The sequence below is a fragment of the Microcystis sp. LE19-8.1F genome (genome assembly GCF_027531715.1).
Taxonomy (GTDB): Bacteria; Cyanobacteriota; Cyanobacteriia; order Cyanobacteriales; family Microcystaceae; genus Microcystis; species Microcystis wesenbergii_A.
Window position 1 is genome coordinate 1 of record NZ_JAPZSO010000243.1, and the last position, 55461, is coordinate 55461.

Here is a 55461-nt window from a genome sequence, read left to right on the forward strand (position 1 = left end):
ATTCCTAAGTACCTAAGCAAAATTAATTACACATATCTAAACACCTCTTGCCTCTTGCAAGAGTGCCTCTTGCCTATCTTCACTAGGAAATTAATTTTGCACGACTACTTATCAGATTTCTGGTGATACCTCAGCAAAACAGGACAAGGTGAAAAAGTCCTGGAAAGGTTCCGACTTAATGCGCTCTCACTTGTACGCTCACGCACTGGTGACTATTTGCCCGAATAAACCTGCTAAAACCGAGATTGTTGGTAAACTTAAGCATTCTTGGCTTAATCCTCGTATTCATATCTATTACGACCACGAAAATGGTCAAAGAATCGAGAAAAGGAAAGAGTTAGCAAGTTTTAAGGCATTGGGTAAGGATGGGCTGTGTCGCTTGCTGTTTTACGAGACTAGGCTACTCTATCAACTTTTAACCCGCAATTTGGTAAAGTGATCTTCGGCTAATTTCTGGATACTTTCGCTGATTAGGTCGATTTTCTTGAGCATGAGCAAGCTGGCGCGACCAACGAGAATCACGGTGCGGAAAATCTGCTGTTTCTGTAGTCTCAGGGTATCTCGCAGTTCAGCCGAGCCGATGCTATTCTCCAAAGATTGGCGTTTTCGCTCTGTTTCTGCCAATTTCTGGCATTTAACCGCCACGGACTCCTTGATTTCCTCGGTCAGTGACCGGAAAAACCGCCGGTATTCATCCTTATGGTCGGTGAGAAATCTGATTAACTGGTTATAGTCCTCGACTAATCTTTCCAATTCTTGAAAAGTTTCCTCGAAATTGAGGGGTTCTTCTTTTTTCCTCAATCCTAACCATGTATTGCGAACCCGTTTTCCAGTTTTAATCAGTTGCTGTCTTTCTTGAATCTGATCCTGCAAAATTAATAAATCGGGGCGATTTAGTTGGGGAAGTTGATAGGTTTTCCGATAAAGCTTGATTTTCGCTGTTTCTTCTGCCATCGCCTTGGTCGCTGAGGGTGAGTTTTTTCTATTTTAGCCCGATTTTTTGATCAGCTAAGACGCATTTTAACCGCCTATCCTTAAACCCCCCCGATGTCGGTAGGGTTGATTAATAGTAGGGTTGATTAATAGTAGGGTTGATTAATAGTAGGGTTGATTCATGAATCAACCCTACCCCAATGTCGGAGGGGGGTTGCCTCTTGCCTCGTCTCAACAAGCAATTTAAATTAAGAACAGCATAATGTCTTTGCCGGATAGTTGTTTCAGCTTAGGCATATTCTGGCTGTAACTCAAATATAATCTGTAGAGAAGGTTTGGCAACTAGACCGAACTCCCTGGGGTCTTCTCCCTCTAAATGCAGTAAAATGGCTTCTTGGAGATTATTAACCACCTCATCTAAGGTATTTCCCTGGGTGACAATCGAAATTTCCACGCATTCACCTACATATCCTTGTTGTTCACCAGAACGAATAATTGCATTAACTTTTGGACTTAATTTTGTCATAACTGCTCATGTTTATTTTTTGCTTATTTAGATTTATGGCAATCGAGCAAGGGACGGGTCATTGACCCATTCTAACTGACTTTTCCCTAAGCTGTGAAATTCATCTAGTTTTCTAGAAATCTCGGCCAGAGGCGAAAAAATCAGCGACAATGATATAAATGGAGTTATCAACACAAGTAAAGCGATTATGACTGTAGCCACGACGAACGCCCGAGATATTTTCCGCTCCGCCTACGAAAACCGTTACACTTGGGATGAACGATTCCCCGGTTACACTGCCGATATTATCCTCAGCCAAGGGGAGGAAGTGCATACGGGCAAAATTCAAGTTAATGCCGATTATAGTGTGGAAGTAACGGGCATTGATGACGAGAAAGTGCAAGAAAGTATCTATAATCAAATGCGCGACATCGTTACTCATCGCAAAAGAGGCAATTTTGAGGCTTCCCACGGCAAAAACCAGTTTAATTTCGGGCAAGATGATCCCACCGGTGCGGTAGAAATTCTTGTCACGGGCGATGCTATGGGGTCTAATTATAAAGTACGCGGCCAGGAAATCTGTCAAGTCAGTCGAGTTATGGGACCGATGGCTTTTACTATTAATACCGAGGAAAGTCTCGATACGGGAGAAGGTTATATTTCTATTCGCTATAATGCCATTTTCCGCAATGCCAAAACCGATGAATTAAAGGGAAAACGTGACTTTAAGGAAACCTACGAAAAAATCGGTAATTATTATTTACCCTCCTGTCAAGTGATTAATGCAATCGAAGCGGGGGGCGAAAAATCCACCACAGAATTTACTTTTATCAATCTACAGCTTTTAGAAGCTTAAGGGCTATCCTCGCCCAAAAAGCGTTAGGATTGAAGTAACTACACTGTAATAAATCTCTGACCAGAAGCTGATTATGTCTTTAACACTGACTCCCAATAACGTCGAACAAGTTTTAGATGAAATGCGCCCCTACCTGATGGCGGATGGTGGTAACGTGGAATTAGTCGAAATCGACGGGCCAGTCGTCAAACTGCGTCTTCAAGGCGCTTGCGGTTCCTGTCCCAGTTCCACCATGACCCTAAAAATGGGCATCGAACGTCGTCTCCGGGAAGTGATTCCCGAAATTGCCGAAGTTGAACAAGCTTTCTAAATCTTGGGTTAATTAATTCTCACCACCGCCCGATTGCTAATTAAATTAGCGATCGGGCCTAATATTAATTAGGGTTTGCTGAAAAAGGCCTAGGCAGGGGGCAAAAGGCAAGAGGCACTCATGCAAAAGGGAGAATAAATAATCAGTTTTTAATAACCAGATTTGGTATTATATATCTTTTTCTGCAAGATTGATAAAATTACAGAATTAATTAAGGTAAAAAGTATCTTTTTTAGCCGATTAACCAGCCAATTAAGCATTAAGATATACTTGAAAATTTTTATTAAAACTCAAAAATTATGACTGAAAATATCCCCACCATTGTGGTCATGCACGGCGACCAAACTGGAGAAGAACTATTACTAGAAGCCCTGAGAGTATTACAACCCTCGATAATTCGTCAACCGCTTAACTTTGCCGATTTTGATCTTAGTTTAGCCCAACGTCGCCAGAGTAACAATCAAGTGGTTCACGAGGCCGCCGAAGCGACTCTAAAAACCGGATTAGCTCTCAAAGCCGCCACTATTACCCCAGAAATCAAAGGAGATGTGGGCAGTCCTAACGCTATTTTAAGAGAAGCAATGAATTCTCAGGTAATTCTCCGCATCGGTCGCCGTATCCCCGGCATTCGTCCGATTGGGGGCGTTTATTCTCCCATTGCCATTGTCCGCATGGCCGTTGATGATGCCTACGGGGCCAAAGAATGGCGAGAAACCACTGCCACCGGCGATGAAATTGCCTATCGCACCTCGCGCATTTCTAGGGCTACCAGTCGCGCTGTGGCCGAGTTTACCTTTCAACACGCCAAAAAAACCGGGGCGCGGGTATTTGGCGGCCCAAAATTCACTGTCAGTGCCACCTACGAAGGGATGTTTAAAGAGGAATTAGACGCGGCGGCCCGAAGACATCCGGAAGTGCGTTATCAACCCCTGTTAATTGATGCAACTTTTGCCCTACTTTTACAAACCGACGGCGAAGCTTTGGTGATTCCAGCACTTAATCGCGATGGCGATTTATTATCTGATTTTGTCTTGCAACTCTATGGCAGTATTGCCGGGGCCGAAAGTTTAGTTTTGGGATTTGATGAGGAGACCTTAGCGGTTAAAACTATTATGGCAGAAGCTCCCCACGGCACGGCCCCGGCTTTAGAGGGCAAAAATATCGCTAATCCCATGGCGATGATTTTAGCCTCGGCAGCTTTGTTAGGTTATATCGAAACTAACGAAGCGCGCAAAGCTTCTCGGGCAATTTATGAAAGTGTCTTTGAAACTATTCACGAGGGCAAAAAAACCCCCGATTTAGGGGGCCAAATGACCATGAGTGAGTTTACCGATGAGGTGATTCGTCGCGTGGTTAGTAAGTTAGAAGTTTGGTCTGCTTTGGGGTAAGCTGTCGGCACATCAAATCACTTGGTTAAGACTGCACTGGGGAAGGGGGAAAAAGCCGTAAGATTGCCTATTCCCTAATACCGAAAGCTTCTTACCTCACTATTCAGATAACCGCGATATTGCCGCTAATAAGTAGCTAGACAGAATTAATTACACATATCTAACTACCTCTTGTATGAGTGCCTCCTTTTGCCAATCCTAACCAAGAAGTTAATTTTGTCCTATTACTTAGTTAAGCTAACTTAAAGGCATCTCGCCAACACCAGCGCAACAGGGTGAAAGCGATTAAACCTTTAACCACTTCTAGAAACCAGTAACCAATCTGCAAGGACATCATTTCTCCCGACATTCCCGACGCAGTAACGGGAGCCAGTAAACCCATAGCGCTCAGATTGGGAGTGAGAAAATAGGTGTAAATTAGGGTGATTACCAAGAGAACACCGGCCAATAGAAGCGATCGATGTTCGGGGAGATGGATTAAGGTATGATAGCGGTGGAAGACAACAAAGCTACACAGCACAATCGCCGCACAAACTAATTCCAGATGGTTAAAAATACCAAATAGCAAGTAACCGGCACTGGCAAAGCCATTTTGCGTCATCATGCCAGCTACGGATAAGCTGGGGATAATGATTAAATCGATGACGAAACTGGCACTTAACCAGAAACCGAGAACAACCATGGCTAAGGTTGTCCAATTAAACCAAGACCAATAACGCTCAACAAAAGTTTTCATTAGGCTTGCTCCTCCTTGCCTTTCTAACTTAATTGTAAAGAGCGTTCGCCAAAATTTTGGCAAGTTTTTTGGTAATTCTTAGCAATTCTTATCAATTCTGAGGAGAGCAACCAAACAATAAGCTGCCCGGTAACTTAAATAGTTTGTTGAGATGAGGCAAGAGGCACTCTTGCAAGGGGCAACCCCCCCTTGCCCCCCCGACGTCGGGGGGGCAAGGGGGGGATTCGGCTAATCTAAGAATAAGGGTTTAAATGCGTCTTAGCTTACCCCTCTTACTTCTAGATTTGGCTACCCGCTCGGCGCAGAATTGTAAAGATTTATCAACAAGTGTTTATAAAAACCTTTAAATATTGACCAAGGTGACGATTATAGACTTACCCTAAAACAATAACTAACTATCTACGGGTTTACTGTTATGGATAAGGATTTTCGTAACTATCGCATGGTTTGCACCCTCACCTTCGGAGATATTTACGGACAAATAATCGTTTGGTTAATCGTTATTTTTCTTACTCTGGCTTCCACTCTAGCTCTTTGGAGTAGCACTAGACAAATTTTTGCCCTCGCTACCGTGGGGTTAGTCGTCGTCCTCTCTTTGCCTTTTTTACTCTTTGCTTTCGTTACTACCCTCCTCAATCATATTGAATTCGTTCCCATCGAAACGGAAACCAATATTCGTCGTGGTCCTGTACCCGGAGTTAGCGGCAGTCGTGTACCCGCAGCCAGCTAAATCCCCAATAAATAATCTGGAGACTTTGTCAGCAAAGTCTCCAGCAGTTTTTGCCCTTGTTTGCGTCGGGGTTTCTCGTTCTAGATTTTTGTTAATTTTTGTAAATTTAACTTGTTTTTAAAACTTTTTTCTGGTAGGGATTATCCAAAGAAAAATAGATGAAAGAGGCAAATCACCAAGACAATAATCTTGTTTGCTGCCTGATCCCGGTCAATGATAAATTTTAAAATACTTAGTCTTTTACATTTTCCCAACTCTCGGAGTGATCCCCGATGTTAAAAAATCTCTTTGGTGGCAAAAAATCTGACTTTTACCTAGAACTAAAAGAAACCGATGGTGAACAAAAAGCGACAGCAACCACGGCAGCAGCCGCCCCTGTTGTGGAAGCTCCCGCCCCTGCTGTCGAGTCTGCTGCCGCCCCTGTAGCCGAGAAAAAAGCCAAAAAAACTTCTGTTAAGAAAGAAAAGCAAGTAAAAGAAACTCCCGCCGCTCCTGTGAGCGCACCGGCACCCGTAGCCGCTACTAACGGCAAAGTAGAGCCGCAAGAAGTGGAATTTGCGACAAAATACTTGATTACTCCTAGTATGTCTCGCCGTCGCCCCGGTCCAAGTTTGAATGGTTTCAAAGACATGGCGCGCAAAGCGAAACTACCTGCTAACCGCGGCTAAATCCACCCGGATTGCTTTCTCAAAAAAAAAGGAGAGCTTTTCTTTGACTCTCCTTTTTCATCAGGGTGCATCTACTGACTCAAGTGTAGCAGAGAGTTTTTTTAAGGTTGGTTATTTAGGTTACTCCCTAGAGTATTTTGGGGATAATTATTACCTGTCTTCTTGGGCAATTTTTAAAACCTAGGACTAGATCGAACTGAGCGAAGCGGTGATCACCACTACCCCGATCTGTTTCCAGTTTTTCAATTCTCCGACTTTTTCGGCGAGATCGGAGGTTTTCCCCGCCGCGTTCTCTATAACTTTAACTCGATCGCTTAAACCCTCTATCTTCGCGTCTAGGGTTCGGATATCGCCTTTAATTTCCGACTGCCCTAACTCTAAATTCTTCTGTCCGTTTTCCATGGTGGTTAGTCGGTTTTCGATCGCCTTCTGTCCGTTGGCAATGCCGATGATTAAATCCTCTAATCTTTTTAAATCTTTTTCAGTTGCGGCTGTCATCAGTTAAACTCCTATTAGTTGAATTTTTCTTACCCAGATTCGATACTTTATTGATTGCGGATAACTTTCTCATTATCAACTTCCCTCCCAGATTTTTACATAGGCATTTTCCATATTTTGGGCGAATTTTTTCCCTTGCCAGAGGGGGGCTGTGTCACGATTTCCTAACAGTTGATGGCTGATGTCTTGACGAAGGGAGCGATCGAGTCCTAATTTTACTCCCCAGTCGATATATTCTGCCTCATTCCAGCCAATTCCGGCTTCAATCCCAGCATTAATCATAAAAGTATAACTATTGCGGGCGGAAAATTGTTCTCCTACCAATGTAACTAAAGGGATTCCTTGCCATAAAACTTCTAAGGTGGTGGTAGCGCCATTGTAGGGATAGGTATCTAATACCACATCGGCAATCCGTAAATTAGCGCGATGGGTATATTCATCTATAGCTCTCGGTAAAAATCGCAATCTTTGGGGATTAACTCCCTCCCGAATCGCTATTTCAGTAAATAATTCTTGAATTTTTTCAGTCTTACCGACTCCCTTAATCAGAAAATAACTATTAGGCACTTGTGCGAGAATTTTCATCTGAAGTTTAATAGTATCAGGATGGCGTTTCATGCCACTTTGTACGGAAAAATAGATGGTAGCATCGGGGGGAATTTCTAAATCTTCTCGATGGAGATTGGGAGTGCCGATTTCAAAACCATCCACTGCTAAATATGTCTCTGGTAAACGATAGATTTTTTCTCGATAATATTCCTCCGCTTGCTGGGGTAAAACGTAGGGATCGGCGATATAGTAATCAATAGTTGCTAATCCAGAAGCATCCCAACCTAACCAAGTCACTTGTTTGGCTGCGGGTTTCAGGGCCATAATCTGATTGGTGAGATTATGGGTTAAACTATCTAAATCTACTAGAATATCTATCTGATCCTGTTGAATTTGTTGGGCAACTTCTAGGGGATTTTGAGCGTAGGGAAAATGACGGATAATATCTCGGCTATCCCGGAACCATTGACGGGTAATTTCATCTTCTTCTTGGTTAATAGTATAGATGGCTATTTGCAATTTTTCTCGATCATGATGGTGAATTAACCAACGACTTAACCAACCGACAGAATGATGTTTTAAGGTACTGGCAAGATAACCAATCGTTAGTTTTTCTGGAGCTTTTTTGCTTGTAACTAAAGGAGTTTTTAAACTATTATTATCAAGGAAAATTTCGGCGATGCGATTAGTTAATTGTCGATTGGCTAAGGCTCGATCGCCTAGGTAGGGTAGGGGACTAGAAACATTGAGAAAGCTAGTTTTAATAATCGGTTCTAAAGTGATATTTTTCCGACGGGTTAATTCCTGTAATAAATTCTGATATTCTTGATAAATATGATCAATTTCTTGCCAAACTCCCCAGCGCAAAAGTATTAACAAAATTAGATAATTACTGTATAACTTTAGGGTTGGAGTTAGACAAATTTCTCGCAACTGATAGGCAGTTATCAAAGAATTATCAAAGTCTTCTGCTAAAATATAAAGGTTAACCAATTGTTCCAAAAGACTCAGATCATTTGGTCTTAATTGCAGACAAAGTTTAATAATTTCTACTCCAAAAGCGGGACTTTGTTGCTCGTTGGTGACTCGTGCTGATATCTGAAAAGCTTGCGGGATAAAACTATCGGCTAATTCTCCTAGGTAGGGTAAACTTGCTTGAGCTAAATCTAAAGTTAATTCGTGGGGATATAAAAGACTTTTGAGAACTACATTTAAAAGTAATTCTCGATCGGGATTATATCTGAGATTGTCTTGAATAGGATAATTAAGTAGTTCTTCAGGATCAAATATTTCTAAATCTAAAGCTAAGTCGAATAAAGCTAATAAATTATTAATTGACTTGGGAACAATTTCCTGTAGATGATAGCGAAAATATTCTACAGCTGCCAGATCACCTTTTCTTTGTTGTCGTCGCGCTTCTGCGTCTAAAACCGCTTCTAATTCTGCTTGCCATTGCTTAACTTCTTCCGGATTACCTCCTCTTAAAATATTTTGCCACATCACCTGCGCCTCTGCTTCTAAATTTTGCAGAAGATAGGCAACTCCCAAGTACCAATAGTCAGAAATATTTTCGGGATTGTTATCGATTAGTTCCTCGTAGATTGCCGCAACTTGAGGATAATTCTCGGCAATTAAAGCTTGATAAGCGTCAGGATGCCAATTCATAGATTTAAATATCAATTATTGTTTTTTTTGAGATAATATCTTCAGAAAATCTTGATGTTCTTGACTGGCTAAACCTTGCTGTAAAACCGTCAAAACCTGTCCTAAGTTACCCGCTAATAAAGCATTAACATCTAACCAAAGACTGGGGAAAACCTGCGAGTAAATTATCCCTCGACTATCGGGTTCAAGTTTAATATATCTGAACTTACCCCGTATGAATATACTAGCTATGGCTAAAAGTCTTACAGAGCCTGAGTTAAAGCAATATAATACTAATGGACTACTGAGTACCAACTCCTGAATTTCTCACGCAGATAGGGTTTGAAGTCAAATTTGAAAAATTTTACCTTTCGACCATTATAGCTTGTTTCGGGGCAGAAAACCATCAAAAACATGGCTACAGAGGGAATCGCTTACTCTAGAGATTAATGACACCATCTGTGGTCATAAGGTTAGCGATAACTAGACAGCCAACTCTACGGAATCGCTCTACTCTAGATACAGTCAACAGTACAGCCATTTTCAAGGGGAAAATGTACCCAGTAATCGCTTGTCAATTTTTTCTGAGAAGCTCCAAGCAGTAAGGACTGTATGGGGGAAGTCTTGGTATTGAGCTAGAATGGTGTATTAGTAAGTTATGTGTTCTTTAAGATGCGTTGGACAAGATGCAGACACAGTAAAGTAGTTGATCATGTCCATCAAAACAAATTGGCTACTTTCTTTTTTAACTTTTTGAAGTTTTTCTCAAGTGAATGCATAGCTTTTATTAAAAAATTCGCTTTCTTGAGGCGCTTCGGTTTTGCTTCAGGTTCTTCCAAAAATCTGTAATACATAAAAACGTCTCGATGCGGTATATCAATATCTTCTCCGCCACATAACCTCTTGAATCTATCTGAGCCATAACCCATATAATGAATTCTGTGAACTGGCTTTAATCCTTGCTTGTTGTAAAGCACATAATCCTTCTCCACAAAAGGATCTACACCGGCAATATTTCCAGTTCTCTCTTCAGATTTTTCACTCAACGTATAGTTGAAAAATTTCCAGTTAAGTTTAAACGTAATATAGCTAAAAAGGTAGACCTCATCCCACCAACCTCGCTCATTGATAAAGTTCACTTCCGCGTCATGCAGTAGTGCAAGTTTAATTTGCGCTAAAGTGTCGGAATTTAACAAGCTTGATTTAGCTGCGAAAAAATCAGAGCAATGACAACAAGATTTTATGTCTTGAATAGCACGAGATGGATATTTTCTTATAATCATTTTGGTATCTAGAAAACAATCTTCTTTCTTATGTTCCCAGTCGTCAAAAACACAATCATACTCTGTTAGTTTATTGAAGCAATCCTCTAAGGAAGACATTACTAGCTCATCACTATCAATATAGACAAAGTATTCAAATTGACCATCAAATGAACATAGTTTTCTTATGGTGTTCGACCCATGATACCAAGCAGATTTCTTTCGAGATAGAAACCTCTGAGCACTCCATACTTCTGATGCAAAATTAGACCATTTTTCAATTGATGATTGATTGTCAAAAAGAAAAACATTATCTATCTTGAGAGATTTAATTTTGTCAACCCTATCGTCATAAGGAATTATGCAGATTGGAATATTTTTATCATAATTAGTCCTGATGCTATTAATAAGGGCAATTAGCTGATCGTATAAGTTATCATTAGCTAACGTATATATTCCTCTCTTTGAAAACATTCTAACTCCTCAATTTCTTGCTCTAGCGACTTGGGCTTTGATCATGTACATTTAGGGCTTGTCTGATTCTTCTACAGAGCGATTGTCGGGCTGGGATATTATTTCTTCCTCCGCAAGTCTCCTATCTTTAGTAGGCCAATTCAAGTCTGAATTGCATCACTGTCTAATCTACCTTCATAGAATACCTCATTCGGGGTACGATAGTCAAGACATTTTCGAGGACGATTGTTAATCAAGTTTACGGCTCTTTCTTCCTCCTCTGGCTTAAGGATTTTACAATTCTACGTTCATCTTATATTTAATTCCACCCACCCACTGGAAACTGTCAACTTAAAACTTACATCTGATAACTGATAACTGATAACTGATAACTGAAATTAAACCACTTTAGCGATAGCAACTTCTAGCTTATCCATAGCCTCATCTACTTCTGTTTCCGAGACAATTAAAGGAGGTACAAAACGGAGAACTTTCGAACCTGCGGGGGCAATTAATAAACCCTCTGCCAAGGCTGCATTAACAATAGTAGATGAAACCAACTCACTTTCTGAATTAATTTCCAGACCATTAATTAAACCCCAACCGCGCACATCGACAAATAGATGGGGATATTGAGAAGCAATCACGCGTAAACGGGCGCGTAATTGTTCCCCTCGGTGCTGGACATTTTCGAGAAGATGATCCCGTTCAATGGTTTGTAACACTGTTAAAGCTGAGGCACAAGCGAAAGGATTACCTCCAAAGGTACTCGCATGACTACCCGGTTCAAACACATCACAGAATTTTCTGCACATCATCGCACCGATGGGAATACCACCCGCTAAACCCTTAGCAGATGTGAAAATATCCGGTTCCACTCCTAAATTCTCATAACCCCAGAGTTTACCAGTTCTTCCCACTCCCACCTGTACTTCATCAAAGACAAGCAAAATGTTATTTTCGTCGCAAATTTGCCGTAAACGTTGGAAATATTCGATATCTCCTGGACGAACTCCCCCTTCACCCTGCAGCGGTTCCAACATAATCGCAGCCACCCGACGATTACCCTCATCGAGATCAGCGATCGCATTTTCCACCGCTTCGATATCATTATAGGGAATATAGGCAAACCCCGGCATCAGGGGTTCAAAGTCTTTTTGGTACTTCGGTTGACCGGTTGCGGTGATGGTAGCTAAAGTCCGACCGTGAAAACTAGCGTGAGCGGTTAAAATAACCGGCTGTTCGAGGAAATCTAGCACCGTATGGGCATATTTTCGTACTAATTTAATCGCCGCTTCGTTCGCTTCCGCGCCGGAATTACAGAAAAAGACTTTATCAGCGCAGGAATGATCGACAATCCATTTAGCTAGTTCCCCTTGTTCGGGAATATAGTATAAATTCGAGACATGATGGAGTTTTTGGATTTGCTGACTAACCACTTCAATTAAAGCAGGGTGCGCGTGACCAAGGGTACAGGTGGCAATTCCTGCGACAAAATCAAGGTATTGTTTACCGGAAGTATCCCAGAGAAGACAGCCTAACCCTTTGGCGATCGCAATGGGAAAACGACCATAAGTATTCATCACATAGCTGTTAAAACTATCTGGATCGAAGGGTTGATTCGGGTTTAAATTGAGAGTGGGATCAACTAGGGTTGGTTCTAAAAGGGTTTCTGGACTCACTGGGGAACTCCTGCGCGATTAGACATAGGGGAAATTATAATCAAATCCGTCTGAGAAGGACGGGTTATTTAGATTAAAAACTGATTTCATTGTAAGTTACTAGACAGTGTTAGGGGTGAATTTTGCTTGTCCATCAGTGAAGATAAATATCGTCGTCTGCGTCAGGAATTAATCGGGGGAATTTTTGCCCTGATCGTGGTGTTTTTGATCGGTACGCTTTGGTATCATCTGATCGAGGGTTGGAGTTTGCTAGATTCGGCCTATATGACGATTAGTACCCTCGCTACCGTCGGTTTTGGCGAAATTAATCCCCTAGGTGAACGGGGACGACTGTTTACAATGGTTTTGATCGTGATGGGAGTAGTTAGCATCGGTTATATTGTTAATCGCTTGACCGAAGCTTTAATTCAAGGCTATTTTCAAGAGGGACTCAAACAGAGACAGGAGAAACGCTTGATCGATCGACTATCGGAACACTATATCATCTGTGGTTTGGGTCGCACAGGCAGACAGGTAGCGATCGAATTTTACGCGGAAAATATTCCTTTTGTAGTCATTGATACAGACCCCCTACAGGTAAATCGGGCCAAAGAATTAAATTATATTGTTGTTCAAGGAGATGCCACCTTAGATAAATCTTTACAAATGGCAGGAATTGAACGCGCTACTTGTATTGTGGCCGCTTTAACTTCCGATGCGGAGAATTTATATACAGTTTTGTCTGCTAAAACTCTTAATCCGAAAATCCGCGCCATTGCTAGGGCCAGTACCGAGGAAGCAGTACAGAAATTACAACGGGCCGGGGCCGATGCGGTGGTATCTCCCTATATTACCGGCGGTAGAAGATTAGCGGCCGCGGCCCTACGACCCCAGGTGATGGATTTTGTTGATGGGATTTTAACCGGAACCGATCGATCATTTTATATGGAAGAATTTTTAATCGATCCGAGGACCTGTCCCTGTGTGGGTTTAAGTCTTAGTCAAGCACATTTAAGATCTCGATCGGGGGCCTTAGTTTTGGCTATACGTCGCGCTGATGGTACGCTAATCGGGGGACCCACTGGCGATACGGAATTAATGGCCGGGGATCTGTTAATTTGTATGGGAACGGCCGAACAATTACGCAGTTTAACTCAGATTTTAATCCCCATGCGATCGGATGGTTTACGTTTACCGAAGCATTAGTCAGCAGCAATTTTTCCAGCCGATCAAACTTCACTGATCCAATCTTCCATTTTTAAATCAGGAACTTTGATAAAATCCTGATCGTTTCGGGTTAATAATACCAAATCGCGGGACAGTGCGATCGAAGCAATTTTCAAATCCATCGTTCCTATCCGCACTTTTTTCTTTTGTAGCCGCTCAAAAATCATCAGTGCTTTTTCATCGAAGGCTAAGACAGGAAACTTACTAAAATCCTGAAGAATTTCTCTTAATAAAGTATATCCTTTCAGGATTTCGTCGTTATTTTTGGCACGATTAATAAAAGTATGCGCCCCTAAAGTTTGTTCATGAAAACTAATTATTGATAGGGCAAAGTCTTGAGATGAATATCGAGCCATGCGAGATTTTAAGCGCTGAAAATCCTGCCGAGAGCGACGCTGTATACAACTGATATGATCGGTATCAAGTAAATATTTCATGATTCGGTCAGAATTTACCGCTCAATTTTGCCAGTTTGACGAAAAACACGCCCATATTCTAATGCTTTCTCAAAAGCCTCCTCATTAGAAATTGATCCAGAAAGATTATCTAACCAGTTTTCAGACGAAGATTTTTCAGTTTCTAAATCGACAACCCCCACTAAGTCTCTTGTCCAAGGATCAAGATCGCTTAAATCATCTGTTAGGGAATGAGAGGTAGTTTCTGAGGATACATTACTAGGATTAAATCGCTCTTGAATTCTTAAAATTATTAAACTACTATAAGCTCTCAATTGGGTGACTAAATGCGATGTTTCAGTATCTTGGAAATATTCGGTTATAGTACGATTAGAAACCGATAGAGCATTTTTAGCTCCCTGGTAAATTTGCTCTAGTTCTGAATCGGCAAACATATCAATAAACACATCTATCGTTTCCGAGAGAATGTGTGAACCTTCCACCACTCTGATTAAATCGGCTTTTTCTTCACCAGTCTTTCCCTCATTGATCTGAGCAAGGCTGATAAATAATTGATTATAGGCAGTAATTTGATTAGTAAATTGGTCTATATATTGGATTAACTCCAGTGCTGAATCCTCATCTCTATACTGTTTCCATACCTGAAACCATAATTTATCAATTTGATAAAATATATCGGCTCTTGCTTGATAAGTTTTAGAGTTATCCATAACTCGATCGAGCAAAATCTTAGTTTCTTGTAGTAAATTATCCAGTATGATTCGATCAGAATCGGTTACAATTTGATCAAGTTTATCTGTAATATCTTGCAGATTTTCTAACAAAAATTGTCCTAAATTTTCCCGTTCGACTGAACTTGGCAGACTATTCATCGTATTTACCTCTCCTAAGACTGATAATCAAACAGAAATGAGTAGTCAAAATCATCAGCCCTCAACCTCCATTATAACGATTTTGGGGTCTGAAGGGGTGATTATAGTTACTATAGCCTCTGAGGGAGATAGATTGATTACTGTTCACTCTTAATTCTCTTGACTCGGAGACCAGTGACTCCTTACTCCTCAATCTAACGTCTGTCTGGAATTGAGAAATTGAGGATGATTTGATAGGATGTTAGTACAATCGGGGAATAGTAAAAGAAAAACCCCTATTTCTCATGAGTCAAAATCCCAATTCTTCCTCGCGACCACTGCAGCCGCTGCCGGTTCCCTCCATCCCGATACCTCCCTCAGAGTTAATCACGGAAATCAGCATGGGGATAACTGAAGAAATGACGCAACAAGTGGCGATACCGACCAAAGCCGTCCAGAATATGCCACAAAATAGTCAAATTACCACCCTACGTCCGCCCCAAAATCGCGCTCCCAGTCAGGCTGCTTCTCCCCAAACCCCACCCCGGCCTAGTCGCGCCTCCAATCAACCCACCCTAGAACAGTTGATCCGGATGGCCTTTGATCGGGGTTATTCGGACGTTCACCTGGGAGTTGGAGAAAAACCCCGGATGCGCGATCGTGGTGAAATGATTATTCTCAACTATCCTGAAATTGACATCAACACTTTTCATAGTTGGTTACGGGAAATCCTAGGGGAAGAAGAAATCCTTCGCTTTCAAAAAGACCTAGAATTTGACGGTGCAACTCAGTACGAATTCGCTAGGGTGCGGATTAATATCTTTGAAAGTCTGCGCGGTCCTGGGATGGTTTTGCGTCTAATTCCCATGAAAATCCTCACTATAGAACAATTGGGCTTACCGGCTGTGTTCCGGAATGTGTGCGATGTGCATAAGGGATTGATTTTAATCACCGGTCCGACGGGTTCAGGGAAATCCACCACCCTCGCAGCCATGATCGATTACATCAATAAAGAACACGCCAAACATATTATCACCATCGAAGACCCGATCGAATTTGTCCACCAAAGTCGTCGCAGTTTGATCAAACAAAGGGAAGTGGGAATACACACCCATGAGTTCGATAATGCCCTAAAAGCCTCTTTGCGGGAAGACCCAGATATTATTCTGGTGGGGGAGATGCGGGACAAATCCACCGTTAATACTGCCCTGAAAGCTGCCCAGACCGGTCACTTAGTCATGGGAACCCTGCACACCAACAGCGCCGTTAAAACCCTGGAGCGGATTTTAACTCTTTATTCCGCCGAGGAACAGGAATCCATGCGGGTGGCGATCGCAGAAGCCTTGGTTTGTATTATTTCCCAGGGTTTATGTCGTACCACCGACAGTAAACGGGCTGCTTTTCACGATATTCTCGTCAACACAGAAACCGTCAAAGATTGCATTCGCAGCGGCAAAAATGACGAAATTCTCGAATTAATGAAAGATGGCGAATACTATGGCATGATTACCACTAATCAATCTCTATTTAACCTCTATCAAGAGGGACGGATTAGCGATGATGTCGCCCTGGAAATGTCCCCGGTTCCCAATGAACTGGCGATGATGCTGCGGGGTAAAATCTAGAAAAACCCTGAAGGAAATTCTTGAGGGGTCAAGAGTTTAGTAGGCTAGAAAAATAGAAGCCCCTATTGATTCTCTACGGGAACCCCTCAAGTGACGACTTCTGCGATTGTGTTGCCCGATATTTTTAAAGGCATCGCCCTGTTTACCCCCGGGGGCGACCTGATTTACTGTATCGATCCTGATAAACAAACTCATTGGCATCTGAATCTCTGCGCTGCTCTCCAGTCCGCTTTAGGGTTGCCAGAACCACCCCATTTTTTAGTTCCTAGTTTTACTGCTACCATCGATCGCTGGCGAGATCCCTACAGTCACCGTATTCATACTAGAGCCGAAGTATATCCCCTTGTGCGTCGCTATCAGCCTTTATTAAATGCTATTTTCGCCACGGACGAGCGAGCTTGGTTTACTGTACCTTGGCAGGAACAATCCTCTAATCCCACTATCTTAGAAACCTATCGTCAGCAGTTTCCCCAACTTTGGCAATCCCACGATCTGATTCTCCGTTATCAGGAGCGCCCCGCAACGACTTCGGGGATTAGTGCTGACTCTGACTACACTAACCCTAGTCCCAAGGGTTATGTTTTGCGGTTATTTGTCTCCGGTAATAATGCCAATACTAAGCACACCCTAGAATCGATCCATCAGCTTCTAGAACGAGAATTACACCATCCCTATACTCTGAAAGTGATCGATATCTCTAAGCATCCAGAACAAGCAGAATCTAATCATGTTTCTGCTATTCCCACTTTAGTCCGGGTTTGGCCGCAACCGGTGAAACGCATCGTCGGAGAATTTGAGGATTTACCGCGAGTATTACAGATTATCGCCACCGCTTAGGGTTTAAAGACTTCTGACTCGATTCCTCGCCACCATTCGCCCAATTTCATTAAGTCTTGCTGAATATCATCCAATTCTTGGATATATTCCTGTTGGGAAAGACTGGCACGACGTTCTTGCAGTTTTTTGAGACGCAATTGCACCAACAGCCAAGGCTTAGAAATACCGTTAGTTTCTTCAATATAGCGAGCGATATCTTGACTATCCATAGTTTTTTACTGTTATTACTCCCTATTTTGTCATATTAACCCGAGATTCCTTTTTTTAGTTGCAGAAGATTATGTTTGATTTTAGCCACTATTACCCCTACCAAGAATTAGTTTCTTTCCTGAAAAACCTAGCCTCATCCTATCCTAATTTAATTAGCCTCACCTCGCTCGGTAAAAGCTATGAAAATCGAGATATCTGGTTAACTACCCTAACAAATCAAGCCACAGGCCCCTATTTAGAAAAACCTGCCTATTGGATCGATGCTAACACCCATGCGGGGGAAGTAACAGGCTCTGCCGTCGCTCTCTATACTATCTCTCATCTTTTGAGTCAATACGGTCATAATCCCCAAATTACCAGACTTCTTGACCATTACACTGTCTATATTTTGCCGCGATTAGCCGTGGATGGAGCGGAAAAATATCTCACTACTCCCTATATGTTACGATCGAGTATTCGCCCCTATCCCCACACGGATGAGAAACCGGGGCTATATCCTGAAGATATTAACGGCGATGGTTTAATCTTACAAATGCGCCAAAAAGATACCTGTGGCGCTTGGAAAATTTCCGAACAAGATCCTCGCATTATGGTGCGTCGCGAACCGGAGGAATTTGAGGGAACTTTTTACACTTTGCTCACCGAAGGTTTAATCCGCGATTACGATGGCTATAATTTTACCACTGCCCCCACCCTAGAGGGCCTAGATTTTAACCGCAATTATCCCGTTTATTGGGTTCCTGAAGGGGAACAAAAGGGGGCCGGAGATTTTCCCTTTTCGGAGCCAGAAACCCGTGCAGAAGCCGAATTTTGGGCAAATAACACCAATATTAATGGCTTCGTTACCTATCATACCTATTCAGCAGTAATGTTGCGTCCCTATAGCACCCATCCCGATGAATATTTCCCCGTGGAAGACTTAGAAATGTATAAATATATTGCTGATAAGGGAAAAGCAATGACTGGTTATGAATGCGTTTCTGTCTATCACGATTTTCGTTATCATCCCAAAGAAGTGACTAACGGTGCCATGGATGATTACGGTTACGATCATTTTGGTTGGTATGGTTTTACGGTAGAGTTATGGGATGCACCCACCCAAGCAGGGGTGAAAAAAGATGATTATATTCAATGGTTTCGCTGGCATCCTTTTGAAGATGAATTGAAATTACAGCATTGGAATGATGAGAATTTAGCGGGAAAGGGTTTTATTAATTGGCAAAGTTTTGATCACCCCCAATTGGGAGAGGTGGAAATTGGCGGTTGGGACTTTAAAAATGTCTGGCAAAATGCCCCAGAAAAGTATTTACCAGATTTATGTGAAAAACAATGTCAGTTTACTATTGCCCATGCTTTAATGTCACCTCTTTTAGCTATCTCTCGTCTTGATCTTAAGTCGGAGGGAAATGGTATTTATCATCTGGTTTTACAGTTAGAAAATCAGGGATTTTTACCCACTTATACCAGTAAAAAGGCACTGGAAAGAAAGATTGTTCGTCCCATTCAAGTCAAGTTAAATTTAGCCGATGAGGTGAGTTTAATAGTGGGAAAATTAGAGCAGGAAATAGGTCACTTAGAAGGGCGATCAAATAAAGTATATAGTAGTCTTGCTCACGGTTTAGATTATCGCTGTACGGTGGAATGGGTGATTAAGGGAGTTTCTGGTCAAGAAATCGAGGTTATTGCTATAGCTGAAAGAGCAGGGACAGTCAGACAAAAAGTGATTTTATAGAGCTATTTTGTTCGATAAAATTGTTAAATAAGTCTCGTGGGATTCCGTGGGTAAAACTCGCAATTTTTGGCTAAGAAGATCTGGTTCTAATCCCAAAGCTTCTAAAGGAATTACTCCTAATAAATTGTTTTGACCTCCGGGTAATTCCCAACATTCAAAAGTCCCTTCCCGTCCCGCAATAATCAAGGTGGCATCGCGAAAAATTCTCGCTTTTCCTATGCCTTTAGCCGTAGCCACATCTACTTCTTTTAAAAGCTGTAAACCCAAGCGGGAGATTACTTCTGGCACTAGACAAAGAGTGGTTGCCCCCGTATCCACCAAGACATTTTCTAGGGTAAGAGAGCGAATTTGTTCCGGTGCGATGATACCAGCCTCCGCACGAATTTGATCCGCGCGATTGATAACTGTAATGGTGGTGTAGATTTTGGCCATATCTTCTGCAATAACTGCTGGCTCAACCATAATACTACCCTCAATCCTACCTCTAATTATACCGGAATAATTGCCAACAAAATTGTCTAGTAACTTTAATTATTAATCCGGCCATCGGGCATAATTGCACCGCGTAAGTTAACTTCTATCAGATTAGCACTCATTAACTCGGCACGAGTTAGATTAGCATTACTTAAATCGGCATTGGTGAGATTTGCTCTAGCAAAGAAAGCATCGACTAAATACGCTTCGCTGAGATTAACTTCTGAAAGATTAGCCCTTGTTAAGTCCGCATGATTCATTCTTGCCGCTTGAAAATTAGCTCGACTAAGATTAGCTCGATCGAATTTTATTTGAGTCATAATTGCACGATGGAAATTTGCCCCCATTGCTTCCGTATCGCTCATTTTTGACCGCACTAAATTGGCTCCTGCTAGATTTGCTCCCACTAAACTCGCCCCGATTAAATTAGCATCAGTAAGTAAAGCACCTTGCAGATTAGCATTAGTTAAATCCGCTTTTCTGAGGTCAACATTGCACAAATTAGCCTCCTTTAAATTGGCTCCTACTAGATTAGCTCGCAGCAGTTCAACCCCTTTCATATTAGCCCCTTGCAGGTCGGCGTGATAGAGATTAGCCGTTTGTAATTTAGTGTTATGATTTTTCTTTTCCTGACGCATATTTGTTCTCCGCAAACAAGCGCCACTGAGGTTAGCACCACTTAAATCAGCCCCCCGTAAATCCGCCCCGATTAAGTTAGCATCAAGTAAAATACCTAGGGTTATATCGGTATCACGAAGATCAGCCCCTTGTAGCAGCGCTCCGTGTAAATTGGCACTGCGTAAATCCGCCCCATTTAAGTCAGCTTGATTGAGACTAGCACCGCTTAAATTAGCTGCCACGAGATTAGCTTGAGCCAGATTAGCCCGGTTAAGATAGGTAAAGAGAAGATTGGCCCCGTGCAAATCCGCTCCATTTAAAACAATGCCAACTAAGTCAGCACCAACTAAATTAACTCCTGATAATCTTAAGCCACTAAATTGAGTTTCTCCTGCGGCATAACGTTCAATTAGTTCGTTGGGTTTCATAGGTATAATATCCAGAGAAATTTGATTAAAAATTAAAGAATTCTTTGTAAAGCTTGCACCAGAATACCAGCGGTTTGAACGTTAGCATCCGCATCCATTTGGGTTTGAGCAATATTGTACAGTTGCCTTTCGATATCCTTGAGAGATTTCCCACTTTGGATGAGTTTTTGTAGTAAATCTTCTAGGGTATAACGTCGCAGGGTTGACCAATCTTGATCGCTCTGATCCCAGGGATGAAATAGGAGTGAGAAAATCAATATTTTGACTCGTAAAGGATTAGCATACTGGAAAATTTCTAAACGAATTTCAAAGGGGTCGTAGGCAGGAATTTGTGGGGAATTACTGGGGTTATTATCTAAGGAAACTGGCTCGGAAGAATCACAATCATTATTTAGATGAACTGTTGGAGGTTTCAAGATTTGACTTTCTGACCCATTATCCTGTTTTTTGTCATCGTTATCAGTATCGTAGAGAGGCTCTAGCTGGGCAAGAATAATATCGGCTAGGGCTAGGTATAGATCTTTTTTGTTAATATTTTCGGCAACTTGGGTGAGAGTTTGTCGCAAGCTTAAGAAATTAGGATTGTTTTGCTGGAGTTCTAAAATCATATTGGTTAAGCCATAATTATTAATCACCGCTTGATCGTTTTCCCAACGATTTTTACAGGCGGCAAACATTAATTTTTTAATTCTCGCCGTCTCTCGATGATTTTCTAGTCCAATAATCACCTGTCTTAATAAATTATCTTCCTCTTTGTTGACAGGATTATTAACGGCAGCCAAGCTGGGGTTAACTTCTGCTTCTCCTGGTAATGATTCGGTGTCTTGGTCGGCAGCAATATCACTATATAATTTACTGATTTGCTTAATAATCACTGTGGCTACGCCCGCATAAACTTTAGGACGATTTAGGGTTTTAACTGATTGATAAACAGAAAAAGTTAATTGTTCTTTATTGGGTTTGAGTTGCACTAACTCGTTCACCAAGTCTTCCATAGCCACATTGTTTAAAATATTAGGATCATTTTCCCAATATTCCTTACAGATACAAAAGATTAATTTTTTGATCCGTAATTTTTCTTGGTGACTGTCGAGATAGCGAACTACGTCATTAAAAACGTCGATGGATAATTGCATAGTAACCTCTGATCCGAGAAAGTAGCCCGCCCTCGCACGCCTCTATTATAGCGGTATGCTATTAGTCTCTTGCGAGTCAGCTTGCAGGAGTACGGCGGCTTCAGGCTCAGTCTGGTACATCTTCTAAGTGGAACGGCTTAGCCAATAAGGAGTTGTCTGTGCCAGATGACTAGAGGAATCGCCGTATATAAGTGATTCCTAGCTTGTAGTGCCTGAACATATCCTAACCTAAAAGCGTGGCAATATTGAGTTAGCGTTGCTAAATCTAGTCTATCTTCCCTAAGAATAAGCTGCCCGCGCATTTAAATTGCTTGTTAAGACGAGGCACTCTTGCACTCTTGCAAAAGGCAACCCCCCCGACGTCGGGGGGCAAGGGGGGGTGGGCTAATCTAAAAATCAGCGGTTTAAATGCGTCTTAGCTTACCTAGTCTAACTCCTAAAATTAGCAAAAGATGATTTTTTCGTCTTTCTCGTTTTTAGTACAAATGTCTGAGTAAAATCGGAGTAAAGTCTTTAAGTTTAGGCGATCGATGCCCGATAGGGTTAGAGTAATCAGGGAGACACTGATTTATCGAGAGGCCATATCATCCCATGCTAGAACTCTACCAATTTGAATTATCTGCCTATTGTGAGAAAGTCCGTCTCATCCTCGACTATAAAGGACTTGCCTATAAAAAAAGGGACGTGGTGCCAGGGGTGGGACAATGGGAATTATTCCGTCTTTCTGGACAGCGACAGGTCCCCGTCCTCAAGGATGGTGATACTTATATTGCTGACTCGACGGAGATTGCTTTTTATCTCGATCGCAAGTATCCTGAAAAACCAATTATCCCCACAGATCCCCTCCAACGGGGTCAATGTTTATTAATCGAAGAATGGGCCGATGAATCCCTGGGATTAAAAGGAAGAACCGCTTTTCTCGGCGCTTTTGCCCAAAATCAAAACTTTCGTACCGCTTTTTTACCCCAGGAAACTCCCGATTTTATGCGCTTGTTGCTGGGTTCCTTGCCGGGGGAATTAATTGATATTTTGGGGACGGGTGTAGGTCTGGGAAAAGATGCTATCAATACCGCGAAAAAGGGGCTACAACAGGATTTAGAGGCTTTGAACCTCATTTTAACCAATCGTCCCTATTTAGTCGGGGATCAGCCCACTTTAGCCGATTTAGCCGTGGCGGGATTAAGTGTACTGCTTCAGTTTCCCCAGGGTTCCTATCTCAACTTACCTAGGGAATTGCAAGGCAAGGGGATTCCGGGGTTAGCCGATAATAGCGCCTACGAGGGCTTTTTTGCTTGGCGCGACCGTCTTTATAGTCAATACCGTCAAACTATCACCCCGGATAGTTCCACCCCTCCTATCGATTCCCCCAACTCTATCCAGATTGAATAGCAGCGCTTGACTAGGGTGGTGGGGTGTGGGGTGTGGGGTGTGGGGTGTGGGGTGTGGGGTGTGGGGTGTGGGGTGTAGGGTGTGGGGTGTAGGGTGTAGGGTGTGGGGTGTAGGGTGTGGGGTGTGGGGAGATTAAATAAAAGCAATCTACTGATCACTGATTACTGATCACTGATTACTGATTACTGTTAAGATTCGCGTAAAACGTAGCCGACACCGCGCACGGTATGAATGAGGCGTTTTTGACCACCAGCCTCCATCTTCAGGCGTAAATAGCGAATATATACCTCAATAACGTTTGATTCTCCTCGAAATTCATCTCCCCAGACATTTTCGAGAATTTGATCCCTTGATAATACTTCTTTCGGGTGAATCATCAGGTAGCGCAGCAGTTCAAATTCCTTCATCGTCAACTCAATATTTTTGTTTTTATAGGAGAGACGACGACTGGCTAAATCTAATACTAAGTCACCGAAGCACAATTGTTCGGGGATAATTTCCAGAGGTTGCAGGTAAAAACGGATTAATTTGAGAAAAGATGGCGAATTATAGGGTTTGAGAAAATAATCGTCAGCCCCCGCTTCCAAACAGGCGAGACGTTCTTCTAGGGTTTCTTGAGATACTAATAAAATAATATAAACGCGACTCCCTTGGGAACGTAGACGACGACAAAAAGTCACACCCGCTTCCCCCGCCAGGAAGCGATCGAGTATAATCATCGCTGGCTGCCAACTTTGCACTTCTGGGAAAGCGATATCAATGCTAGGCACGATTAGGAGGCGATAACCTGCTTCTTTCAAGTCCGCACTGGCTAGTTTAGCGATATTCTCCTCAATTCCCACCAAGAGAATCGAAGAACTCGGAACGGATGTACTCATGAGTTGGCAGCGGTAAAGAAATAGGAAAGATAGGGAGGCGACTAGCCAATTATACTTAATTGATTCTTGCCTAACCGATTTGATAAAAAAGTTAACGCTGTGGTGCGTTGGACAAAATTACCATTGACAGACCAACCAATAACTCGATCGGGGGACGACCAGAGGCTAAGATGGTCTACAGGGGGATCTGCATAAAAATTTTCTTGACCGCTACCCAATAAACAGGAACTCCAATGGGTAAAATAATCGTGACTAAGGCGATAAATGGGAAAATTACCGATTAATGGCACTCCCCACCCGTCCAGAGCGATTAAAGCTCGAATTTTCGCCCCTTGAGCTTGCCAATAATGAGCTAAAGCGATCGCATATACCACCCCCGCACTAAACCCAATCAAGGTTAGGTCTTCTCCCGGTGAAAAAGCTTCATTTAAGCAAGAAAAAGGAGAAATAATAATATAGGGACGTAATTTGACCGATTTGCTCCCCAGATGTCCTAAAAAATCCTCGGTCAATCTAGAATCATGAAAACCCGGACAAATCACTAAGGTCATAAAATTAAGTAAAAAGCTATGAGGAGACAGTAATCAGTTATCAGTAATCAGTTATCAGTAATCAGTAATCAGTTTTTTCTCCCTGCTCCCCTACTCCGTCTCCCCACACCCCACACCCCACACCCCACACCCCATCTCCCGCACCCTACACCCTACACCCCACACCCCACACCCCACTTCCCCTAATCTTGCCACCTTATGACCGTAGAATCCAGCTTACAACAGTTAAAAAGAGCTTCATCGGGACGATTACCCAGTAGTTACGGGGTCTATTTTAAGAATACCCTGGTGGCCCTCTGTCATGCTCTTGAAGATCATATCTTGCAAACTAGCAGCCCTGGTAGTACAAATAAACCACTGGTCTTAGTCACCTTTCAACAGGGTAAATGGTATTTACAGGAGGCCGAGCGCTATTTAGATATGGCTCGCTCTTCTCGTCATATTGCGATCGCTGCCGTAGCCGATAGTGGTTTTTCTGAGCATAAAACCGGCAGTTTAGAGAATGTTTCGCTAGTGAACTTAGATAATAGCGATAGTTTGGTTAATGAGTGGAATTTAATCATTCTTTCCCCCGATTACGCCTCCATGGTACTCTGTCATGAGTTATCCCCGGAAGAATACCGGTCCGATAGTCAACCCCAAATAGACACGGAGCGAAAATTCTACGGTTTATGGACATTCGATCGCGATTTAGTCGAAAAAGCCGCTAGGATCTTAATTGAGCGTCTCCATCCCTATAATCCCAGTCTAGCGGCCGATTTAAGCAGACAACAGCAGGAAATTAGTCAAAATATTAATCCCATTCCCACGGATTTAACGGGAGTAGTCTCTCGCATTGTCACCTATCTGCAAACCAGTCAACAGCAGTTAGTCACCGTCAGCAGACAAACGCGAGAATTAAGCGACTTAGAAGGACAAGCATCCCGTTTAAATAAAAATTTAGCCGCTAATAAACTGCAAGCTTTTCTAAGAATGGCTCAAAAGGTCGATGAAAGAGATATTGATAATCCCCTTGCTTCTCTACAGGTGGCCGCTTTAGCGGAAATGTTGGGACAATTGCTCGATTTACCCACCCTGAGATTACGACGCTTACGATTAGCCGGTTTATTATACCGCATCGGTCTAGCGGAGGCTCCGATCGAAGTTTTTAGACAGCGTGCCAGTCAGTTAGAGGGAGCAAATGCGTTATTTTGGCGGGATCGATCGGTGTTAGGCGCACAATTACTCGCCACTATGCCCGAATTAGCCCCAATTCAACAGATTATTTACCATGAGTTTGAATACTGGGATGGTAGCGGGGTTCCCAACGGCTTAAAAGGGGAAGAAATCAGCCTAGAGTCGCGAATTTTAGGATTATCAGCCTATTTTCAGGAATTAACTCAACCGCGAGGCGACCGACTAGCTCTAGATTTAGGAGAGGCCCTAGAGCGCTGTCAAAATTATAGCGGGATTCGTTTCGATCCCGCTTTGGTAGAAAAATTAAGTTCGGTAATTCGTCTGTGCGAAATGGGGTGGATGCAATTACCCGATCGCCCTAGTCAAGTCCCCGCCGTCTGGTTAGAATCAGTTTAGATTAGGGTCTGCTGAAAAAGTTTTTCCTGGGGGTAGGGTGTGGGGTGTGGGGTGTGGGGTGTGGGGTTTTACCCATTTTCAGGGGGTCAATTACCTAATTTTCAGGGAAAAAGAGCCTAAATTTCCCCCCCGATCCCCCCAAGGTCTGGCACTTTTTGATGGGAAAAAAGTCTAAAATTCTTATCCAACAAGGTTTTTAGATTTATTCAGCAGACCCTAGATTAGACTCCGATTAAACTCTGCATGGCACGTCCCATATTAGCCGGTTTAAAAGCTGCCATGGCCGCGGTCGGTTCATAGCCGCAATGTACCATACAATCGGCACATTGAGGATTGCCACTGGCCCGACCGTAGTTATCCCAATTGGTTTCTTCTAAAAGTTCCCGAAAGCTTTTGTAATGACCTTCGTTAAGCAGATAACAGGGTTTTTGCCATCCTAAAAGACTATAGCTAGGACTACCCCAAGGGGTGCATTCATAGTCCTGTTCACCGATGAGAAAATCGAGAAAGAGAGGATTATGGTTAAAATTCCACTTTTTCTGCCCTGATTTCCAGGGTGAGAGAATTTCTCGGAATAAAGCTCTAGTTTGCTCCCGTTTCAAGAAACTATCTTGATCTGGGGCCCACTCATAACTGTAGCCGGGGGAAATCATCATGCCATCGATGCCCAAAGTAGCGAGAAAATCGAAAAATTCCTGCATTTCTCGCGGCTCTGTGCCTTCAAAAACCGTGGTATTAGTAGTAACCCGAAAACCTCTCGCTTTCGCCGCTTTAATCCCTTGTACTGCCTTATCGAATACTCCCTCTCGATCCACACAGCGATCGTGATGTGCTTTGAGACCGTCCAGATGGACACTAAAGGTAAGATAGGGTGAAGGAGTAAATTTATCTAGGCTTTTCTCCAATAACAGGGCATTGGTGCAGAGATAGACGAATTTTTTTCTGTCCACTAACCCCTTGACAATTTCATCGATTTGTGGGTGTAAAAGCGGCTCGCCCCCGGGGATGGAAACCACGGGAACCCCGCATTCTTCCACCGCTGCGAAACATTCTGCTGGGGTAAGATGATTGCGGAGGATTTCCGGGGGATGTTGAATCTTACCGCAGCCAGTACAGGCTAAATTACAGCGAAATAGGGGTTCTAGCATTAAAACTAAGGGAAAACGCTTTTTTCCTGCTAGACGCTGTTTCAAGATATAGGAAGCAACCACTAAAGCTTGTTGCAGTTGGACAGCCATTTGCTCACACCAAAAGGATTCTAAGTAATTATAGACTGTTAACAGGACATCAAGGCATAGAACCCTAGAAAATGGCAAAATAAATAAAAGCTGAGGGCTTTTTTGGCTGTTTACTTGATTATCATCTTGATCTAGCTGATGGCTTCAAGACTAATGACTTGAAAGAGGCAGGAGGCAGGAGGCAGAAGGCAGGAGGCAGGAGGGAAAAGTACCACTTTCAGGCTTGGCGGTGTAACTTGTTGCATCGGGACTGACTTGAAAGTGGGAAGTGGGAAGTGGGAAGTGGGAAGTGGGAAGAATAAATAAAAAAAAAGTCTCCTGACTCCTATCTCCTGACTCCTAACCTTAACGACAATTTTTGATTTTTACCAGAGGTCTATTATGGGTTCTTTAGGCGATCGCTTTAAGAAATTTGCGGGTAAAACTCGCTATGTGGTCTGTCGCTTATTTTTGCATCTCTACGGCCAAGAAGTCGCACCCCTGATCGGTATTCTTAATCGTGCCGGCCGGGAGGCGATCGATTCCGAAGGCGATTTAGAGGTCATGGGAGAGGGTTTAGTAGAAATTTGTCAAAATCTGCTGCAGATGAACCTCTATTGGTTTTCTGTGGCTAATGAGGGCGATGTTTTTTGGCATGAGGGGGAAGCGGGAGACTACGTTAACGAACTGTTTACCGATTCTGCAGCCAGATACCTAAGTGAATCGGTGTCTCCAGAAGTGGGGGAAAAGGAACCCTTAACTTTACCCGTCACCGATAACTTAGTTGTTATGATCACAATAGCATTCGAGGGTGAGAGTGCTGCTTTAGAAACTAGCCTAGCCGATCGAGAGGCCCTGGAAGATGGTTTAAAATCAATAATTAACCTTCACTACCAAGGTCGGCTGCGTGCGATTCAGGTACATTTTTCTCCTGCTCAATTGGGAGATGAATTGACCAATGAGCAACTATTACTCAATTTCCCCGAATTGCTGCCTTTATAGTCTTAATTTTGCCCTTATGCTGCGCCAAGTAACGACAATCCTTTTAATTCTTACCCTTTGTTGCACAACGGTGGCCTGTGGTTCGTCGTCAAATCAAACTCAGTCACCGTCAGCTAATAACAGTAGTGTAAGACGAGAATCCAATCAGGTTAGTAGCGGTCGCTACGAGGTGCAACAAGCTACCTACGATGATGGAGATGGCACTTATACCCTAATGCTGTTAAACACCCCTGGGGGTACTTCTCCCCTCTTTCGCACCACTAACCTGCAAATGGCTAGATTAAGCGATGAAGCTATCGCTAAAGGGGAAAAAACCGCGGTGGAAATCAACGGTGATCAGGCTACCCTGTACATGACCGAAGATTTTAAAATCGAGTATGTCCATAATGTCACGGAAGTGCGGAACAATCCCCAAACCGGACAACAGGAAACCGTGGTGATTCGGCAAGAATCGAGTTTTTGGAGTCCTTTTCTCGGTGCTGTTGCCGGTCAAGCTTTGGGTAGTTTGCTCTTTCGTCCTCAATACTACGTTCCTCCCCTCTATACTCCGGGGGGTGTGATGACCGGTTTTGGTGGTTACGGTTCCACTTATAATCAGGCAGTAGATCAATACCAAAGTAAACATAATAGTCCACCTCCGGCGGTCAAAAACCAGCAAACTCTCCGTTCTACCGGCAATTTACGTCGTTATCCTAGCAATACTCCCTCTAGTCCCAATCGCAGCACCACCACCACCACAAAACCCAGTGGTTCCGGTTATGGTTCCAGTACCCTGAAGAATTCGGGTAAATCTGATAATGTCAAACGTTCTCCTAGTTTCGGTTCCTCTGGTTCCCGTCGTACCCCTAGTCGCAGTGGTTTCGGCAGCAGCAGACGCGGCCGACGTTAGGAGGATTTGACTGGAGTGGTGGAAGATTAATCCTGTCTTCCCCACCTCAGAGATTGGGGATGGCAGCTACTTAAGAAGCAACCATTTTGCGAATTTCCGAATAGAAAACCGTTTGGCGATCGCCATTGGGCGACTGGATAATACTGGTACGCAATCTCAGATTAGGACTAGCAAACCAGATTCTTTCCTCGATACGATGGTGATTATGCTCGATGGTTAAAGTCAAAGCTTGATCGCTTCTGAGATGATATTCTCCCAGCGCTGCCGATTTACCGTCCGCTGTGATTAATTTTCCTTGCCAAGAATTTTCTGAGGGTAGCCAAACTAAATAGCTAGAACCGATTTTTTTCGGTTGTCCATAGTCCACGGAATTATCCCAAGTTGCTTTCCATCCCCCTAGACTGGTGTGGGACTGACAGTTATTTACTAAACATAATTGCACCACATCGGCAGCATCGGCAGCCAGCAAATCGATGGTGATTTCTGCTTTATTATTGGCAACTTTTTGGGCAGCTAATTGATAACTGGTGCGCTGAGAAAACCATTTACCCGCACAGAGATTAATAAATTCTTGAATGTCCATGAATGGCTGTAGGCAAAGATTGATCGCTCTGGAAGAATAGATTATTTATTCTATCCTATCCCTAGACCTTGGCCAATTTTTGCAAGGATAAACGGGCTGCTTCGCGCACTTGCGGGTGTTCGTCTTTGACCAAAAATTTTAAGGCTGCGATCGTTTTTTCCGCCGGAAGGTGGCCCAAAGCTTCCGCTAATCGCTGCCGGATTAACCAGTCATCGGAGTTAACAAAGGTTAAAAGCTTCTCGACGGTTTCCACTGCTTTGATTTCGCCAAGGGCAGCAATAGCGGCCTGTTGAATAACCGCTTCGTTACTATCGAGGGCCGATAATAACACCTGTTTAGCCCGAATATCGCGCAAATTGCCCAAAGCGACGGCGGCACTAAAGCGGACTAACCATTGCGTGTCTTCGTAAAAAGCCCGTTGTAGGGGTTCAAAAGCGCGAATATCTTCTAAATAACCTAAGGCCCCCGCTGCATCGGCGCGAATGCCATAATCGGCATCATTGGCTAACAAATCCACCAGAATAGGAAAGCATTCCTCGGTTTGTTTGACTCCCAAAGCAAAGACAGCCATCGATCGCACCGGCAGCATTTCATCATAAAGGACTTTTTTGATCAAGGGTACAGCCTCTTCTGGGGCCACTTCTCGCAGGGATGCCAAGGCCAGCAGACGATCTTTGGAGTTGCTGCTTTCTAACTGGAGGGCAATGGCTTCTATATCAGGCTTACTCATTTTTGTCAATCACTTGTAATATTTCTTTAATTCTAACGCAATTGTTTCTAAGTCAGCAGCCTTAGTGGACTGAAACAGCTAATTTCTGTGTGTTACAGTGTTTCTCATAAAGATGAAGTGTAACCTAATTTGGTATCGAAGACCGACTCCCGAAAACGAAAACTTCGTACCTGATCATTAAGATAACTGCTATCAACAGGTTCGGGATATTGCTTGAGAAAAATTAATTTTTGGTGTCGGAATGTTCAATTTGCTATAACTTCGGTTGACGGAATTGATAAACATCAGAGATCGCCTGTACCCAACCATTAGCAACGGATTCTAATAATCGATCGCCTTTTGCTTTACTTGCATTAGTAGCATCTCCCATCACTCCACTTTTAGTCAACTCCTTAGTTAACCAAGCAAAGGGTAATTTTCCTTCCATAGTTAACAAACTATTTTCTGGCAAACCTTGGGGATATTCTCGGACGGCCCGCTCAATTTTTACCTGTTCTGGCAGTAATGATAACATAATGCTAGTTTCCACATCTCCTGCATGAATACCGTATTCTAATTCATATTCCGAGAATAATTCAGCCGCATTGTGGGGAACTCGCCAAGTGAAAAAAGGAAATACTAAAAAATCGGGATATTGTTGATGAATATCCCTAGCGGCAATTTCCATAACTTGGGGTTGTCCGCCGTGGGAGTTCATTAATACTAACTTGCGAAAACCCGAACGATAGAGACTTTCAGCTATCTCTTGAATGAGGGTTAATAAGGTGGCTGCCGAGAGGGTAATAGTGCCGGGGAAAGACCAATGTTCGTTAGATTTTCCGTAGTAGAGACAGGGTAAAGCAAAGGCAGGAATATTATCATCTAACTTCTCGAAAGCTTTGCCTAAAACCCCTAAACTAATGGCAGCATCCACGGCAATAGGTAGATGGGGTCCGTGTTGTTCGATCGCACCGATGGGTTGAATAATTACCACATTTTCCTGATCTGGCATTGAATCTATATCGGTCCAAGTAAGATAGGGAAAATAACGATGAGGGGGAATAAAACCGTGCATCATAATTTTATTAGGGATTAGGGTTAGGGGAAAAATAACGGTTTATTTGGTAATTTTATCACTAATTCTTGGCAAGGTTGCCAATCATCTTTATCGGTCATGGCTTGCCAAACCGAATCCATCTAGCAAGAAAACCTGTTTCATTAATTATAATAGGCAATATCGTCGGGGAAAAACACCAGGGGTGACTTGTTTTTTTGCCCTTGTTACTGAGCATCTTTAAGCCTTTTCTTTAAGTATTATTGTTAATGTAGCTTATTAAGATCAGCGACCGCACTTAAACTCACAGCCTCAATCAATGTGCATGGTACGTTCCCAAAAATCGAGCGGTGGAGCAGTAGGAGTCAGATTAGGGAACGCACCCTACAGCGATGGCGTACTGCTACGCAGTGCCTTCGGCATCGCACTACAATTGCTCCAGCAGCATATCGTACTCTGCATGGGAACCAACCCAGAACCAAATCACCGTATCATCCTCTAATTGACCGACAGCACGATAATCCCTATTGATGCGTGCAGAATAGATGGGCAGCTGTGGATGGACTTTCTTGAATCGCAAGCTGGGATAGCTTGGGTCTTCTTTGAATTGCCGATACGCTTTACGGGTCTGCTCTTGAATCGGTTTTGGAAGATCTGCAAACATCTCCCGAAAACCAGCAGTGGTACAAGACTTCACAACGTTTCTGGGTCTAATTCTTGAGTCTTACCCGATCGATGTTCTGCCATTGCTTCGGCTGCTAGTTTAGCCAGCAAGTTTGGTGAGCGAGCAAAGGAGTCATGCCATCGCTGCTCTTCTTCGAGTTCTGCCAAAATTAGGGTTGCGATCGCGTCCTGTTGAGCGGTTGACAAGGTTTGTAATTGGGCGATCGCCTGCTTAAGTCGTTCAGTCATAGACAACATCTAACGTATCGGGCTTAATATATTCTAGCTTCCACGTTGCTGAAACAATGACGTACTGCTACTCAGTGCCTTCAGCATCGTACTCTACTTCAACGCTTCGATCGTAACTAAACCACCCTCAATTGCCTGAATTCGCAAATCGTATCCTCGTAATAGCTGCATCCCAATCAACGGAACCGTCTCTGATTCGTTGATGTAAATCTCACGATATTGCCCGTCCCAGATCACAAGCCCGATGTAAACTTCAAACGTGCAGAAAGTCCCATCGCCTAACGTCGCAAGATCTCGACCCTCCCAAATAAACCCTAACCTAGCAATTATGTCAGACGGCAAGGTGAGAAAACCTGAAAATCCTGTATCAATTACAGCATCTACTATCTGCGTTGTTTCATTGTTTCTGACTGCGATCGCTAACGTCGCCTCACACCGTTGATTTACACGACCTTGCATCATGGCTTTGTTCTCAGGCTCCTTGCGCCAAAGTGATCAACGGCTGAATGCCCAATGCGAACAAACCATGTCTGAGTATCAGGCACTCGTGCAGAAAGTTGCTTCGCTGCGCTTACCAAATCATCCGCTACTTCAAAAGCCCCTGTTTCAATGTCGATCGCCACAATTCTCCCCTGATTTCCCTCCTCGACTTGGGGACGTACCTGAGATTGATAAATCTCATTGCCACGTCGAGCAAATTCTTCTTTACTGTAGCGGGGTTGTCGAACTGTCATTGAAGCGACCCTGGGGCGACTTTTGCCCCTCTATTTTAACCAAACATTGGGAATCTTCGCTAACATTCCTCAACTGGTCCGACCAGAGCGGCATCGCACCTAAACTCACAGTTTCAATCAATGTGCATGGTGCGTTCCCCAAAATCGATCGGTGGAGCAGTAGGAGTCAGATTAGGGAACGCACCCTACAAGATCGGCGATCGCACTTGCATTAGCAATTATTGTAGGTTGGGTTGACGCAAGGAAACCCAACAAAGAGTAACCTTTGGGGTGGTTGGGTTTCGCTTTTTCAAGCGAGTTGAGCTATTTTCGACCCAGTATTGTTTCGCTCAACCCAACCTACGAGGCGAGGCGATCGCACTAACTTAAATCAAACAGTTAAAGCTTGGTCTAATCTGGCAAATAATATTTTTGTTCCTCACAATGAAATAGAATATCAAAAATTGGTCGCTATTCTTGACGAATTAATTGATATTGTAGGAGAAGACGAATCTCATCCATTAGCTTCATTAATGGAAGTAATAGGAGTATTAATTGAAAATTATGAGGATCAATACGTTACCGAAATATCTCTTTAAGAAAATAGATATAGTCATTTCATATAAATCTGATACACTCTAGATCGGTGAAACCATTATGATCTCTGGCATTGATATTATCAATCTTAATTGAAATTACTATATTTAGCGATTGCACTATTTTATCTATCGACAGAGTAATGCTATGTCAATAACGCCATAGCCATCTTGCTCATAAATAATTGCTCCATAAATACTTTGGGAACCAGGACACACAATTGGAACTTTTCGATCTGCATTATAATTATTAGCTATTTGTCCACCAGTATCTTGATCATAAATTAATTGAAGATCAATTACCCCGTAATTATATTGTTCATGAACTATAAAACCTGAGAGAAACCTACCGCCACTTGCAGAGTAAGTTCGATTACCATTTCGATTGCCAGTAGCCCATCCTGTAGATTGACCACCAGAACAACCAAATTTAATATCAATTATTCCATAATTATCTTGTTCATTAAGCGTAACAAGATTAACTATAGAATTATCTGGACATTTTATTGCAAGTACTCTACCTACATCATTATTTCCAAGAGCCTGTCCAGTCGTGTCACTTAGAGAGTATTTGCCGAATGACAAGAAAAAGACAAGATTTACAACAACAGTCACTGTGCATTTTATCAAAGTTAGTCGTTTCATACTGGTTTCGAGACTAATTTCAAGAGAGCGATCTTATTTTATCTTAGTGTACTGGTTGATGTGTAAAATAATTAGTCAGAAAAAGACGGGACTTTTCTAAATAATCTTTACAAAAGAATACTTTTAGCGGATAATGGCGGATAAAGACTTACATCCAACAGTTAAATAAGTATGAATACTCAAGAATTGACTAGCTACCTAGATGAATTGCTATTCTCGAAAACGGGTGAGCATCTAGATAGTTTGCAACGGTCGATTATTAGGGGAGTTTTAAATGGAAAAAAATACGCTGATATTGCCAAAGAATATAATTGTAGTGCTGGTCATGCTAAGGATGAAGCTTATCAACTTTGGCAACTTCTTTCTGATACTTTAGGAGAAGATATTAATAAGTATAATTTTTGCGCTACAGTTCAAAGAGTATTCGGTAAAAATAACTATGGTATTGTTGTTAATAGTAGCCAAGTTGACAAACTTAATTTTTGTCCCAGTTCTCCTTCTAACCTAGAAGAAAACGATGATATTATTCCCGATGATCAAATTATGGCTAATGCTATCGAAAAGAAAACTAAAAGGGAAACTATCCCTCGCTTAGTCAAACTAGGATTAACTCCCGAACAAATTGCTGAAGCATTAGATTTGTTAGTACCAGAAGTAAAAAAAATTATCGCCAGTCAATCGGAATAATCAATAATGAATAATGGGGAGCATCTCATTTATGCAAGTGAGTAATTATACTTATCCCTAAAACTGGTTTCTAGCAAGGCTTTCAAAATAGCTTGACATAAAAACCTGATTTAGGGGTTACAAAGGTGAGATGCTCCTGATTAGGGTACTGCAAACAACCTCCTTTAAGGAGACTGATCACAGAATCCTTCTAGAGTTCTATCAAAGATTCTTATATCTGACGGCACTTTGTCACAAAATTTTACTATTATTTTGACACTCTTAATGGTTAGAAGGGAAACATTGATCGCCAAGTCTGGTCAATTTTTGTCCAACGCATTTCAGGAAATGACCTGAATAAGTAGCTAGAGATAATTAATTACACATATTTAACTACCTCTTGCCTCTTGCCTCTTGCCTCTTGCCCCTTGCCCCTTGCCTCTTGCCTCTTGCCTCTCCTAACCAAGAAATTAATTTTGCACCACTACTTATTACTTAATTACTGTTTATTCTGTAATTTTATCACTAATTCTTGGAAAGGTTGCCAATCATCTTTATAGGTAATGGCTTCCCAAACTGATTCGATTAGCGGTCTAAGTAAAGCGGTTTTAGGATTATAATGCTTTAAGGTATCGCCAATTTGAGCCAAAGAATCTGAGGGTAATTGATTTAAGACCAAACTATATAACTCTCGCCAACGTTGCCAATCAGCTTTTGGTAAATCCATATTTTCAAGAATTAGAGAACTATTTTCTCGCCAACCGTAATTAAATTGTTCACTTAATTGATAGAAAAAGTCGTGATAACCCAGGCCAGTTTCTTGGAGAACTTCCACGGTTTTGCTGACCAGTAAAGCGGATTCGGGAGTAAAAATATCCTCAAAACCTAACTTTTTGAGCATCATTTTTTGATAATAAAAATTGTAATGCTGGTCATAGTTAGCCAAAGCCAGATCTAACTCTAACAAGGAGGCGACCATGGCCAGGGGAGATTGTAGTAACTCTAGATTTAAGCGACAGATAAAAGGCTGATTGCCATAACTATAACGGCCGCCGTAGTCGAAATAGGCCGCCGTAAATTGGGGGTTATAGGAAGGAATAAAAGCGTAGGGACCATAATCGAAACTTTCCCCGGTAATTGACATATTATCGGTATTGAGAACCCCATGACAAAAACCTGCGGCCATCCATTGGGCCGCTAATTTAGCGGTTCTTTCGCTCAAAGTGGCGTAAAATTTTAAATAGCGATCGCTATCCTGGGGATCGATTTCAGGATAATAATAAATAATCAGATGATCGAGGAGTCTTTTAATTAAATCGCTACGTTTAATATGAAATAAACGCTCAAAAGTCCCAAAACGAATATGAGAATTACTAACTCGAATCATCACCGAAGATCGCGTCGGGGAAGGTTCATCGCCACGCCAGAGGGATTCTCCCGTTTCCACCAAACTGAGACAACGAGAGGTATTCACCCCTAAACCGCGTAAAGCTTCCCCAGCTAAGACTTCTCTAACTCCACCCTTGAGAGTTAATCTACCGTCCGCATGACGGGAATAGGGGGTCCGTCCCGATCCTTTCGTACCAAAATCGTATAATTTGCCATCAATACCCCTAACTTGACCGTAGAGAAAACCGCGACCATCTCCCAAAAAAGGATTATACTCGCCAAATTGATAACCGTGGTAACGCAGGGCTAAAAAAGGTGTCAGGGATTGAAATTTAGCAAAAGCCTCGATAAAATGCTCATCTAAGGTTAATTCTGGCTGGATTCCCACCAAAGGTAATAAAGCATCATTGCGAAAACGAAGGATATGACCGGGAAAATCCGCGGCCGCAACTTGATCGTAGTATTGGTCCCCCAAGTCCTGCATGGCGCTTTCGTAAGGGAGACTGAGAAAGGGATTGGTGAGATGGTCTGTCATAGTGGTGGTGTCGATCGAGCGTTGAGGCGATAAAGTGATAAAGATAGCCAAAAAATTTTCCTACTGAGACTATCAAACAGCGATGCCCGATTCTATTATGTATCAAGGGGACTATTTTCTTGTCCTTGAGGCCGATCAATCTGAACAATTCCAGACTCCCGACCAGTTGCAGGATAAGTTAAAAGATTTAATCACCGCAAAACCGGAGATTTGTCCCCGACAATTGGCAAAATTCTCTAGTTTTGAGGAAAAAGCTCTCTATCTGCGCGATAATTACTGCGAGTTAGACCTGGGTGAGGAGGGTTATTTACAATGGTATGTGGTCCGTTTGGAAAAATAAGGGAACCCGCTTTTTAACTTTTTACTTTCTAACTTGATCATTATGGGAGAAATAGAAGATTTACTGGCACAAATGAAGGCAGAATACCAGAAACGGGATCAGGAAAAACCGATGCCGTCCCCTTCTTCTCGCCAAGAAAAAGATCGTTCCCCGGCCGAATTTAAGGTTAATTATACCGGCGATTCTTCTACCGATGCGCTTTTAAAAGCTTTAGCCTTAGAAAACCAAGAAAGGCAACAACAGGAGGCAGCGGAAAAAGAAAAAGCGGCGGCATTAAAACAGCAGCGCAAGCGAGAAGCTTTAACTAAAAAAGCGAAGCAATGGTTAGATAAATTGGATGCTAAATCGGAGGAAGGACGCTGGTTTGAGGAGTTTTCATATAGCTACGATTCTCCTTTAGAAGCAGCGATCGCCTATCTAGAAGCTTTGGGAGAAGTGGACAGTTCTAACTGATAAGGTCTAATTTAAAGTTGTGGGTAAATTGGCCGCATCAAAAACTCGATTATGCCACCAAATATTATCACCGGCTAGAATATTTGTGCCGTAACGGGGAACGATACCATAAACAGTGCTGGGGTCATAACCCAAAGCTTCACTGATGAGATTGTAGAGACGTTGTAGATCAAAACCCCGGGGGTCACAATGGGGGTATTTTCCTTGATTAATCAGAAAACTATCCACGGCAAAATGGCTGACAATTTGCGGTAATTGTCCCGTTTGTAAGGCTGCGAGGAGATAATATTTCGCCGTTTGTTGGTATTGAAAATCGCTGTAACCGGGGAGGGGTTGCAAGCGTCCTTTGGTCAAACAGTGGGATCCCGGTGCTTGTACCAGTTCAATGTTAACGCTGGAGATAACCCGACGATTTCTTTCGGCAAAAATTGGTCGCAAGCGATCGCAATTAGGGTGAGATAGCTGCTGACAAATCGCTTCTGTTGCCCATAATGCGGTGCTTTTTGCTCCATCAAAGTAATTTGTGGGATATTCTTTGACTAAACGCCTAAAAACGGCTTCTGAAGGCGTATTTAACCAAATTCTCGCCCTTTTTTCTAACTCAGTGGCCGATCGCGTACTCAAAGGAACACCCGCTAAAGCAAGTGCAAAACCCTTGACGCGGATAGTTTCTGGGGTAAGTTGCCACAGTTGACGCACTAATTGATCTCTGGTGTCTGCGGGCAGCATTTCGGCCGCTTGTTCATAAAAAGTGGCAGTGGGACGGTGACGTTCAAAAAAAGGCCGGGCGATCGAGTCTAAAATATTTCTATCCCTGGAATTCGGTTTGCGGGGAATGTAAACATTGGGACCCAATTTCATCGGACCGCGAGCATATTTTTTCTGTTCTTCGATGTTACCCGCAGTCATACTCCAAGCTGTATCGTGGAGAATAAACAAGGGAGTGCGATCGAGGGTTAATTCGGTTTCTGGCGGGGCAATTTGCAAAAATTCGGCGATTTTCTGCTTTTCTAACTCATCTAGACTCTTACCGGCTAAATTCTCCCCCACAGTGGAGGGATTAAAAATATTTATGGTGGCAGTGGAGAGACTAGAGCTATTCAGTTTTAAAATCAGTAGGGACAAGACCAAGCTAATCACCAAAGAAGTCACTCCCCATCGCCATTGTTCCGGGGGAAAGATAGAATATCTGGGGGGAGAAAATTGTCTTGATTTTTGCCGTCTTTGTCGATTCATCGGACCTTTTTAACGCGCTTTCCACCCATTGTATTCACTTTCTCGAAAAAGGGAATTAATACTAAATCCGTTGAGTATATGCTACCTATCAGGATAGGCAATAGGCACTCTTGCAATAGGCAGCTTTATTCTCCCCACACCCCACACCCCACACCCCACACCCCACTTCCCCACACCCTACTTCCCCACACCCTACACATAATTACTGAGGAACCATTGAGCATTAAAAGCTCGATCGCAGGATATTTCTAGTAATCTTATCCCTGATTCCGGCAAAACTGCGATTTTTTGCTTAAAATCAGTCCAATCGCTGATTAAATGGTAATCGATACCGTAGGTGCGACAGAGTTGGCAAAAGTCGATATTTTGGGGAGTGGCAAAAAATTCTTCAAAGGGAGGGTCAAATTTGGCGATCGGCAACATCTGGAAAATGCCTCCCCCCTTGTTATTGATTAAAATTATGGTCAAGGAGCCAACAAAATATTTTTTGATTAAAAAACCATTTGTGTCGTGTAATAGGGCTAAATCTCCCGTTAATAGCAGACTGGGGACATTTTTATAAGCTATTCCTATCGCAGTGGAGAGGTTGCCGTCGATGCCATTGGCCCCGCGGTTAAAATAGGGACGAATTTGGCGATCGCTAGGCGGGTTAAAAAACTCGGCATAGCGAACAGGCATACTATTAGAGATAAAGATCGGGGTGCGGGGGGGGAGGTATTGGGAGAGCAGCCAGGGGATTTTCCCTTCAATCAGTTTAGTTTCTGCTGCCAAAAGGCGATCGATGGTTAATCTGGCTTGCTGGTCGAATTTTTGCCATAATTGCCGATATTCTCGGTTATTATGGGTTTGATCTGGGAATAAATCCCCTAATTGCTCGATATTTACCCTGAGATGTCCGGTTTTTCCCTGTAGAGGATCGTAATTATCGGGATGGGGATCGATAATCCAGCGCGGACAGTCGATTTCTTCTAACCAGGTCCGTAATTCTTTGCTGGTGGGTAATTCGCCAATTTGCAGGACAACATCGGGGGTTAATTGGGTCCTAAGGGCAGGATTCCGCAATAATAAATCATAGGTGGTGATGAGATGGGGATTTAACCCTGCATAGTTTCGCAGAGGAGATAAAGCTTCCGCTAAGACGGGATATTGTTGCGATCGGGCTAAATTAGCGATCGCCTGACAGTAACTTTCAGGGTTTTGCGGGGAAGCTAATCCCGCGATGATAATTCCTTTGGAGGGTAAAGAATTAATTTGGAGAATTGAGTGGTTAATAGGGATATTTTGCCGAGATATATGGCTAAAAAAAGCTTCTTGGTCAAAATTAGCTTCTAAATTGTTAATTTCTAGATCGGGAGTTGGTGCGAGGGGCTCCCGAAATGGTAAGTTCAGATGCACCACTCCGGGGACAGGATCGAGACAGCGCAACCACGCGTGGATGATAGTTTGACGGAGATAGCGTAAACGCTCGATATTGGCACTAGGACAGCTAATTTCCGCTTGCCAGTTGGGATAATTACCGTAGAGTTTGACTTGATCGATAGTCTGACCGGCGTGAGCATGACGCAATTCTGGGGGGCGATCGGCGGTTAGAATTAATAAAGGGACATGACTTTCTTTTGCTTCAATGACTGCGGGATAAAAATTAGCCGTGGCAGTGCCAGAAGTGCAGACTAAAACCACCGGTTGAGATAATTGTTTGGCTAATCCCAGGGCAAAAAAAGCGGCCGAGCGCTCGTCTAAGATGGGAATAGCTTCAATCTGGGGATGTCTTGCCAAGGCTACCGTTAAAGGAGTCGATCGCGATCCGGGAGAAACCACCCCTATCTTCAATCCCAAACGGGCCAATGTTTCGACTAAAATAGAACCCCAAAGTGTATTAAGATTGCGAAAATCGAGCGACATTTATCAGTTCAGTGCAAAGGTTAGGGGACAATAAGTTAAAGAGTCTATTAATAAATTTAACATTGGCCGGAACTGGCCAAGAATAAGTTATTTCTGAGTCAGCGATGCAGAAGTTATTAAAAGAGAGCGAAGGCAATTGGCCACTACAATAATATTATGGAGCCAATGGTAGGGGCGCATCGCGTACGGACAAAATGTCCTATAGATATTTCGACCAAATTGAGATACACCCAGTTTTAAAGTTCCCTATATCCAAAGCAAACTAACATCAATAGGTTTTGAAAATTTTCCATTATGATCCTGATTACAGACCAAATTTACCAGCGCATTTTCACCCACGCAGAATCCACCTATCCCGAAGAATGTTGTGGGTTACTCCTGGGAAAAATTACCGAAACAGCAGCCCAAGTGATCACCGTGCAAACCACAGAAAATAACTGGTCAGGTAATAGGAAAAACCGCTTTAGTATTGCCACAGAAGTGCTTTTACAAGCTCAAAAATCGGCGCGGGAAAACCAGCTAGAAATTATCGGTATCTATCATTCCCACCCCGATCATGCCGCCATTCCCTCGGAAATAGATCGCCAATTAGCCTGGTCAGGATATACTTATTTAATTGTCTCTGTAGTTTCAGGGAAAGCGATCGATTTACAAGCTTGGCAACTGGACGAAGGCGAACAATTTCAACCGGTAAAAATATTGTAGTCTGGTTGGAAATACCTGCTTTCCACCCACCAGCAATCGATTTAATCGGGGTCGATCATCTCTGGATTGATTTTAGTCAACCTCGTTTTTTCCCCCGATTTTTCCCAGGCAAAAGTGCAATGGCATCCACGGGTATTATGCCTAGGAATAGGTGGCAGCCGTGGGACTGGGTTGGCTCTCTTTTTCCTTTTTAGAAGGAGTGGTAAATTAATCTTACCAATTAAAAGGACCTAAAGCCCGATCGTTGTAATCGCCACCCTCGGCAATAAAATGAATTACCATCGATTTACGGGTTAGCAGGGTATTATTAATCTTCCCACCACCGTGAATTAACATTCCGTGCCAGAGAAGAATCTCTCCTTTTTTAGCAGTAAATGATTGACAGTCATAATTCTGAGCGCGCCGGTTAACATAATCTTGGTATTCGGGAATTTTATCGGCAGTAATATTTTTCAGATTGATGGCGGGATAGTCTGGAAAAAAGTCAGTTACTTTGATATTTTTATGAGATTTAGGATAAAAAATTAGCGGGCCAGCATCGGCGGAAATATCTTCCAAGGCAATCCAAACACCGACTAAATGATTAGTAGGATGAACATAAAAAACTGCCATATCCTCGTGCAGCCCCTGCTCTGTACCGTGCAGGAAGTTGATGGAATATCTCGGTTCGCAGGATTTGCCAATAATTAAATTAACTAAATCTCTCAGATTTTGATTGTCAAAAATTGCTCGAGCAGCGGGGGAAATCTCATGAAAGGCATGGAGTCGCCAAATAGAATTAACTAAGGCTTTTCTTTGCTCGATATCTAGGGCTAAAACCTGTTCATGACTTAAACTCGTTGGTAAATTTTCTGCTTGAATGCCTTCAATTCTTAATCCAGGGATAGCCGATTCTAGGAAAAATAAATCGGCTAATTCTGCTACTAAATTATCGATCGCCGTTGCGGGAATTAAATCTTTGACAATACAATAACCCAATTCTCGCCAATGGTTGAGGAGTTGATATTCTCGTTCGGAAATTCGCCGTTGTTGACGAGCTTTTTGCAGGGATTTTTCCGCTCGCGAGCGATCCAACCAGGGTAATTCGGCAGTAGAATTGAAAGACCAGGGCAAATTTTTGAAGATATCGGCAATTTTAAAAATCATGGTGAGTCCATCTTTTCCGAGCTACTTTCGGACTATTTTAATCCATGAGTGTTCGGTCTAGTCTGTCAACAGATATAAATTATTTGAAAAACCCCCTAGGATGAATTAGGAGGTTACAGGGAAAAAATTAATCAGAAGTAATGTGCTTAACTAGCGCTAACTTCAGCGGGATAAACGCTAACTTGACGGCGACTTTTATCCTTGTATTCAAATTTGACCACACCATCAATTAAAGCGAATAAAGTATCATCGCCACCACGACCAACATTTTTACCCGGGTGAACTTTAGTACCCCGTTGACGGATGAGAATATTTCCCGCTTTTACCACTTGACCACCGTAGCGCTTAACGCCTAGTCTCTGGGAACGAGAATCGCGTCCGTTGCGGGTACTACCCGTACCTTTCTTATGAGCCATAATTTCTCTCCAAATGCTTTTTTGATTCTAAAAGTTATTCTTCTTCATCGCTACTATCTTCTACAACTTCAGCGACGGAGGTAGCAGCAGTGGCGACTAGGGTTTTACCGTTATAATTGATTGAATCAATCATAAAACGGGTAATTTCTTGACGATGACCGCGTTTTTTACGGGTTTTCTTTTTCGGGCGCATTTTATAGACAATAACTTTTTTGCCCCGACGATGTTGCATGACAGTCCCTGCCACGGTGGCCCCTTCGATAAAGGGCTGACCGATGCTAATATCATCCTCATCATGGATTAATAGCACTTTGTCGATGGTATGGGTACTTTGTTCATCGACGGGAAGAAGTTCGATATCGTAATAGCGACCGGGTTCTACCCGAATCTGTTTGCCACCGGTCTCAATAATTGCGTAACTCATAAATTTTCTGCGCTCGTTTTGCCGTACAGGTAGCTGAAAAAAATTCCAGCTTTTGTGCTAATGTCTTCACCTGATCCGAGCAGGAATTGACACAATTTACTATTATCTAATATTCGGGCGGCAATTGTCAAGCTTTTTACCCACCGATTGGCTATATACTGAAAATAATCTTACGAAAAGCTCAATTAAACCGTTATGGAACAGTGGGAAAGCAGAGGACACCTGTTAACCGAACAAATTAACCCAAACAGCCTAAATTTAGACCAATTAAACCCGCTCGAATTGGTGGATATCTTCAATCGCGAGGATGCCCAAACCCTGAAGGCGATCGCCATGGCCCGGCAAGAATTGGCCCTAGCGATCTCTCTGACCGGTCAAGCTCTGGCTAAAGGTGGCAGACTCTTTTACATTGGGGCGGGAACCAGTGGCCGGCTGGGGGTTTTGGACGCGGCCGAATGTCCTCCCACCTTCTGCACTCCCCCGGAATTGGTACAGGGAATTATTGCCGGTGGAGCGGCGGCGCTGGTGCGTAGTTCCGAAGATTTGGAGGATAAAGCGGAAGATGGGGCGACGATTATTGCCCAGCGAGAAATTCACGAATTAGACGTGGTAGTGGGGATTACCGCCGGGGGGACAACCCCCTACGTTCACGGGGCTTTACAGGCGGCAAAACAGCGCGGTGCGACAACGATTGCCATTAGTTGTGTCCCCGCCGAACAAGTGGAGATCGCGGTGGATGTGGATATCCGGTTATTGACCGGACCGGAACTTTTGGCCGGCTCCACACGGCTGAAAGCGGGAACGGTGACGAAAATGGCTTTAAATATCCTCTCCACAGGGACAATGGTAATGTTAGGCAAGGTTTACGGCAACCAGATGGTCGATGTGGCAGTTACTAATCATAAACTCCATGACCGCGCCCTGCGGATTATCTGCAACCTTACCGATGTTAGTCGCCAGGAAGCGGCAATTTTACTGGAAAAAAGTGGCCGCCGGGTTAAACTGGCTTTGTTAATGCAGAAAACGGGACTTTCGGCGGCGGCAGGACAAGAATTGTTACAAAAGCATCGGGGTCAATTACGGGCTGCCCTGCAAGCTTATAATCAAATTGATTGATAAAAACCTATTGATTTTGACTTTCCTATGGTTAATATTTCTTCGGAAATTGCCGCGATCGCTGTTATTTTCCTCGTCGCTGGCGCTATCTTGACTTGGAGTTTTTATCGGGCTAAACCCTACGGCCAACTGGGAATTTTAGCTTGGTTACAATCCTTGGTCTTAATAGCTCCTTGGTTAATTTTTTTCGGGCTATTTGCGGCGGGAATTTATCTCAATCTAGCGGTAATTCTCTTTTTACTGGTTGCTTCCACCATTATCTATATTTATTTGGGCAACCGTTTACGCTTACTGAAAACCAATCAGATAATTGAACCGAAAGTTAACCCGGCAGTTAGCGAGTCCGTTACTCCTCTAGAAATCCCGGCATCGGTGACAGCAATTGTACCGGATGTGATTCCAATTCCCGAAGAGGATTTAAAAGTTATTCAGAGTATTTTTGGGATAGATACTTTTTTTGCCACCGAGACTATCTCTTTTCAGGAAGGGGCAATTTTTAAAGGCAATTTACGGGGAGAACCAGATATCGTTCACTCTCGCTTAAACCAGAAATTAAGCGATCATTTTGGCGATAAATATCGTTTATTTCTGGTGGAAGGAACCGAGGAAAAACCTGTGGTAATTATCCTTCCCAAAACTAACGAGCCTAGTCCTGCCACTCTTGCTCAAAAAAATCTCTCTTTAGTTTTGTTAGTAGCCACCATTGTCACCAGCTTAGAAGCGGCGGGAATTTTATTGGGTTTTGATTTGTTTAGTAATTGGCAGAGGTATCAAGAAGCGATTCCCCTGAGTTTGGGTTTATGGTCGGTATTAATTGCCCACGAAATCGGTCATCTAATTATCGCTAAACGCCATAATATTCGTCTCAGTTTACCCTATTTTCTTCCCACTTGGCAGATTGGTTCTTTTGGGGCAATTACTCGTTTTGAATCTTTATTACCTAACCGCAGTGTTCTATTTGATATAGCTTTCGCCGGTCCTGCTTTGGGAGGTTTGGTTTCTTTAATCTTGTTAATCGTTGGACTGACTTTATCTAATTCGGCCAGCCTTTTTCAAATCCCTAGTACCTTTTTCCAAAGTTCAATTTTAGTGGGTTCTTTAGCGCGGATAGTTTTGGGCGACGAGTTACAAAATGCCGTTATCTCCGTCCATCCTTTAACTGTTATCGGTTGGTTGGGATTGGTGATTACCGCCCTTAATTTACTGCCCGCCGGACAGTTAGATGGTGGCAGAATTGTTCAGGCTATTTATGGTCGCAAAATTGCCCGCCGCACCACTGTGGCCACTTTGGTCATTTTGGGCATTATTTCCTTAGTTAATCCCAGTAATCCCATTCCTCTCTATTGGACAATTTTAGTCGCTTTTTTACAAAGAGAGTTGGAAAGACCGAGTTTAAACGAGTTAACCGAACCCGATGACACCCGCGCCGGTTGGGGTTTATTACTACTCTTTTTAATGTTGGCGACTCTGATTCCTTTAAGCCCTAGTTTAGCGGGACGGTTAGGCATCGGTGGCTAAATACTTCCCCGAAATTCTTGCCATTGATTGCCGTCAAAAAAAAGCTTGACAAAAACTCAAGTCTTGACTTATAATTTTCTTATAATGGGAATCCGTGTCCGCCTATAGACCCCTGATTTTTCCGTAAAATATAGCCTCCAGCATTTACCCCTGAAGATTTGACTTTTGGAGTTGCTCAAAATGTCTAACGAAACTGTCACTTATTCCCTAGAAGCTGTCCTGACAAGGATTGAGGGGAAAATCGACTCTCTGGAAAAACGCCTTGACGAGAAAATCGACTCTCTGGAAAAACGTATTGACGAGAAAATCGACTCTCTGGAAAAACGTATTGATGAGAAAATCGACTCTCTGGAAAACCGTATTGACGAGAGATTTGACAAGATAGAAGACCGGTTAACTAAAGTAGAAATAGGACAGGCCGAACTCAAGGGAGATATTAAAGCTTTAGACGAAAAAATCAATGGATTAACTGCAAGGGTTGCCTATCAGGAATTCACCAATCGAGGGATTCTGATAGCATTGGTGGTCGCTATTTTAGGAGGTGCCGCTAAACTTTTTGGTTTTTTCCCTAATCCTTAGAAGTTGCCGGCAGCCGTACCTAGTAAGTAGTCGTGCAAAATTAATTTCCTAGTCGAGACGGTCGTCAGGAGACGGTCGTCAGGAGACAGGAGACGGTCGTCAGGAGACATGAGACAGGATACGGGATAAGGGATACAGCTATTAGGGATCGGATTTGAGTTTTCAGTTCACTGTTTACTGATCACAGCAGAAGTCTGACGGAGTAGTGGCTTAGATGTGTAATTAATTGTGCTTAGATACTTAGATAGGCTCTCCCCAAAAATTTTTCGCTCATTACCCCGATCATTTGTTAGAATAGATTCAGAATTCAAGGATAAAACCTCATCTATGAATCCCGTTGTTTTGGTGCATGGTTTTCTGGACACTACGGCTGTTTTTAAACCGATGAGCGAGTATTTAAACTATCATGGTTGGCAGGTGCATAGTTTTAACCTAATTCCCAATCATGGTTACGAAAAGTTAGAAGTTTTAGCCGGTCAGGTGGACAATTATATCGAGAAAAACTTTGCTAAAGAGCAGAAAGTAGATCTGATTGGGTTTAGTATGGGAGGATTAATTACCCGCTACTACCTGCAAAGATTAGGAGGGGTGGCAAGAGTGCAACGTTACCTAAATATTTCTGCCCCGAATCGAGGCACTTTAACCGCGTATAGTTTACCCTTAGATGGGATTAGACAAATGCAGCCGGGGAGTCAATTTCTAGAGGATTTAAATCAAGATTGTCAACAAATTTTAAATAAAATTAAAACCACAATTATCTGGACTCCCTACGATTTAATGATATTTCCCGCCCATAGTTCCCGTTTATCGGTGGGCAAAGAAATTTCGATTCCCGTATTGCTTCATGCTTGGATGGTCAAAGATAGCAAAGTCTTAACAACAATTAAAGAGACCTTATTAGAATAGAAATACTGGTTGTCTCCAACACTTGAACAAGGTCAAAATATTACCGACAAAAAAGTTAATTTTTATCAAAAAAGCTTGACTTAAGGTTATAATTGTGCTAGGCGATCAAATTCCCCTAGGTGTCACCATGTCCACTCAAGAACCCACCCTAACCGATGTTCTCAACGAATTGAAAAGCTTCCAAACAGCAGTAAATCAACGTTTTGAAGCGATAGACCAACGTTTTGAGGAAATAGACCAACGCTTTCAGGAAATAGACCAAAGATTAGACAAGCTCGACTATAAATTTGACACCTACGAAAAAGCCTCCGAGAAAGTGCTGAGATTAGCCACGACAATTATTATCGCGGCCGCCACCGTAGCGGTTTTACCCTCGGCCTTTCAGGCAATCGGCCCCCTATTAACCCAGATCATCGCCGCCGGCAATAACTAACTTGTGATCAACACTTGACGATTGCATGGTATGATAGGGGTTTTGGAACTATTGTTTTAGGTCAAGATCATGGCGAAACGAATGCAGGTTATCCTCAATCAAAAAGTCAGCAAATTAGGTGAAAATGGCGATGTGGTGGAAGTGGCCCCCGGTTATGCGCGCAATTACCTTATCCCCCAAGGTGTGGCCGTTTTAGCCACCAAGGGCGCGATTAAACAGGCAGAATTTAGGAAAGAAAAAGAGCGTCAACGTCTCCTCGCTGAAAAACAAGAAGCGGAAACCAGAAAAACTGCGATCGAAAAACTCAGTCCCTACACCATCCCTAAACAGGTGGGTGAAAACGAGGCAATTTTCGGTACTGTCACCAGTCAAGATGTGGCTACGGTTATTCTAGAAAATGCTAAATTAGAAATCGATCGCCGTGGTCTTACCGTCCCCGATATCGGTCAATTGGGAGTCTATAAAGTACAAGTCAAACTCCATCCCGAAGTGAGTGCCGATATCGAAATTAAAGTAATCGCACAATAACAATTATCGGGCCATAGTTATCAGTAATCAGTGAAAACTTATCAGAGCGATTAACTAGCTGATGGCTGATAGCTAATAGCCATTCACATCTCAAAAATTATGACTCATTCCACGGATCTAAAAACCCTAGCGCGCTGGATGGCGGCGGATTTTAGTAATCAAGAACAAGCTTTTGCTAATCCGCCTTTTTTTGCCCATATTCGCGTGTGTATGCGTCCTTTACCCGATGAATTACTGAAGGGAACCAGTTTGTTTTTAGAACAGGCCTACGATTTTATGCTCAATACTCCCTATCGTTTGCGAGTATTTAAATTATCGGTAGTCGATGATCATATTGAACTAGAAAACTTTAAAGTTAAAGAGGAAGCTAACTTTTTTGGTGCTTCTAGAGAACCCCAGCGTCTCAAAAATCTCACCTTAGACTTATTAGAACCGATGCTGGGTTGTGATATGAATGTCACTTGGACAGGTAACAGTTTTAAAGGGGTGGTGAAACCGGGTAAACAATGTTTAGTCTTTCGCAAAGATAGAATGACTTATTTAGATAATAGTTTTGAAATTAGTGAACGGGGATTAATTAGCGTTGATCGCGGTTTAGATCCCGAAACCGATCAATTAGTCTGGGGTTCGATCGCCGGTCCCTTTGAGTTTGTGCGTCGCAGTAGTTTTGCTGAGGAAGTGTGAGAAAAATTCTCGGTTTTTAGCTATGAAAATCGCCACATGGAATGTCAACTCGATTCGCAGCCGACAAGAGCAGGTAATTAACTGGTTACAACTCAATCCCGTTGAGGTTTTGTGCTTGCAAGAAACCAAGGTAATCGATCGAGATTTTCCCAGAGAAGCTTTTGAATCTTTGGGTTATCATCTCTATATTTCTGGACAAAAAGCCTATAATGGTGTGGCGATTTTTAGCCAAAAACCCCTGGAGGATATCACTGTGGGATTTAGTCCAATTATCGGCGAAAATTTAACGGGAGAACTAGACGAACAGAAACGGGTAATTACTGGAGTAATCGGCGATATTAGGATTATCAATCTCTACGTTCCTAATGGTTCTTCCCTAGATAGTGACAAGTATATTTATAAGCTTAAATGGTTAGAAACTCTTAGGAAATATCTAGATAAAATTATTAATTCTCAACCGGAAGAATTATGTATCTGTGGTGATTTTAATATTGCCTTAGAAGATAAAGATATTTATGATCCCAAAGGCAAAGAAAATCATATTATGTCTTCAGCTAAAGAAAGAGAAGCTTTAGAAAAGGTCTTAGAAATTGGTTTACAAGATGCCTTTAGAAAATTCACCTCGGCCGAGGGACATTATAGTTGGTGGGATTATCGCAGCGGCGGTTTTGCTCGTAACCGAGGTTGGCGAATTGATCATCTTTATTTAACTCCTCAGCTATACGAAAAAGCCGTTAATTGTCTGATTGATCGAGAACCCAGGAAACAAGAAAAACCTAGCGATCATACCCCTGTTATTCTGGAAATATCAAGCCCAAAATAGCTAAAGGATCAACCTAGACTTTGCACAGCCAGAATTTTGCTCTCTTAGCTTCCCTAACCAGGGACTTTCAGCTTGAGGATTTATTCGGTAACGAGAAAATGCTATGATTCGGGTTGAATTTACCAAGTTTATTAAATTATGCGTTCTCCCCAATTAATTGTTCTATTGCTCGGTTTATCCCTTCTCCCTGGCATCTCCCCCCCTTTTGTCCATGCTAATCCCTCGATAGTGCCAGTGAAACAATCGAGTAATCGCGATGGGGGACAAACAATCAAGGAAGCGGAAATTAAAGCAATGATTCAAGACATTGAAACTGCTATTAAAGATAAAAATATCGCCCTAATCCTCAAACACTATGCCCCGTTTATTTCCTCGCAATTGACCATTAAAACCGATGCTAGTACCGAAATTTTTGAGTTAAATGGCATCACGGAACATAAAATATTTTTAGAGGAATCCTACAAAAATATTAAAAGTATGGAGGTTCTTTCTGAGAATTGGGATGTGGATATTCTTGCAAATAACGAGATGGCGATGATCACTCGCGAGCGGGTAGTCAATATTACCAACACCGAGGGTGATAACTATATAGTGGCATCGGAAGCGGTGGCTAAAGTCGCTCCCATCGACGGCAAATTGAGGATCTTTTCCATTCAAGAAACCGCCGAAGTGGGACGCAGACCGAAAAAATAATCAACCTCTCCGATTGGGACTGGACCAACCCGACTCCCGCCGTCTTCGTCCCTCGATAAAACCGTCATCGTAGTCTCTGGAATTGCGCGGATTATCATAGCGGGCAAAGTTAAACCCGTCCTCTAGTCCGCGCTGAAATTCTTGCTCTGGTGGCACAAATCGATAACGTTGTCTATTATCTTGTACCGCCCGGTTGATTAACAAAGCCCCCGCTCCAATACCAACGGCCTCACCAAAGGTTAAAGACTTAGCATAATCGATGTTAATTGTCAAGAAAGTTGTTGTTAAAATTAAGGCTTTTCCCCAATGTTGACCCATAAAATCCTCCTTCAAAAAATCAAGTTGACAACAAAACCAGTACAGATACAGAGTTTCTCATAAAATCGACCCCCGACTTGCCAAAACGAAAACCTTGTACCTCACCATTACGATAACTGCTATGAGCTAGATTTAGAAGAATGGGAGTGAAAGCGAATCCCCAAGAAGACATCGTAGAGGAAACTCCAGAAATTCTTACCTTGCAGTAAACCTAAAGACTGTTCACACTCTTTCGCATCTAAAAGCGGTTTAGTGGCATAGTATGCCGGTTGGTATTTGTACCAAGGAATCGACGGCCAGAGATGATGCACGAGATGATAATTCTGGCCTAAAATCAGCAGATTTAAGAGGGAACTGGGGTAAACGCGGGCATTTTTCCAACGATTGCGCTCTTGGAAAGGACGATGGGGGAGATAATCGAAAAATAAACCGAGGGCAATTCCCACCACTAAAGCGGGAACAAACCAAAAATTCATCACATAGCCAATAAAACCGTATTGACAGGCGACGATGACTATGGTAGCCACAAAAAGACGACTGAGGAACCATTCCAGCAGTTCGTATTTCCGCCAGAGTTGCCGCTTAAAAAAGAAAATCTCGTGATAAAAAAATCTGGCCGCAATCATCCACAAAGGGCCACCAGTGGAGACAAAATGATCCGGATCATTTTCGGGATCGTTAACGTGCGCGTGGTGCTGTAAATGGACTCTCGTGAAGACCGGAAAGGCAAAACCGAGCATTAAAGCACTGCCATGACCTAAAATAGCATTAAATATCCGATTGCTATGGGCAGAATTATGAGAGGCATCGTGGATAACTGTCCCCGATAAATGTAAAGCGAGGACATTAGCACTAAAACAAATCCAGTCGGGCCAAGACCATAGCCAATAGCCACAGGTAGATAGGGTTATTAGGCTCAAGGCACTAAAAAACATGGTAACGTTTGGGTTGAAGCCCCCCGGTGGTTTTAAATACTCTTTGGGGACTGTCAGCAACATCTCGGCCGACTGCATTATGGGTGTTGCTCCTTATTGTGTTCGCTTTACTGGCGTAAATTATCATACTACGGCTTTTTCATAAAGTTTTGTAACATTATCTTAATTAATCTAAAGTTATGAAGAAAGTAAGGATTTGTTATATGGTCTTCCCCCCTCAGTCCCCGATTGCTGCGGACGAGAAAAGCCTCAACTCCAATCCCTACTTGCGATTTACTTGAAGAACCCCAAAATCGCTGAAACCCAGTCTCGTGGATAAGATTTATTCAGCCAGCCCTAATTGGTTTAATAATTGTTGTGTCACCACATCGGGATGCTGCGCTTCCATGATCGCCCGGACTACAGCCACCCGTTGCGCTCCTGCCTCTAAAACCTCTTTAATGTTATTACTATCAATACCACCGATCGCAAACCAGGGTAAAGGGCAATTTTCCCGCGCATAACGCACATATTCCAATCCTGCCGGGGTTTTTCCCGCTTTCGTGGGGGTGGCATAAACCGGCCCCACTCCCACATAATCGGCCTTTTCTTGGATTGCTTTGGCCATCTCTTGGGGATTAGTGGTGGACCGACCGATAATTGCCCCGGGGCCGAGAAATTGCCGCGCTAGGGAAATCGGTACATCCTGTTGACCGAGGTGAACACCATCGGCATGAATGGCCTGAGCAATATCGACGCGATCGTTCATAATAAACAAAGCATCGTAACGGTGGCATAACTCACACAGTTTAGCGGCTTCTTCTAAACGAATCGTATCAGCGGCGGTTTTATGGCGGTACTGCACCAATTTTAAACCCCCTTTTAGGGCCAATTCGACGATTTCTAGCAGATTTTCGGCGGGAGAAGTGACTAAATAGAGAGGAGATGCTTGCAGTTTTTCTAGGGGTGGAGAGATTAATAGTTTACTCTCTAGCTGATAAACCCGATAGCGCAGCCGTTTACAGGCTATCCCTAGCTCCAGATCATAGAGTTTACCGTATTCTTCTAAAACCCTGAAAGCCTCCTGTACGCGAGCCAGATTGGCCTGCAGCAGTCCCTCGACAGTCTCCCGGATTTCTTCCCTGGGATGGCTTAAATCCCTACCGATATCCCCGGCCGTGTCCCGATGTAGTTTCAGATCGATCGAGTGCCAACTAGCCAACTGATGGCGCATTTCTTTACATTCTTGGGCTAAATCGGGATTATCTAAGCCAAAACGACACCATTCTTCGATAATTCGCAGTCCTTCTCTGGCCCGGTCAAGGTTAGCATCGAGAATCCGTTTAATCGCCGTAGTTTCTAGTTTCATGAAAAGTCAATGTGGAGTTATTATCGCCGTCAGCGGACATTCTTAAGCATCTCTAGGTATTCCAGTAATTGCTGATGATCTGGGTTATGTAGTGGGTAGAGACGATTGTAACAGATGGTGATCAGGGCTTGCAGATCCTCCACTAAATCCTCAGCACCAATGAATTCATGGGATCGATTGAGGAGAATGACTTGGATTTTAAAGAAACCGCACAAACCCCAAATAAAATCATGACAAAAGCGGCCAACACTTTCCGGATGGATTAAAACTAGACGTTCCAACCCACCGTCACACATCATCTGCACTAGACGCATAAGATTAGGGTGATTGTGGCTGACTCCGTTGCCGATATCGGTGAGAATTTCAAAGGGTTGACCCTGCTGACTACAAAATTCTTCTAGCGCTTTTATCTGAGCTTCTAATTGTTGTTGTTGTTCAGGTCGATTAACACGAGCATAGCCAATAATGTATCGGGTTGCTTGACCAGATTGTAAGAGAGCTTCCCGTCGATAGCGGCGATGACCACCGGGGGTACGAATTGAGCTAATTTTACCCTGTTGTTCCCAGCGTCGGAGAGTTTTAATGCTAACTCCCAGCAAATCCGAGGCTTCTCGAATAGTGATTAGGTTATCCATAGATATAACTCGGTTTTAAATTATAGGATTTTTCAGTCTGTTGAGGTACAAAAGTTATGGGTTTTAGGCAAAAGGCATAAAGGCACAAAGGCAAAAGGCAAAAGGGAAGAAAAATAGTTGTACCTCACTAGCTTAGGAAACGCTAAAAGAAAATTTATTGGGGTATAATTGTCCACCTTTAGACAGGTATTTGTACACTTTTGTCCTACTATGAGCATCATGGGTAAGAATTGAAAAAATTTTAACCTGTTTGTTCCAAGAATGTAGAGTCTTAAGGCTAACCCGAAGCCAATCCCAAGCTTTTCCAGTGGTGATTAAATTATCCATATATATGAATCGGTTTTAAATTTAAAAATTTTATAGGGTAGAATTGTCCAATTTTAGACAGATAGTTGTCCATTTTCATCCTGTGATTAGCTCCCACCCGTGATTGTAGGTGATTGATAAAAATTAATGATACTCCTTTAGATAAACATATTATATGTTTATCTAAGTGTAATTTTGTGTCTTTTTCAAACCTGAGTTTGTTTTTGGGTCGCACGGGTGACACTTTTATAGCAGCAAAGCAAAAAGACCTTGGTGTAGGGATGAATTTCCTTGTCCCATTTACCCCATTTCCCCCTTTTAGGGAATTGATTCTTATGGAACTCCAGTTCTAACGGTCAGAACTATTAAGTTTTATCTTTTGTAACTGTCTTGATTAAGTTTTGTCACTATACAAAAAAGTCTTTTAAACTAGAGCTTGTTTATTTGTCCAACTTTCCCCAAAAAGCTTGGGTATATTTGTCAAGCGTGGGTAATTATTTTAAGAAAAAACTGCCCTAAACTAGACAAAAAAAAATGAAAATATTGCCGAAAAATAATTCTATCAAACAGTTGCTTTTTTGGGAAGGGTTTGTTATGTGTCAAGCCAAACAAAAATTTATCAGCGAGCTTAACGCTTGTCTGCATTTTTTTGACGGCTATTACTACACACAATCAAAGCTGGATAATTCAGTTTAGGGAATTGATTCTTATGGAACTCCAGTTCTAACGGTCAGAACTATAGCGTTTTTCAGTCTGCTGAGGTACAAAAGTTATGGGTTTTAGGCAAAAGGCAAAAGGCAAGAGGCTTCGGCCGTGAGCTCAGCCGAACGGCAAAAGTCAAAAGGGAAGAAAAATATGTGTACCTCACTAGCTTATAGCGGTGTGCAGTCGTATTAGGTACAGTGTCACAAGCTATAAACCATGCTAGGCAAAGCTTGGTCTGTATCTCACTCAAGCGCTTACCGCTATA

General features: G+C 42.7%; 62 protein-coding genes and 3 pseudogenes. 29 read left to right on the forward strand and 36 right to left on the reverse strand.

The features are described from left to right. Positions 1-148 precede the first annotated feature (148 nt). Positions 149-439: a hypothetical protein gene (locus O9334_RS21775; RefSeq protein WP_288002499.1), complete on the forward strand. Its 291-nt coding sequence runs from the start codon at positions 149-151 to the stop codon at positions 437-439. Here O9334_RS21775 and O9334_RS21780 read toward each other — a convergent pair. Both O9334_RS21780 and O9334_RS21785 read right to left on the reverse strand, forming a co-directional pair. Further along, a pseudogene (locus tag O9334_RS21780) lies at positions 412-954 on the reverse strand (formylglycine-generating enzyme family protein); the annotation flags it as partial. The gene O9334_RS21775 and the pseudogene O9334_RS21780 overlap by 28 nt on opposite strands. Before the next feature lie 268 nt (positions 955-1222). Continuing rightward, the gene (locus tag O9334_RS21785) at positions 1223-1459 is read right to left on the reverse strand and encodes a type II toxin-antitoxin system HicB family antitoxin (RefSeq protein ID WP_045358357.1); all 237 of its coding nucleotides are present in this window, start codon (positions 1457-1459) and stop codon (positions 1223-1225) included. Positions 1460-1646: 187 nt separating this feature from the next. Here O9334_RS21785 and O9334_RS21790 point away from each other — a divergent pair, with 187 nt between their 5' ends. The 3 genes from O9334_RS21790 (at position 1647) to O9334_RS21800 (ending at position 3992) form a co-directional block, all read left to right on the forward strand. Next, entirely contained in the window at positions 1647-2294 is a 648-nt protein-coding gene (locus O9334_RS21790; protein WP_045358358.1) for a DUF3386 domain-containing protein, read from the forward strand. Positions 2295-2367: 73 nt separating this feature from the next. After that, positions 2368-2604 carry a NifU family protein gene (locus O9334_RS21795; protein WP_002735229.1) on the forward strand — a complete coding sequence of 79 codons (237 nt, stop codon included), beginning with the start codon at positions 2368-2370 and terminating at the stop codon, positions 2602-2604. A 299-nt stretch (positions 2605-2903) separates the two neighbouring features. After that, positions 2904-3992: an isocitrate/isopropylmalate family dehydrogenase gene (locus O9334_RS21800; protein ID WP_045358359.1), complete on the forward strand. Its 1089-nt coding sequence runs from the start codon at positions 2904-2906 to the stop codon at positions 3990-3992. Positions 3993-4224: 232 nt separating this feature from the next. Here O9334_RS21800 and O9334_RS21805 read toward each other — a convergent pair whose 3' ends face one another. After that, a complete protein-coding gene (locus tag O9334_RS21805; protein ID WP_045358360.1) occupies positions 4225-4728 on the reverse strand; it encodes a hypothetical protein in 504 nt (167 codons plus the stop codon). A gap of 415 nt (positions 4729-5143) precedes the next feature. Here O9334_RS21805 and O9334_RS21810 point away from each other — a divergent pair, with 415 nt between their 5' ends. Both O9334_RS21810 and O9334_RS21815 read left to right on the forward strand, forming a co-directional pair. Next, the gene (locus O9334_RS21810; protein WP_151696429.1) at positions 5144-5458 is read left to right on the forward strand and encodes a hypothetical protein; all 315 of its coding nucleotides are present in this window, start codon (positions 5144-5146) and stop codon (positions 5456-5458) included. Positions 5459-5730: 272 nt separating this feature from the next. Continuing rightward, positions 5731-6126 (forward strand): hypothetical protein, encoded by a 396-nt coding sequence (locus tag O9334_RS21815; RefSeq protein ID WP_045358361.1) that lies wholly within the window; start codon positions 5731-5733, stop codon positions 6124-6126. Positions 6127-6312: 186 nt separating this feature from the next. On the opposite strand, the gene O9334_RS21820 is transcribed toward O9334_RS21815, so the two are convergent. The 6 genes and pseudogenes from O9334_RS21820 to O9334_RS21845 all read right to left on the reverse strand — a co-directional run bounded on the left by O9334_RS21820 (position 6313) and on the right by O9334_RS21845 (position 12214). Then, a complete protein-coding gene (locus O9334_RS21820; RefSeq protein ID WP_045358362.1) occupies positions 6313-6624 on the reverse strand; it encodes a hypothetical protein in 312 nt (103 codons plus the stop codon). Between the two features lie 75 nt (positions 6625-6699). Then, the gene (locus O9334_RS21825; protein ID WP_288002504.1) at positions 6700-8838 is read right to left on the reverse strand and encodes an O-linked N-acetylglucosamine transferase, SPINDLY family protein; all 2139 of its coding nucleotides are present in this window, start codon (positions 8836-8838) and stop codon (positions 6700-6702) included. A 15-nt stretch (positions 8839-8853) separates the two neighbouring features. Continuing rightward, positions 8854-9036, reverse strand: a pseudogene (locus O9334_RS21830) (Uma2 family endonuclease); the annotation flags it as partial. A 500-nt stretch (positions 9037-9536) separates the two neighbouring features. Then, on the reverse strand, positions 9537-10553 hold the full coding sequence (locus O9334_RS21835) for an Npun_R2821/Npun_R2822 family protein (protein WP_288002507.1): 1017 nt from the start codon (positions 10551-10553) through the stop codon (positions 9537-9539). A gap of 140 nt (positions 10554-10693) precedes the next feature. Further along, positions 10694-10834, reverse strand: a pseudogene (locus O9334_RS21840) (IS30 family transposase); the annotation flags it as partial. 96 nt (positions 10835-10930) lie between these two features. Further along, positions 10931-12214, reverse strand: a complete 1284-nt coding sequence (locus tag O9334_RS21845; protein ID WP_288002509.1) for an aspartate aminotransferase family protein — start codon at positions 12212-12214, stop codon at positions 10931-10933. A gap of 126 nt (positions 12215-12340) precedes the next feature. On the opposite strand from O9334_RS21845, the gene O9334_RS21850 reads away from it, so the two are divergent. After that, positions 12341-13399: a potassium channel family protein gene (locus O9334_RS21850; protein WP_288002512.1), complete on the forward strand. Its 1059-nt coding sequence runs from the start codon at positions 12341-12343 to the stop codon at positions 13397-13399. A gap of 23 nt (positions 13400-13422) precedes the next feature. Here the strand turns inward: O9334_RS21850 and O9334_RS21855 are convergent, their stop codons facing one another. Then, entirely contained in the window at positions 13423-13857 is a 435-nt protein-coding gene (locus O9334_RS21855; RefSeq protein WP_002793621.1) for a type II toxin-antitoxin system VapC family toxin, read from the reverse strand. 14 nt (positions 13858-13871) lie between these two features. Beyond that, on the reverse strand, positions 13872-14708 hold the full coding sequence (locus O9334_RS21860; protein WP_288002515.1) for a hypothetical protein: 837 nt from the start codon (positions 14706-14708) through the stop codon (positions 13872-13874). Positions 14709-14992: 284 nt separating this feature from the next. On the opposite strand from O9334_RS21860, the gene O9334_RS21865 reads away from it, so the two are divergent. Together O9334_RS21865 and O9334_RS21870 are read left to right on the forward strand one after the other, a co-directional pair. Then, positions 14993-16312 carry a type IV pilus twitching motility protein PilT gene (locus O9334_RS21865; RefSeq protein WP_288002517.1) on the forward strand — a complete coding sequence of 440 codons (1320 nt, stop codon included), beginning with the start codon at positions 14993-14995 and terminating at the stop codon, positions 16310-16312. A 90-nt stretch (positions 16313-16402) separates the two neighbouring features. Next, entirely contained in the window at positions 16403-17149 is a 747-nt protein-coding gene (locus O9334_RS21870; RefSeq protein ID WP_045358369.1) for a circadian clock KaiB family protein, read from the forward strand. Here the strand turns inward: O9334_RS21870 and O9334_RS21875 are convergent. Beyond that, positions 17146-17358 carry a hypothetical protein gene (locus O9334_RS21875; RefSeq protein WP_002751038.1) on the reverse strand — a complete coding sequence of 71 codons (213 nt, stop codon included), beginning with the start codon at positions 17356-17358 and terminating at the stop codon, positions 17146-17148. The genes O9334_RS21870 and O9334_RS21875 overlap by 4 nt on opposite strands. 71 nt (positions 17359-17429) lie before the next feature. Between O9334_RS21875 and O9334_RS21880 the strand changes: the two genes are divergently transcribed. Continuing rightward, positions 17430-19091, forward strand: coding sequence for a M14 family metallopeptidase (locus O9334_RS21880; protein WP_190380560.1), 1662 nt, complete (start codon positions 17430-17432; stop codon positions 19089-19091). Here the strand turns inward: O9334_RS21880 and O9334_RS21885 are convergent. From O9334_RS21885 to O9334_RS21895, 3 genes are all read right to left on the reverse strand, one after another. Beyond that, entirely contained in the window at positions 19086-19553 is a 468-nt protein-coding gene (locus O9334_RS21885) for a retroviral-like aspartic protease family protein (RefSeq protein WP_288002521.1), read from the reverse strand. The genes O9334_RS21880 and O9334_RS21885 overlap by 6 nt on opposite strands. 65 nt (positions 19554-19618) lie before the next feature. Continuing rightward, positions 19619-20611: a pentapeptide repeat-containing protein gene (locus O9334_RS21890; protein ID WP_045358372.1), complete on the reverse strand. Its 993-nt coding sequence runs from the start codon at positions 20609-20611 to the stop codon at positions 19619-19621. Positions 20612-20643: 32 nt separating this feature from the next. Beyond that, on the reverse strand, positions 20644-21747 hold the full coding sequence (locus tag O9334_RS21895) for a hypothetical protein (protein WP_045358373.1): 1104 nt from the start codon (positions 21745-21747) through the stop codon (positions 20644-20646). Between the two features lie 591 nt (positions 21748-22338). Here O9334_RS21895 and O9334_RS21900 point away from each other — a divergent pair. Next, positions 22339-23136: a glutathione S-transferase gene (locus tag O9334_RS21900; protein ID WP_045358374.1), complete on the forward strand. Its 798-nt coding sequence runs from the start codon at positions 22339-22341 to the stop codon at positions 23134-23136. A gap of 188 nt (positions 23137-23324) precedes the next feature. Here the strand turns inward: O9334_RS21900 and nblR are convergent, their stop codons facing one another. Further along, a complete protein-coding gene (gene nblR, locus O9334_RS21905) occupies positions 23325-24014 on the reverse strand; it encodes a response regulator transcription factor NblR (protein WP_045358383.1) in 690 nt (229 codons plus the stop codon). Between the two features lie 41 nt (positions 24015-24055). Continuing rightward, positions 24056-24565, reverse strand: a complete 510-nt coding sequence (locus O9334_RS21910; RefSeq protein ID WP_045358384.1) for a hypothetical protein — start codon at positions 24563-24565, stop codon at positions 24056-24058. Between the two features lie 198 nt (positions 24566-24763). Between O9334_RS21910 and O9334_RS21915 the strand changes: the two genes are divergently transcribed. Then, positions 24764-26137 (forward strand): HD domain-containing phosphohydrolase, encoded by a 1374-nt coding sequence (locus O9334_RS21915; RefSeq protein WP_288002526.1) that lies wholly within the window; start codon positions 24764-24766, stop codon positions 26135-26137. Positions 26138-26358: 221 nt separating this feature from the next. Here the strand turns inward: O9334_RS21915 and hpnH are convergent, their stop codons facing one another. Beyond that, the gene (gene hpnH / locus O9334_RS21920; protein WP_045358387.1) at positions 26359-27375 is read right to left on the reverse strand and encodes an adenosyl-hopene transferase HpnH; all 1017 of its coding nucleotides are present in this window, start codon (positions 27373-27375) and stop codon (positions 26359-26361) included. A 381-nt stretch (positions 27376-27756) separates the two neighbouring features. Here hpnH and O9334_RS21925 point away from each other — a divergent pair, with 381 nt between their 5' ends. Further along, complete coding sequence (locus O9334_RS21925; protein ID WP_045358388.1) at positions 27757-28356, forward strand: DUF1517 domain-containing protein; 600 nt, start codon at positions 27757-27759, stop codon at positions 28354-28356. Further along, positions 28313-29245: a hypothetical protein gene (locus O9334_RS21930; protein WP_080754250.1), complete on the forward strand. Its 933-nt coding sequence runs from the start codon at positions 28313-28315 to the stop codon at positions 29243-29245. The genes O9334_RS21925 and O9334_RS21930 overlap by 44 nt, the downstream gene beginning before the upstream one ends. A gap of 70 nt (positions 29246-29315) precedes the next feature. Here O9334_RS21930 and O9334_RS21935 read toward each other — a convergent pair whose 3' ends face one another. From O9334_RS21935 to O9334_RS21945, 3 genes are all read right to left on the reverse strand, one after another. Then, the gene (locus O9334_RS21935) at positions 29316-29828 is read right to left on the reverse strand and encodes a phycobiliprotein lyase (RefSeq protein ID WP_190381370.1); all 513 of its coding nucleotides are present in this window, start codon (positions 29826-29828) and stop codon (positions 29316-29318) included. A gap of 61 nt (positions 29829-29889) precedes the next feature. Beyond that, positions 29890-30558 (reverse strand): HEAT repeat domain-containing protein, encoded by a 669-nt coding sequence (locus tag O9334_RS21940; RefSeq protein ID WP_045358393.1) that lies wholly within the window; start codon positions 30556-30558, stop codon positions 29890-29892. Positions 30559-30811: 253 nt separating this feature from the next. Beyond that, positions 30812-31615 carry a creatininase family protein gene (locus O9334_RS21945; RefSeq protein ID WP_045358395.1) on the reverse strand — a complete coding sequence of 268 codons (804 nt, stop codon included), beginning with the start codon at positions 31613-31615 and terminating at the stop codon, positions 30812-30814. Between the two features lie 295 nt (positions 31616-31910). Between O9334_RS21945 and O9334_RS22975 the strand changes: the two genes are divergently transcribed. After that, a complete protein-coding gene (locus O9334_RS22975; protein WP_072024798.1) occupies positions 31911-32093 on the forward strand; it encodes a hypothetical protein in 183 nt (60 codons plus the stop codon). On the opposite strand, the gene O9334_RS21950 is transcribed toward O9334_RS22975, so the two are convergent. The 4 genes from O9334_RS21950 to O9334_RS21965 all read right to left on the reverse strand — a co-directional run bounded on the left by O9334_RS21950 (position 32019) and on the right by O9334_RS21965 (position 33237). Then, positions 32019-32288 (reverse strand): type II toxin-antitoxin system RelE family toxin, encoded by a 270-nt coding sequence (locus O9334_RS21950; protein WP_045358397.1) that lies wholly within the window; start codon positions 32286-32288, stop codon positions 32019-32021. The genes O9334_RS22975 and O9334_RS21950 overlap by 75 nt on opposite strands. Then, entirely contained in the window at positions 32285-32503 is a 219-nt protein-coding gene (locus tag O9334_RS21955; protein ID WP_288002533.1) for a hypothetical protein, read from the reverse strand. The genes O9334_RS21950 and O9334_RS21955 overlap by 4 nt, the downstream gene beginning before the upstream one ends. Before the next feature lie 93 nt (positions 32504-32596). Next, positions 32597-32965, reverse strand: a complete 369-nt coding sequence (locus O9334_RS21960) for an aspartyl protease (protein ID WP_043997603.1) — start codon at positions 32963-32965, stop codon at positions 32597-32599. Next, a complete protein-coding gene (locus tag O9334_RS21965; RefSeq protein ID WP_002737737.1) occupies positions 32962-33237 on the reverse strand; it encodes a hypothetical protein in 276 nt (91 codons plus the stop codon). Before O9334_RS21965 ends, O9334_RS21960 begins: the two co-directional genes overlap by 4 nt. Positions 33238-33557: 320 nt before the next feature. Between O9334_RS21965 and O9334_RS21970 the strand changes: the two genes are divergently transcribed. Continuing rightward, positions 33558-33815, forward strand: a complete 258-nt coding sequence (locus O9334_RS21970; protein WP_288002536.1) for a hypothetical protein — start codon at positions 33558-33560, stop codon at positions 33813-33815. A gap of 126 nt (positions 33816-33941) precedes the next feature. Here O9334_RS21970 and O9334_RS21975 read toward each other — a convergent pair whose 3' ends face one another. Beyond that, complete coding sequence (locus O9334_RS21975; RefSeq protein WP_045358401.1) at positions 33942-34427, reverse strand: hypothetical protein; 486 nt, start codon at positions 34425-34427, stop codon at positions 33942-33944. 201 nt (positions 34428-34628) lie between these two features. Between O9334_RS21975 and O9334_RS21980 the strand changes: the two genes are divergently transcribed. After that, complete coding sequence (locus O9334_RS21980) at positions 34629-35144, forward strand: helix-turn-helix domain-containing protein (protein WP_045358402.1); 516 nt, start codon at positions 34629-34631, stop codon at positions 35142-35144. 478 nt (positions 35145-35622) lie between these two features. On the opposite strand, the gene O9334_RS21985 is transcribed toward O9334_RS21980, so the two are convergent. Further along, complete coding sequence (locus O9334_RS21985; RefSeq protein WP_502846551.1) at positions 35623-37047, reverse strand: protein adenylyltransferase SelO; 1425 nt, start codon at positions 37045-37047, stop codon at positions 35623-35625. An 82-nt stretch (positions 37048-37129) separates the two neighbouring features. Between O9334_RS21985 and O9334_RS21990 the strand changes: the two genes are divergently transcribed. Then, the gene (locus tag O9334_RS21990) at positions 37130-37387 is read left to right on the forward strand and encodes a CRR7 family NDH-1 assembly protein (RefSeq protein ID WP_288002543.1); all 258 of its coding nucleotides are present in this window, start codon (positions 37130-37132) and stop codon (positions 37385-37387) included. Positions 37388-37429: 42 nt separating this feature from the next. Then, on the forward strand, positions 37430-37840 hold the full coding sequence (locus O9334_RS21995) for a salt stress protein, Slr1339 family (protein WP_045358404.1): 411 nt from the start codon (positions 37430-37432) through the stop codon (positions 37838-37840). Between the two features lie 6 nt (positions 37841-37846). Here the strand turns inward: O9334_RS21995 and O9334_RS22000 are convergent, their stop codons facing one another. Together O9334_RS22000 and menD are read right to left on the reverse strand one after the other, a co-directional pair. After that, positions 37847-39076 (reverse strand): hypothetical protein, encoded by a 1230-nt coding sequence (locus tag O9334_RS22000; protein WP_045358405.1) that lies wholly within the window; start codon positions 39074-39076, stop codon positions 37847-37849. Between the two features lie 192 nt (positions 39077-39268). Continuing rightward, positions 39269-40978 (reverse strand): 2-succinyl-5-enolpyruvyl-6-hydroxy-3-cyclohexene-1-carboxylic-acid synthase, encoded by a 1710-nt coding sequence (gene menD, locus O9334_RS22005; RefSeq protein ID WP_288002545.1) that lies wholly within the window; start codon positions 40976-40978, stop codon positions 39269-39271. Positions 40979-41272: 294 nt separating this feature from the next. Between menD and O9334_RS22010 the strand changes: the two genes are divergently transcribed. Beyond that, positions 41273-41683, forward strand: coding sequence for a M67 family metallopeptidase (locus O9334_RS22010; protein WP_045358407.1), 411 nt, complete (start codon positions 41273-41275; stop codon positions 41681-41683). A 213-nt stretch (positions 41684-41896) separates the two neighbouring features. Here O9334_RS22010 and O9334_RS22015 read toward each other — a convergent pair whose 3' ends face one another. The 3 genes from O9334_RS22015 to rplU form a co-directional block, all read right to left on the reverse strand. Beyond that, positions 41897-42829: a phytanoyl-CoA dioxygenase family protein gene (locus O9334_RS22015; protein ID WP_288002548.1), complete on the reverse strand. Its 933-nt coding sequence runs from the start codon at positions 42827-42829 to the stop codon at positions 41897-41899. A 146-nt stretch (positions 42830-42975) separates the two neighbouring features. Beyond that, positions 42976-43245, reverse strand: coding sequence for a 50S ribosomal protein L27 (rpmA, locus tag O9334_RS22020; RefSeq protein ID WP_002744094.1), 270 nt, complete (start codon positions 43243-43245; stop codon positions 42976-42978). Between the two features lie 34 nt (positions 43246-43279). Continuing rightward, positions 43280-43669, reverse strand: a complete 390-nt coding sequence (gene rplU, locus O9334_RS22025; protein ID WP_045358409.1) for a 50S ribosomal protein L21 — start codon at positions 43667-43669, stop codon at positions 43280-43282. Positions 43670-43864: 195 nt separating this feature from the next. Between rplU and murQ the strand changes: the two genes are divergently transcribed. The 9 genes from murQ to O9334_RS22070 all read left to right on the forward strand — a co-directional run bounded on the left by murQ (position 43865) and on the right by O9334_RS22070 (position 50949). Further along, positions 43865-44785, forward strand: a complete 921-nt coding sequence (murQ, locus tag O9334_RS22030; RefSeq protein WP_045358410.1) for an N-acetylmuramic acid 6-phosphate etherase — start codon at positions 43865-43867, stop codon at positions 44783-44785. A gap of 27 nt (positions 44786-44812) precedes the next feature. After that, positions 44813-46303 carry a site-2 protease family protein gene (locus tag O9334_RS22035; protein WP_288002552.1) on the forward strand — a complete coding sequence of 497 codons (1491 nt, stop codon included), beginning with the start codon at positions 44813-44815 and terminating at the stop codon, positions 46301-46303. A gap of 180 nt (positions 46304-46483) precedes the next feature. Further along, entirely contained in the window at positions 46484-46882 is a 399-nt protein-coding gene (locus O9334_RS22040) for a DUF4164 domain-containing protein (RefSeq protein WP_002800640.1), read from the forward strand. Positions 46883-47209: 327 nt separating this feature from the next. Then, a complete protein-coding gene (locus O9334_RS22045; protein WP_002800639.1) occupies positions 47210-47788 on the forward strand; it encodes an esterase/lipase family protein in 579 nt (192 codons plus the stop codon). 94 nt (positions 47789-47882) lie between these two features. Beyond that, a complete protein-coding gene (locus O9334_RS22050) occupies positions 47883-48221 on the forward strand; it encodes a ssr2422 family thylakoid membrane protein (RefSeq protein WP_045358413.1) in 339 nt (112 codons plus the stop codon). A 69-nt stretch (positions 48222-48290) separates the two neighbouring features. Then, positions 48291-48749 (forward strand): 50S ribosomal protein L9, encoded by a 459-nt coding sequence (gene rplI / locus O9334_RS22055; RefSeq protein WP_045358414.1) that lies wholly within the window; start codon positions 48291-48293, stop codon positions 48747-48749. A 99-nt stretch (positions 48750-48848) separates the two neighbouring features. Next, a complete protein-coding gene (locus O9334_RS22060; protein WP_288002555.1) occupies positions 48849-49433 on the forward strand; it encodes a chromophore lyase CpcT/CpeT in 585 nt (194 codons plus the stop codon). Between the two features lie 22 nt (positions 49434-49455). Next, entirely contained in the window at positions 49456-50256 is an 801-nt protein-coding gene (gene xth, locus O9334_RS22065) for an exodeoxyribonuclease III (RefSeq protein ID WP_288002558.1), read from the forward strand. Positions 50257-50394: 138 nt separating this feature from the next. Next, on the forward strand, positions 50395-50949 hold the full coding sequence (locus tag O9334_RS22070) for a hypothetical protein (protein WP_045358417.1): 555 nt from the start codon (positions 50395-50397) through the stop codon (positions 50947-50949). Here the strand turns inward: O9334_RS22070 and O9334_RS22075 are convergent, their stop codons facing one another. The 4 genes from O9334_RS22075 to O9334_RS22090 form a co-directional block, all read right to left on the reverse strand. Further along, a complete protein-coding gene (locus O9334_RS22075; protein WP_002763627.1) occupies positions 50950-51267 on the reverse strand; it encodes a hypothetical protein in 318 nt (105 codons plus the stop codon). 119 nt (positions 51268-51386) lie between these two features. Next, on the reverse strand, positions 51387-52280 hold the full coding sequence (gene crtR / locus O9334_RS22080) for a beta-carotene hydroxylase (RefSeq protein WP_045358418.1): 894 nt from the start codon (positions 52278-52280) through the stop codon (positions 51387-51389). A gap of 244 nt (positions 52281-52524) precedes the next feature. Further along, positions 52525-53550, reverse strand: a complete 1026-nt coding sequence (locus O9334_RS22085) for a thiamine phosphate synthase (protein WP_045358419.1) — start codon at positions 53548-53550, stop codon at positions 52525-52527. Between the two features lie 29 nt (positions 53551-53579). Continuing rightward, positions 53580-54185 (reverse strand): IS607 family transposase, encoded by a 606-nt coding sequence (locus tag O9334_RS22090; protein WP_190380513.1) that lies wholly within the window; start codon positions 54183-54185, stop codon positions 53580-53582. Between the last annotated feature and the right edge of the window lie 1276 nt (positions 54186-55461).

Coding starts and splice junctions, on each gene's coding strand:
- O9334_RS21930 (WP_080754250.1), top strand. CDS start 28,313: ATGAGCAACTATTACTCAATTTCCCCGAATTGCTGCCTTTATAGTCTT.
- rplI (WP_045358414.1), top strand. CDS start 48,291: ATGGCGAAACGAATGCAGGTTATCCTCAATCAAAAAGTCAGCAAATTA.
- O9334_RS21810 (WP_151696429.1), top strand. CDS start 5,144: ATGGATAAGGATTTTCGTAACTATCGCATGGTTTGCACCCTCACCTTC.
- O9334_RS21980 (WP_045358402.1), top strand. CDS start 34,629: ATGAATACTCAAGAATTGACTAGCTACCTAGATGAATTGCTATTCTCG.
- O9334_RS21915 (WP_288002526.1), top strand. CDS start 24,764: ATGACCGTAGAATCCAGCTTACAACAGTTAAAAAGAGCTTCATCGGGA.
- O9334_RS22000 (WP_045358405.1), bottom strand. CDS start 39,076: ATGAATCGACAAAGACGGCAAAAATCAAGACAATTTTCTCCCCCCAGA.
- O9334_RS21940 (WP_045358393.1), bottom strand. CDS start 30,558: ATGAGTAAGCCTGATATAGAAGCCATTGCCCTCCAGTTAGAAAGCAGC.
- hpnH (WP_045358387.1), bottom strand. CDS start 27,375: ATGGCTGTCCAACTGCAACAAGCTTTAGTGGTTGCTTCCTATATCTTG.
- O9334_RS21910 (WP_045358384.1), bottom strand. CDS start 24,565: ATGACCTTAGTGATTTGTCCGGGTTTTCATGATTCTAGATTGACCGAG.
- O9334_RS21795 (WP_002735229.1), top strand. CDS start 2,368: ATGTCTTTAACACTGACTCCCAATAACGTCGAACAAGTTTTAGATGAA.
- O9334_RS22015 (WP_288002548.1), bottom strand. CDS start 42,829: ATGATTTTTAAAATTGCCGATATCTTCAAAAATTTGCCCTGGTCTTTC.
- xth (WP_288002558.1), top strand. CDS start 49,456: ATGAAAATCGCCACATGGAATGTCAACTCGATTCGCAGCCGACAAGAG.
- O9334_RS21875 (WP_002751038.1), bottom strand. CDS start 17,358: ATGGATAGTCAAGATATCGCTCGCTATATTGAAGAAACTAACGGTATT.
- O9334_RS21815 (WP_045358361.1), top strand. CDS start 5,731: ATGTTAAAAAATCTCTTTGGTGGCAAAAAATCTGACTTTTACCTAGAA.
- O9334_RS21855 (WP_002793621.1), bottom strand. CDS start 13,857: ATGAAATATTTACTTGATACCGATCATATCAGTTGTATACAGCGTCGC.
- O9334_RS21835 (WP_288002507.1), bottom strand. CDS start 10,553: ATGTTTTCAAAGAGAGGAATATATACGTTAGCTAATGATAACTTATAC.
- O9334_RS21960 (WP_043997603.1), bottom strand. CDS start 32,965: ATGATGCAAGGTCGTGTAAATCAACGGTGTGAGGCGACGTTAGCGATC.
- O9334_RS22075 (WP_002763627.1), bottom strand. CDS start 51,267: ATGGGTCAACATTGGGGAAAAGCCTTAATTTTAACAACAACTTTCTTG.
- nblR (WP_045358383.1), bottom strand. CDS start 24,014: ATGAGTACATCCGTTCCGAGTTCTTCGATTCTCTTGGTGGGAATTGAG.
- O9334_RS22010 (WP_045358407.1), top strand. CDS start 41,273: ATGATCCTGATTACAGACCAAATTTACCAGCGCATTTTCACCCACGCA.
- O9334_RS21890 (WP_045358372.1), bottom strand. CDS start 20,611: ATGAAACCCAACGAACTAATTGAACGTTATGCCGCAGGAGAAACTCAA.
- murQ (WP_045358410.1), top strand. CDS start 43,865: ATGGAACAGTGGGAAAGCAGAGGACACCTGTTAACCGAACAAATTAAC.
- O9334_RS22035 (WP_288002552.1), top strand. CDS start 44,813: ATGGTTAATATTTCTTCGGAAATTGCCGCGATCGCTGTTATTTTCCTC.
- O9334_RS22040 (WP_002800640.1), top strand. CDS start 46,484: ATGTCTAACGAAACTGTCACTTATTCCCTAGAAGCTGTCCTGACAAGG.
- crtR (WP_045358418.1), bottom strand. CDS start 52,280: ATGCAGTCGGCCGAGATGTTGCTGACAGTCCCCAAAGAGTATTTAAAA.
- O9334_RS21985 (WP_502846551.1), bottom strand. CDS start 37,047: ATGACAGACCATCTCACCAATCCCTTTCTCAGTCTCCCTTACGAAAGC.
- rplU (WP_045358409.1), bottom strand. CDS start 43,669: ATGAGTTACGCAATTATTGAGACCGGTGGCAAACAGATTCGGGTAGAA.
- O9334_RS22045 (WP_002800639.1), top strand. CDS start 47,210: ATGAATCCCGTTGTTTTGGTGCATGGTTTTCTGGACACTACGGCTGTT.
- O9334_RS22975 (WP_072024798.1), top strand. CDS start 31,911: ATGTGCATGGTACGTTCCCAAAAATCGAGCGGTGGAGCAGTAGGAGTC.
- O9334_RS21805 (WP_045358360.1), bottom strand. CDS start 4,728: ATGAAAACTTTTGTTGAGCGTTATTGGTCTTGGTTTAATTGGACAACC.
- O9334_RS21935 (WP_190381370.1), bottom strand. CDS start 29,828: ATGGACATTCAAGAATTTATTAATCTCTGTGCGGGTAAATGGTTTTCT.
- O9334_RS21945 (WP_045358395.1), bottom strand. CDS start 31,615: ATGATGCACGGTTTTATTCCCCCTCATCGTTATTTTCCCTATCTTACT.
- O9334_RS21825 (WP_288002504.1), bottom strand. CDS start 8,838: ATGAATTGGCATCCTGACGCTTATCAAGCTTTAATTGCCGAGAATTAT.
- O9334_RS21865 (WP_288002517.1), top strand. CDS start 14,993: ATGAGTCAAAATCCCAATTCTTCCTCGCGACCACTGCAGCCGCTGCCG.
- O9334_RS22060 (WP_288002555.1), top strand. CDS start 48,849: ATGACTCATTCCACGGATCTAAAAACCCTAGCGCGCTGGATGGCGGCG.
- O9334_RS21860 (WP_288002515.1), bottom strand. CDS start 14,708: ATGAATAGTCTGCCAAGTTCAGTCGAACGGGAAAATTTAGGACAATTT.
- O9334_RS21955 (WP_288002533.1), bottom strand. CDS start 32,503: ATGACTGAACGACTTAAGCAGGCGATCGCCCAATTACAAACCTTGTCA.
- O9334_RS21895 (WP_045358373.1), bottom strand. CDS start 21,747: ATGCAATTATCCATCGACGTTTTTAATGACGTAGTTCGCTATCTCGAC.
- O9334_RS21885 (WP_288002521.1), bottom strand. CDS start 19,553: ATGGTTGAGCCAGCAGTTATTGCAGAAGATATGGCCAAAATCTACACC.
- O9334_RS21820 (WP_045358362.1), bottom strand. CDS start 6,624: ATGACAGCCGCAACTGAAAAAGATTTAAAAAGATTAGAGGATTTAATC.
- O9334_RS21995 (WP_045358404.1), top strand. CDS start 37,430: ATGGGAGAAATAGAAGATTTACTGGCACAAATGAAGGCAGAATACCAG.
- O9334_RS21900 (WP_045358374.1), top strand. CDS start 22,339: ATGCTAGAACTCTACCAATTTGAATTATCTGCCTATTGTGAGAAAGTC.
- O9334_RS21925 (WP_045358388.1), top strand. CDS start 27,757: ATGGGTTCTTTAGGCGATCGCTTTAAGAAATTTGCGGGTAAAACTCGC.
- O9334_RS21790 (WP_045358358.1), top strand. CDS start 1,647: ATGACTGTAGCCACGACGAACGCCCGAGATATTTTCCGCTCCGCCTAC.
- O9334_RS21800 (WP_045358359.1), top strand. CDS start 2,904: ATGACTGAAAATATCCCCACCATTGTGGTCATGCACGGCGACCAAACT.
- O9334_RS21990 (WP_288002543.1), top strand. CDS start 37,130: ATGCCCGATTCTATTATGTATCAAGGGGACTATTTTCTTGTCCTTGAG.
- O9334_RS21880 (WP_190380560.1), top strand. CDS start 17,430: ATGTTTGATTTTAGCCACTATTACCCCTACCAAGAATTAGTTTCTTTC.
- rpmA (WP_002744094.1), bottom strand. CDS start 43,245: ATGGCTCATAAGAAAGGTACGGGTAGTACCCGCAACGGACGCGATTCT.
- O9334_RS21965 (WP_002737737.1), bottom strand. CDS start 33,237: ATGACAGTTCGACAACCCCGCTACAGTAAAGAAGAATTTGCTCGACGT.
- O9334_RS22070 (WP_045358417.1), top strand. CDS start 50,395: ATGCGTTCTCCCCAATTAATTGTTCTATTGCTCGGTTTATCCCTTCTC.
- O9334_RS22085 (WP_045358419.1), bottom strand. CDS start 53,550: ATGAAACTAGAAACTACGGCGATTAAACGGATTCTCGATGCTAACCTT.
- menD (WP_288002545.1), bottom strand. CDS start 40,978: ATGTCGCTCGATTTTCGCAATCTTAATACACTTTGGGGTTCTATTTTA.
- O9334_RS22090 (WP_190380513.1), bottom strand. CDS start 54,185: ATGGATAACCTAATCACTATTCGAGAAGCCTCGGATTTGCTGGGAGTT.
- O9334_RS21785 (WP_045358357.1), bottom strand. CDS start 1,459: ATGACAAAATTAAGTCCAAAAGTTAATGCAATTATTCGTTCTGGTGAA.